This window comes from Actinoplanes sp. NPDC049599 (assembly GCF_044465625.1).
In the GTDB taxonomy this organism is placed as follows: Bacteria; Actinomycetota; Actinomycetes; order Mycobacteriales; family Micromonosporaceae; genus Actinoplanes.
Map to the genome: position 1 here is coordinate 109,635 of NZ_JBITLX010000022.1, position 48,388 is coordinate 158,022.

Annotated in this window: 45 protein-coding genes, 1 rRNA gene and 1 pseudogene (1 of these 47 running past the window's edge); 17 read left to right on the forward strand and 30 right to left on the reverse strand. The window is 73.8% G+C overall.

The window, feature by feature from the left end; translation table 11 throughout:
• A protein-coding gene (locus ACIBQZ_RS31170; RefSeq protein ID WP_396092393.1) for a molybdopterin oxidoreductase family protein crosses the window boundary here: on the forward strand, positions 1-17 show its 3' portion. The gene continues 2,215 nt to the left of window position 1, outside the view; only the last 17 of its 2,232 coding nucleotides appear in the window; the start codon falls outside the window, past its left edge; the stop codon is at positions 15-17.
• A gap of 12 nt (positions 18-29) precedes the next feature.
• Here the strand turns inward: ACIBQZ_RS31170 and ACIBQZ_RS31175 are convergent, their stop codons facing one another.
• Entirely contained in the window at positions 30-1,226 is a 1,197-nt protein-coding gene (locus tag ACIBQZ_RS31175) for a cytochrome P450 (protein WP_396092394.1), read from the reverse strand.
• A 70-nt stretch (positions 1,227-1,296) separates the two neighbouring features.
• On the opposite strand from ACIBQZ_RS31175, the gene ACIBQZ_RS31180 reads away from it, so the two are divergent.
• Entirely contained in the window at positions 1,297-2,592 is a 1,296-nt protein-coding gene (locus ACIBQZ_RS31180) for an MFS transporter (protein ID WP_396092395.1), read from the forward strand.
• A gap of 370 nt (positions 2,593-2,962) precedes the next feature.
• Here ACIBQZ_RS31180 and ACIBQZ_RS31185 read toward each other — a convergent pair whose 3' ends face one another.
• The 5 genes from ACIBQZ_RS31185 to ACIBQZ_RS31205 are packed head-to-tail and all read right to left on the reverse strand — an operon-like array spanning position 2,963 to position 6,409.
• Positions 2,963-3,250, reverse strand: a complete 288-nt coding sequence (locus ACIBQZ_RS31185) for a hypothetical protein (protein WP_396092396.1) — start codon at positions 3,248-3,250, stop codon at positions 2,963-2,965.
• A complete protein-coding gene (locus ACIBQZ_RS31190) occupies positions 3,222-4,046 on the reverse strand; it encodes a PhzF family phenazine biosynthesis protein (protein WP_396092397.1) in 825 nt (274 codons plus the stop codon). The genes ACIBQZ_RS31185 and ACIBQZ_RS31190 overlap by 29 nt, the downstream gene beginning before the upstream one ends.
• A gap of 60 nt (positions 4,047-4,106) precedes the next feature.
• Entirely contained in the window at positions 4,107-4,592 is a 486-nt protein-coding gene (locus tag ACIBQZ_RS31195) for a hypothetical protein (RefSeq protein WP_396092398.1), read from the reverse strand.
• Between the two features lie 60 nt (positions 4,593-4,652).
• Positions 4,653-5,279 carry a peptide chain release factor H gene (gene prfH, locus ACIBQZ_RS31200; RefSeq protein ID WP_396092399.1) on the reverse strand — a complete coding sequence of 209 codons (627 nt, stop codon included), beginning with the start codon at positions 5,277-5,279 and terminating at the stop codon, positions 4,653-4,655.
• Positions 5,276-6,409, reverse strand: a complete 1,134-nt coding sequence (locus ACIBQZ_RS31205) for an RNA ligase RtcB family protein (RefSeq protein WP_396092400.1) — start codon at positions 6,407-6,409, stop codon at positions 5,276-5,278. Before ACIBQZ_RS31205 ends, prfH begins: the two co-directional genes overlap by 4 nt.
• A gap of 158 nt (positions 6,410-6,567) precedes the next feature.
• Here ACIBQZ_RS31205 and ACIBQZ_RS31210 point away from each other — a divergent pair, with 158 nt between their 5' ends.
• Both ACIBQZ_RS31210 and ACIBQZ_RS31215 read left to right on the forward strand, forming a co-directional pair.
• Complete coding sequence (locus ACIBQZ_RS31210) at positions 6,568-6,984, forward strand: DUF1801 domain-containing protein (protein WP_396092401.1); 417 nt, start codon at positions 6,568-6,570, stop codon at positions 6,982-6,984.
• A gap of 44 nt (positions 6,985-7,028) precedes the next feature.
• Complete coding sequence (locus ACIBQZ_RS31215) at positions 7,029-7,541, forward strand: Uma2 family endonuclease (RefSeq protein ID WP_396092402.1); 513 nt, start codon at positions 7,029-7,031, stop codon at positions 7,539-7,541.
• Positions 7,542-7,550: 9 nt separating this feature from the next.
• Here ACIBQZ_RS31215 and ACIBQZ_RS31220 read toward each other — a convergent pair whose 3' ends face one another.
• The 6 genes from ACIBQZ_RS31220 to ACIBQZ_RS31245 all read right to left on the reverse strand — a co-directional run bounded on the left by ACIBQZ_RS31220 (position 7,551) and on the right by ACIBQZ_RS31245 (position 13,061).
• On the reverse strand, positions 7,551-8,234 hold the full coding sequence (locus tag ACIBQZ_RS31220) for a hypothetical protein (protein ID WP_396092403.1): 684 nt from the start codon (positions 8,232-8,234) through the stop codon (positions 7,551-7,553).
• Positions 8,235-8,237: 3 nt separating this feature from the next.
• Complete coding sequence (locus ACIBQZ_RS31225) at positions 8,238-9,170, reverse strand: ParA family protein (protein WP_396092404.1); 933 nt, start codon at positions 9,168-9,170, stop codon at positions 8,238-8,240.
• A gap of 112 nt (positions 9,171-9,282) precedes the next feature.
• Positions 9,283-10,179: a site-specific tyrosine recombinase XerD gene (locus tag ACIBQZ_RS31230; protein ID WP_396092405.1), complete on the reverse strand. Its 897-nt coding sequence runs from the start codon at positions 10,177-10,179 to the stop codon at positions 9,283-9,285.
• A 23-nt stretch (positions 10,180-10,202) separates the two neighbouring features.
• Positions 10,203-11,318 carry an alanine dehydrogenase gene (ald, locus tag ACIBQZ_RS31235; protein ID WP_396092406.1) on the reverse strand — a complete coding sequence of 372 codons (1,116 nt, stop codon included), beginning with the start codon at positions 11,316-11,318 and terminating at the stop codon, positions 10,203-10,205.
• 121 nt (positions 11,319-11,439) lie between these two features.
• Entirely contained in the window at positions 11,440-12,438 is a 999-nt protein-coding gene (locus tag ACIBQZ_RS31240) for a CU044_5270 family protein (protein ID WP_396092407.1), read from the reverse strand.
• Positions 12,435-13,061, reverse strand: coding sequence for an RNA polymerase sigma factor (locus ACIBQZ_RS31245; RefSeq protein ID WP_396092408.1), 627 nt, complete (start codon positions 13,059-13,061; stop codon positions 12,435-12,437). The genes ACIBQZ_RS31240 and ACIBQZ_RS31245 overlap by 4 nt, the downstream gene beginning before the upstream one ends.
• A gap of 74 nt (positions 13,062-13,135) precedes the next feature.
• On the opposite strand from ACIBQZ_RS31245, the gene ACIBQZ_RS31250 reads away from it, so the two are divergent.
• Positions 13,136-13,393: a hypothetical protein gene (locus ACIBQZ_RS31250; RefSeq protein WP_396092409.1), complete on the forward strand. Its 258-nt coding sequence runs from the start codon at positions 13,136-13,138 to the stop codon at positions 13,391-13,393.
• 39 nt (positions 13,394-13,432) lie between these two features.
• Here the strand turns inward: ACIBQZ_RS31250 and ACIBQZ_RS31255 are convergent, their stop codons facing one another.
• The 13 genes from ACIBQZ_RS31255 to ACIBQZ_RS31315 all read right to left on the reverse strand — a co-directional run bounded on the left by ACIBQZ_RS31255 (position 13,433) and on the right by ACIBQZ_RS31315 (position 29,376).
• Positions 13,433-14,029 carry an NUDIX domain-containing protein gene (locus ACIBQZ_RS31255; protein WP_396092410.1) on the reverse strand — a complete coding sequence of 199 codons (597 nt, stop codon included), beginning with the start codon at positions 14,027-14,029 and terminating at the stop codon, positions 13,433-13,435.
• Positions 14,026-15,780 (reverse strand): CTP synthase, encoded by a 1,755-nt coding sequence (locus tag ACIBQZ_RS31260; protein ID WP_396092411.1) that lies wholly within the window; start codon positions 15,778-15,780, stop codon positions 14,026-14,028. Before ACIBQZ_RS31260 ends, ACIBQZ_RS31255 begins: the two co-directional genes overlap by 4 nt.
• A 141-nt stretch (positions 15,781-15,921) precedes the next feature.
• On the reverse strand, positions 15,922-18,162 hold the full coding sequence (locus tag ACIBQZ_RS31265) for a hypothetical protein (RefSeq protein ID WP_396092439.1): 2,241 nt from the start codon (positions 18,160-18,162) through the stop codon (positions 15,922-15,924).
• 59 nt (positions 18,163-18,221) lie between these two features.
• Positions 18,222-19,355, reverse strand: a complete 1,134-nt coding sequence (locus ACIBQZ_RS31270; protein WP_396092412.1) for a glycosyltransferase family 4 protein — start codon at positions 19,353-19,355, stop codon at positions 18,222-18,224.
• Positions 19,352-20,977: a murein biosynthesis integral membrane protein MurJ gene (murJ, locus tag ACIBQZ_RS31275; protein ID WP_396092413.1), complete on the reverse strand. Its 1,626-nt coding sequence runs from the start codon at positions 20,975-20,977 to the stop codon at positions 19,352-19,354. The genes ACIBQZ_RS31270 and murJ overlap by 4 nt, the downstream gene beginning before the upstream one ends.
• Positions 20,974-21,840 carry a hypothetical protein gene (locus tag ACIBQZ_RS31280; RefSeq protein WP_396092414.1) on the reverse strand — a complete coding sequence of 289 codons (867 nt, stop codon included), beginning with the start codon at positions 21,838-21,840 and terminating at the stop codon, positions 20,974-20,976. Before ACIBQZ_RS31280 ends, murJ begins: the two co-directional genes overlap by 4 nt.
• A gap of 89 nt (positions 21,841-21,929) precedes the next feature.
• The gene (locus ACIBQZ_RS31285) at positions 21,930-22,859 is read right to left on the reverse strand and encodes a copper transporter (protein WP_396092415.1); all 930 of its coding nucleotides are present in this window, start codon (positions 22,857-22,859) and stop codon (positions 21,930-21,932) included.
• Positions 22,860-22,886: 27 nt separating this feature from the next.
• Positions 22,887-24,065: a putative cytokinetic ring protein SteA gene (gene steA / locus ACIBQZ_RS31290; RefSeq protein WP_396092416.1), complete on the reverse strand. Its 1,179-nt coding sequence runs from the start codon at positions 24,063-24,065 to the stop codon at positions 22,887-22,889.
• A gap of 80 nt (positions 24,066-24,145) precedes the next feature.
• A complete protein-coding gene (gene recN / locus ACIBQZ_RS31295; RefSeq protein ID WP_396092417.1) occupies positions 24,146-25,930 on the reverse strand; it encodes a DNA repair protein RecN in 1,785 nt (594 codons plus the stop codon).
• 64 nt (positions 25,931-25,994) lie between these two features.
• Positions 25,995-26,882 carry an NAD kinase gene (locus ACIBQZ_RS31300; protein WP_396092418.1) on the reverse strand — a complete coding sequence of 296 codons (888 nt, stop codon included), beginning with the start codon at positions 26,880-26,882 and terminating at the stop codon, positions 25,995-25,997.
• On the reverse strand, positions 26,879-27,739 hold the full coding sequence (locus ACIBQZ_RS31305) for a TlyA family RNA methyltransferase (protein WP_396092419.1): 861 nt from the start codon (positions 27,737-27,739) through the stop codon (positions 26,879-26,881). The genes ACIBQZ_RS31300 and ACIBQZ_RS31305 overlap by 4 nt, the downstream gene beginning before the upstream one ends.
• 30 nt (positions 27,740-27,769) lie before the next feature.
• Positions 27,770-28,063, reverse strand: a complete 294-nt coding sequence (locus ACIBQZ_RS31310; RefSeq protein ID WP_396092420.1) for a hypothetical protein — start codon at positions 28,061-28,063, stop codon at positions 27,770-27,772.
• Positions 28,060-29,376, reverse strand: a complete 1,317-nt coding sequence (locus ACIBQZ_RS31315; protein ID WP_396092421.1) for a hypothetical protein — start codon at positions 29,374-29,376, stop codon at positions 28,060-28,062. Before ACIBQZ_RS31315 ends, ACIBQZ_RS31310 begins: the two co-directional genes overlap by 4 nt.
• 116 nt (positions 29,377-29,492) lie before the next feature.
• Here ACIBQZ_RS31315 and ACIBQZ_RS31320 point away from each other — a divergent pair, with 116 nt between their 5' ends.
• The 5 genes from ACIBQZ_RS31320 to ACIBQZ_RS31340 all read left to right on the forward strand — a co-directional run bounded on the left by ACIBQZ_RS31320 (position 29,493) and on the right by ACIBQZ_RS31340 (position 33,390).
• Positions 29,493-29,828, forward strand: a complete 336-nt coding sequence (locus ACIBQZ_RS31320) for an alkyl sulfatase C-terminal domain-containing protein (RefSeq protein WP_396092422.1) — start codon at positions 29,493-29,495, stop codon at positions 29,826-29,828.
• Positions 29,829-29,911: 83 nt separating this feature from the next.
• A complete protein-coding gene (locus ACIBQZ_RS31325; protein ID WP_396092423.1) occupies positions 29,912-30,799 on the forward strand; it encodes an ABC transporter ATP-binding protein in 888 nt (295 codons plus the stop codon).
• Entirely contained in the window at positions 30,792-31,613 is an 822-nt protein-coding gene (locus ACIBQZ_RS31330; RefSeq protein WP_396092424.1) for an ABC transporter permease, read from the forward strand. The genes ACIBQZ_RS31325 and ACIBQZ_RS31330 overlap by 8 nt, the downstream gene beginning before the upstream one ends.
• Before the next feature lie 5 nt (positions 31,614-31,618).
• Positions 31,619-32,725 (forward strand): sensor histidine kinase, encoded by a 1,107-nt coding sequence (locus tag ACIBQZ_RS31335; RefSeq protein ID WP_396092425.1) that lies wholly within the window; start codon positions 31,619-31,621, stop codon positions 32,723-32,725.
• Positions 32,722-33,390, forward strand: a complete 669-nt coding sequence (locus ACIBQZ_RS31340) for a response regulator (protein WP_396092426.1) — start codon at positions 32,722-32,724, stop codon at positions 33,388-33,390. Before ACIBQZ_RS31335 ends, ACIBQZ_RS31340 begins: the two co-directional genes overlap by 4 nt.
• A gap of 192 nt (positions 33,391-33,582) precedes the next feature.
• On the opposite strand, the pseudogene ACIBQZ_RS31345 reads toward ACIBQZ_RS31340, so the two are convergent.
• Positions 33,583-33,948: pseudogene (locus ACIBQZ_RS31345) on the reverse strand (transposase); the annotation flags it as partial.
• 8 nt (positions 33,949-33,956) lie between these two features.
• Here ACIBQZ_RS31345 and ACIBQZ_RS31350 point away from each other — a divergent pair.
• The 6 genes from ACIBQZ_RS31350 to ACIBQZ_RS31375 all read left to right on the forward strand — a co-directional run bounded on the left by ACIBQZ_RS31350 (position 33,957) and on the right by ACIBQZ_RS31375 (position 42,496).
• Positions 33,957-34,268 carry a hypothetical protein gene (locus ACIBQZ_RS31350; RefSeq protein WP_396092427.1) on the forward strand — a complete coding sequence of 104 codons (312 nt, stop codon included), beginning with the start codon at positions 33,957-33,959 and terminating at the stop codon, positions 34,266-34,268.
• A gap of 1,727 nt (positions 34,269-35,995) precedes the next feature.
• Positions 35,996-36,724: a hypothetical protein gene (locus ACIBQZ_RS31355; protein WP_396092428.1), complete on the forward strand. Its 729-nt coding sequence runs from the start codon at positions 35,996-35,998 to the stop codon at positions 36,722-36,724.
• Complete coding sequence (locus ACIBQZ_RS31360) at positions 36,717-38,123, forward strand: hypothetical protein (protein ID WP_396092429.1); 1,407 nt, start codon at positions 36,717-36,719, stop codon at positions 38,121-38,123. The genes ACIBQZ_RS31355 and ACIBQZ_RS31360 overlap by 8 nt, the downstream gene beginning before the upstream one ends.
• A 1-nt stretch (position 38,124) precedes the next feature.
• Positions 38,125-38,400, forward strand: coding sequence for a hypothetical protein (locus tag ACIBQZ_RS31365; RefSeq protein WP_396092430.1), 276 nt, complete (start codon positions 38,125-38,127; stop codon positions 38,398-38,400).
• The gene (locus tag ACIBQZ_RS31370) at positions 38,400-40,190 is read left to right on the forward strand and encodes a hypothetical protein (protein WP_396092431.1); all 1,791 of its coding nucleotides are present in this window, start codon (positions 38,400-38,402) and stop codon (positions 40,188-40,190) included. Before ACIBQZ_RS31365 ends, ACIBQZ_RS31370 begins: the two co-directional genes overlap by 1 nt.
• A complete protein-coding gene (locus ACIBQZ_RS31375; protein WP_396092432.1) occupies positions 40,187-42,496 on the forward strand; it encodes a hypothetical protein in 2,310 nt (769 codons plus the stop codon). The genes ACIBQZ_RS31370 and ACIBQZ_RS31375 overlap by 4 nt, the downstream gene beginning before the upstream one ends.
• Positions 42,497-42,544: 48 nt before the next feature.
• On the opposite strand, the gene ACIBQZ_RS31380 is transcribed toward ACIBQZ_RS31375, so the two are convergent.
• The 3 genes from ACIBQZ_RS31380 to ACIBQZ_RS31390 all read right to left on the reverse strand — a co-directional run bounded on the left by ACIBQZ_RS31380 (position 42,545) and on the right by ACIBQZ_RS31390 (position 46,110).
• A complete protein-coding gene (locus ACIBQZ_RS31380; protein ID WP_396092433.1) occupies positions 42,545-44,038 on the reverse strand; it encodes a DUF4407 domain-containing protein in 1,494 nt (497 codons plus the stop codon).
• Positions 44,039-44,152: 114 nt separating this feature from the next.
• Positions 44,153-45,130 (reverse strand): HAD-IIA family hydrolase, encoded by a 978-nt coding sequence (locus ACIBQZ_RS31385; protein WP_396092434.1) that lies wholly within the window; start codon positions 45,128-45,130, stop codon positions 44,153-44,155.
• Entirely contained in the window at positions 45,127-46,110 is a 984-nt protein-coding gene (locus tag ACIBQZ_RS31390; RefSeq protein ID WP_396092435.1) for a Replicase polyprotein 1ab, read from the reverse strand. Before ACIBQZ_RS31390 ends, ACIBQZ_RS31385 begins: the two co-directional genes overlap by 4 nt.
• On the opposite strand from ACIBQZ_RS31390, the gene ACIBQZ_RS31395 reads away from it, so the two are divergent.
• Entirely contained in the window at positions 46,060-48,300 is a 2,241-nt protein-coding gene (locus ACIBQZ_RS31395; protein WP_396092436.1) for a hypothetical protein, read from the forward strand. The genes ACIBQZ_RS31390 and ACIBQZ_RS31395 overlap by 51 nt on opposite strands.
• On the opposite strand, the gene rrf is transcribed toward ACIBQZ_RS31395, so the two are convergent.
• A 5S ribosomal RNA gene (rrf, locus tag ACIBQZ_RS31400) occupies positions 48,301-48,388 on the reverse strand; the annotation flags it as partial.

Consider the following 48,388-nt stretch of genomic DNA (forward strand, 5'->3'; position numbering starts at 1 on the left):
AGGTGTCGGGCTCCTGACGGCCACCTTCATCACCACGCCACCGGCAGCTCGGCGGGGCCGCGCACCACGGAGTCCCGCTTCCACACGATCTCCTCGGGCGGCACCGCGATCCGCAGCGTCGGCACCCGGCTCGCCAGCGACCGCAGCACCGTGGTCAGCTCCAGCCGGGCGATCTGCTGACCGACGCAGGCGTGCGCGCCGTGCCCGAAGCCCAGGTGCGCGCCGGGCCTGCGGCTCACGTCGAACGTGTCGGCGTCCGGATGCAGGGCGGTGTCGCGGTTGCCCGACTGCACCGCCGCCACCACGTAGTCGCCCGCCCGGATCGGCTGCCCGCCGACCACGGTGTCCACTGTGGCCTGCCGCAGCAGCCCGGTGCCCACGCCCAGGTAGCGCACCAGCTCCTCGGCCGCCGAGGCGGCCAGCTCGGGATCGGCGCAGAGCTTCTCCCACTGCCCCGGGGTGTTCAGCAGGCAGACCAGACCGTACGTGATCATCGAGGCGGTGGTGTCGAAGCCGGCGATCAGCAGCGCGCCGTTCATGTGGGTCAGCTCGGCGTCGGTGAGCGGGCGGTCACTGTCCGCGCTGTGCTCGATCATCCGGCTGAGCACGTCGTCGCCGGGCCGGGCCCGGCGGGTGGCGACCAGCTGATGGAGGTACGCCCACAGCGGCTCCAGCGCCCGGCGCAGCTCGTCCGGCGTGGTGGAGGTGGTGAACAGCGCCGTCGCCGCGTCGTGCAGCAGGTGACGCTGCTCGGGCGGCACGCCGATCAGCTCCGCGATCACCGCGGTGGTGATGGCGGTGGAGAACTCGCTGTGCAGCGGGTAGGGCCGCGGCGAGCCGAGCATCCGGGTGACCGCCTCGTCGGTGATCCGCTGCACCAGCGGCTGGAGCTCGGCGAGCCGGCGCGGGTGCGAGACCTGCGGCGCGAAGTTGCGCCGGATCCGGATGTGCTCGGGCCCGTCCAGCTGGGTGAAGCCCTGGATCGGCGACTCCGGCCCGCCGAACGCGGCGAGCACGTGGGCGGCCTGGCCGGGCCGGGTCGAGAAGCGGCGGCCGTCGCCGAGCACCTCGCGGACGCCCGCGTAGTCGGCGACCAGCCACGCGTTCAGGCCGGTGGGGCAGGCCACCCGGACGACCTGTGGCGCGGCGCGCAGGTGCGCATACTCCGGCGGGGGTTCGAACGGCAGGCGGGCCTCGTCGGGCAGTGGCAATGCAGGCAGTGACATCCCCGTACCTCCACATTGTGTAGTCGGGGAAACACCTTACGCGACTTGCTCCAAGGTCAATATGCCGGAAGTGTGGCACCGGAGGATCGACAACACGGGGGACGTGGTGGGGCGGCAGTTCGGGCGGCTGTGGGCGGCGTACGCGGTCAGCGCCTACGGCACCGCGCTCGGTTTCGGCGCGTTCCCACTGATCGCCCTGCTGGTGCTGGACGCCGGCGCCGCCGAGGTGGCCCTGCTGGCCGCCGTGGGGCCGGCCGTGGGCGCGCTGATCGCCGTGCCGCTCGGGCCGTGGGTGGAGTTCCGCCGCAAGCGCCCGGTGATGATCGCGATGGACCTGGTCCGGTTCGGGGCCATGCTGTCGATCCCGGTCGCCTACGCGTTCGGCCGGCTCGGGTTCGGCCAGCTGCTGGTCGTCTCGACCGTCGTGGCCGCCGCCAAGATCGCCTTCAACGCGGCCGCCGGCGCCTACCTCAAGTCGCTCGTGCCGCCGGCGGACCTGCTCGTGGCCAACGCCCGGTTCGAGTCCACGACGTGGAGTGCCATCGCCGTCGGCCCGCCGCTGGGTGGCGCGGCGATCGGCATGTTCGGGCCGGTCACCACCGTGCTGGCCGACGCGCTCAGCTACCTGCTGTCCGCGCTGGGCATCACCGCCATCGGCGGCCGGGAGGAGCGCCCGCAACGCACCGGCACGGGCCGGGTGCGGGCCGGGGAGGTGCTCGACGGCTGGCGGCACCTGCTGGCCCATCGCGGCCTGCGCGCGCTGTTCCTCAACCACCTGGTCGTCAGTGGACTGATCATGGCGACCGAGCCGCTGCTGGCCGTGCTGATGCTGCGCCAGCTCGGCTTCCCGCCCTGGCAGTACGGCCTCGCCTTCGCCGTGCCCTGCCTCGGCGGGCTCATCGGCTCCCGCCTGGCCCGCCGGGTCGTGACGCGGTACGGGCAGCACCGGATCCTCCGGACCGTCGGCACGCTGCGCGCAGTCTGGCTGATCGGCCTCGCCTTCGTCCAGCCCGGGATCGCCGGCCTGGTGACGGTGATCGCCGTCGAGTTCGCGATCATCATCGGCATGAGCCTGTACAACCCGGTGCTGGCCACGTACCGGCTCGAGCACACCCCGCCAGACCGCGTCGCCCGCACCCTGATGGCCTGGTCGATCAGCAGTGGGGCGGCCATCGCCGTGCTGGCCACGCTCGGCGGGCTGCTCGCCGCCGCCACCAGCGCCCGCACGGCCATCACGGTCGCCGGGCTGCTGATCCTCGCCAGCCCGCTGCTGCTGCCCCGCCGCGAGCCGGCAGCAAGTGACGGCGCCGGGCCGGTGACCGTCGCGGCCGCGGGTGGGCCTGCCCGGCGGGAAGTCCCCAGCTGAGGACGCCCGGCGGCATCGGGTTCGCGGTAGGTCGCAGCCGGGACACCGCCGCGGACCTGAGCGGGCGAGTCTTCGGTGTGCCGGCGCCCCGTCAGCCCAGGGGCGACTCCTGGTCCGGGGCGGCGAGCGCGTCGGCGATCCACCCGATCTGCTCCAGCCCGGCCTCGCGCATCGCCCGCCGGGCCGCCCAGCGCTCCCGCTCCGGCCGGGCGGCAGCCTTCGCCGGCTGGGCCGGCCCCCGGATCCGCCCGCACGGTGCGCCAGGACCGCTCCTCGGACACCGGCCAGATCTGCCGCTCGGGCGGGTCGCCGTCGGTGCGGACCGTCTCGGGCAGGCGGTTGCGGACGACGCCGCCGCCCATCAGGCCGATCACCGACAACCGGCCGCCCGGGCACCACAGGGTCGTCTCGCCGACCCGTTCCGGTCGCCGTCGACCGCCGGCGGCGGGCCGGGCAGCACGCGCACGCGTGCCTCGATCCAGCCGGTGTGGATGCCGCAGAAGCCGGTGAGGTGGCTGGGCCCGCCGATGTGCACCAGGCAGTCGCCGGGCGCGCCCGGCACGGCGAAGACCTGGTACTGGCTGTGGCCGACGAACGCCGTGCCGCTCGGCCGTCCCGAGATCCTGGGCTCAGGCGGGTGGGTGCAGCAGCGTTCCATCCAGGACGGTGACCGCGCGGCCGGTCAGCTCGACCCGGTCGCCGCGCAGCGCGGTCCGGACCGTTCCGGTGCGCGCCGACGCCTGGAAGCCGGTCAGCTCGTCCCGGCCGAGGCGCCGCGACCAGTACGGCGCCAGCACCGTGTGCGCGCCCCCGGTCACCGGGTCCTCGTTGATGCCGTCGGCGGGTGCGAAGAAGCGGGACACGAAGTCGTAGCCGGCGCCGGCCGGTGCTGGTGCCGTACCGATGAAGGCGCGCAAGCCGGTCCCGGCGCGCAGGGCGGCGAGGGCTCGGAAGTCCGGGCGCAGCGCCCGGACCGCGGCCTCGTCGGGCAGCAGCGCGAGCAGGTCGCCGAGCTGGTCGGCGCGGTGGACCGCCAACGGTGTCGCCCCGAACGTCTCGGCGAAGCCCGCCGGGGCGGTGGTCTCGACCGGAGGCGCGGCCGGGAAGTCCAGGGTGATCCGGCCGTCCGGGGCGGCGCGGGCGGTGAGGATGCCGCTGCGGGTGTCGAACCGGACCGTGCCGGACGCGGCACCGTCGGTGAACAGCGCGTGGGCGGTGGCGAGCGTCGCGTGCCCGCACAGCTTGACCTCCACCGCCGGGGTGAACCAGCGCAGCGCCCAGTCCGCGGCGCCGCCGAGCGGGTGGGCGAACGCCGTCTCCGACAGGTTCAGCTCGGCGGCCACCTGACGCATCCAGGCGTCGCTCGGCCAGCCGCCCGGCGGGAGCAGGCAGACGCCCGCGGGGTTGCCGGCGAACGGCCGGTCGGTGAAGGCGTCGATGATCCGGATCCGCATGAACGCACGGTAGGGGCACGGCCGGCGCCGGTCGACGGCCAATACCGAGGTGGCGGCCCGTCAGGGGGTCGGCAGGACCGGACGCTCCTGCTCGGTGAAGACACCGCCGCCGGCGCCGACGCTGCGGGTGCGGTAGAGCACCACGGCGTTGTCGACGACGAACTCGTCGCCGCCGGAGGCGATCCGCAGCGCGTTGCCGCGGTCGCGCAGCACGCCGGGGTTGATGATCAGCACGTTGCCGACCCAGCCCGCCGAGGTCAGCTGCACGGGATGGGTGTGGTTCGAGGCGCCGCCCAGGGGCAGCCCGGTGACGCCGAAGACGGCGTCGGTGACCGGCACGCCGCCGAACACGGTCACCCCGTTGACCTCCAGGGTCTGCTCCCGCGAGACGCCGAGGCTCTGGAACAGCAGCAGTGCGTGGTCCGGCCCGGCCAGCGGGCAGTCGAAGGCGAACGTCTGCTCCCGGCCGGCGAACACACCGATGTCCTGATCGTCGTCGCCGAACTGATGGCGGACGTGGATGACAAAAGCGAACTCGAGTGCCACGACACCATCGGACGCCCGGCCGGCCGGGCTGAGAAGCGCTCAGTCGCCTACCCGACGGCGTCAGCTTCCGGCACCCCCGGGACGCTCGGTCCGGACGGGATCGCCGCGTACCAGATCGTCGTGGATGCGCCACCGGCCGGTGACCACGGCCCGGTCGCCCGCGCGGTCGGCGTCGGCGAGGCGGGCGCGGATGCGTTCCAGGGCCAGGCGGCGGTTCTGGCTGAACTGGCGCTCGGTGTCGGCCACCACGACGAGCCCGGTGGGCCGGTGGGTGGCCCGCACCGCGGTGCTGGCCTTGTTGCGGTGCTGGCCGCCGGGGCCGCCGGTGCGGCACGCGACGATGTCCACGTCCGCCTCCGCGAAGGCCGTGCCGGGGGCGCCGACCTCGCAGGTCTGCGCGATGACGTACCAGTTCTTGCGGCCGGAGCTGCTGCGGTAGGGGCTGGGCGCCTGCCAGCACAGGGTGCCGGTCCAGGCGGCGGCGAACTCGTCGGCGCCGACGCCGGCGATCCGTACCAGAATCGAGCGGAAGGTGGCCGGCCGCTCGCCCGGCACGGTCTCGGCCCGCAGGGTCGTCAGGCCCTTCCGGGCCGCCTCGGCCTCCAGCCGGCCGACCAGCTGCGCGACCGCCCAGGTGCATTCCTGCGGGCCGCGGCCCGCCGAGACCAGCAGGTGCAGCGTGCTCATGGTCGTCCGCCGCGGCCGCGGCGGTGGTCCCGGCGGGCGCCGAGCTCCGCGGTCTTGTACGTGACCACCGGCACCGTCTCGGCCACCGGGGTGGCCAGCCCGTGCGCCACGAGGTCGCCCACCACCTGCTCGATCCGCTTGTACGCGGTCGGCGCCTCCTCGAACAGCAGCTGCCGGTCCCCGCACACCACCAGCGAGCCGACCGGGGTGCGCCGCAGCTCCTCGACCGTGTGCTTGGCCCGGCCCCGGACCAGCGCGTCGGCCCGGGACATCTTGCGGCCCGCGCCGTGCGCCACCGAGTGGTTGGCCGCCGGCCCGGCGTGCGCGGCGACCAGGTAGGACGGGGTGCCGCGGGTGCCGGCGACCAGCACGTCCCGGCCGTCGCCGCGTGCCGCGCCCTTGCGGTGCAGGTAGCCGCCGTCGCGGACCTCGACCAGGTTGTGGCACTCATCGACGATCGGCGCGGCGGGCCGGGCGCCGAGGGCGAGCGCGACCCGGGCCGCCAGCAGCCGGCGGTTGAGCGAACCCCAGCGCACGGCCTCGTCGTGCCGGGCCAGGTAGGCCGCCGGGTCGGCGGCGGGACCGGCGCCGAGCACCTCCGTGTGTGCGCGCAGGATGCGTTCGCCCAGCCCCCGCGAGCCACTGTGGACGATCAGGACGAGGTCGCCGGCGGCCAGCCCGAGCCGGGTCGCGTGGCCGGCGTCCAGCACGGTCCGTACCCGGGCCAGCTCGACGAAGTGGTTGCCGCGGCCGACGGTGCCCAGGCTGTCGTGGTGGCCGGCCGGGACCTCCCCCGGCACCGCGTCCCAGGCCGGGTCGTCGGGGCCGGGCTCGCGGTCCAGGTCGGGGAAGCGGCCGGCCAGCTTCTCCGGTACGGCACGCTTGAGCGCGATCGGGAACACGGCGATGCCACAGCCGATGTCGGAGCCGACCAGATGCGGGTACAGCACGCTCGAGACCATCGCGGCGCCGATCGGTGCGCCCTTGCCGGGGTGCAGATCCGGCATGCCGGCCACGTGGGTCATGCCGGGCAGGGCCGCAACCTGGTGGCACTGGGTGACGGCGGTGGACTCGATCCAGCTCCCGGCACCGGCGAACACGGTGACGGAGGCAGTCTTTTCCTGGGACAAGGAGTTCTCGCTTACTGACGGACGAGCAGGGTCGGTGGCTTCACGAGGTGGTGTCCGTCAGTACGTCATGCCGGCAGCTTGCCCGAGCCCGGCGGGCCGCGGCAACCGCTTTTCCGCCCGCAAGAGGCCTAAAATCCAGGCGACGGAGGTGCGTGACGATGGCGGACAGCGCGAACAAGACCACGGCGACCGAGGGTGACGTCGGCGCGTTCCTCGCGAGCCTCGACGACGAGCAGCGGCGCCGGGACGCGCACGCGCTGGCCGGGCTCATGCGGGAGGTGACCGGGGAGCCCGCGGTGCTGTGGGGCCCGACGATCGTCGGCTTCGGCACCTACCACTACCGGTACGCGACCGGCCGCGAGGGCGACACCCCGGCGATCTCGTTCTCGCCACGCAAGGGCCAGACGACGCTGTACCTGACCGGCCCGATGGAGCAGTACACGGACGTGCTGGCCCGGCTCGGGCCGCACAAGCTGGGCAAGGGCTGCCTCTACCTCAAGCACGTCGACGAGGCGGACGCGGGGGCGCTGCGGGAGATCATCGCCCGCTCCTACCGCCACGGCACCACCACCTGACCGGCATGGGTCCGGACGTGGCCGGTTGGCACCTGCCTCTGGTCGTGACGCTCGACGACCTCACCGCGATGACGACCGCCGATGAATATCATCGGTACGAGATCAGCCCCGAGGGAGTTGTCTCGATCACGCCACCGGAGGCGTATGCCCATGCGGTGATCGCGACCCGGCTCACGGGGTGGCTGACGGCCGGCCTTCCCGTCGACCGGATCACCCAGGCGGTCGGACTGCGCATACCCGGTAGTGACGGCGCCGTCGGCGGACGAATCCCAGACCTGATCGTGTGGAGCAAAGCGCAGGCAAACGGTGTCTGGCTGTCGGTTGCCGACGTACTTCTGGTGGTCGAGATCGTCTCACCGGGTTCCGAGGGAATCGACACCGTGACCAAGCGCAAGGAGTACGCCGCCGCCGGCATCCCGCGGTACTGGATGATCGACCAGGACCAGCCGCAGACCGTCACCCTGCATCAACTCGACGGCGACCGGTACGCCGTCCAGGCGACCATGCCCCTCGCCTGGCTTCTCAACGGCACCCCCGCCGAGCACGGCCTCGCCTGACCTACCCGCTCAGAGGGGTTGGGGGCCGCCCCACAGACGCAGGAACAGCACGCCCAGCACGTCCAGGATCACCAGCAGCAGCGGGTAGTTCAGCGGGAAGAAGCAGCAGATCAGCAGGATCAGCACGCCCAGGTTCTTGTCCTCGAGCCACAGCCGCATCTGCTGCGCCCCGGCGCCCGGCCGGCGCAGCGCCGACCACAGGATGCCGAAGCCGTCCAGCGGTGGCATCGGGATCAGCGCCAGCAGCCCGAACGCCAGCAGCCCCACCGCCAGGCTCAGCAGCACCTGCTCGCCGAACGGCAGCGTGAAGCCGCGCAGCACGTTGGACATGTTCAGCACCGGCAGCAGGTTGTCCGGGAACAGCACCACGTACGCGGCGAACAGCAGCTGGGAGACCAGGATGCAGGCCAGCGGGCCGGCCGCGAAGACCGCCGCCGCCCGGCCGCGGCCCTGGTCGCGGGGCACCTCGTCGACCGAGATCGGCTTGCCCCAGCCCATGCCGCCGACCGACGCCGCGACCGCGCCGAACGGGTCCACGTCCTCACGCAGGCGCGGCGACACCGGGTCGCGGCGGTCGGCCAGGCGCAGCGTGCGCGCGGTGAGCCGGATCGCCAGGGCCCGGATCAGCAGGCCGAGCAGGAAGGCGACGACCAGCGCGACGAACGCGACCGGTTCGCCGAGGGCGAAGAGCAAGCGTCAGCCTCGCTCCGCCTTGGCGGCGATGACCTCGCGGGCCAGCTGGCGGTAGTTGCGGGCGCCGGACGAGGCCGGGTCCAGGCTGGTGATCGGCGCGCCGGCCACCGTGGACTCGGGGAACTTGACGGTCTTGGTGATCACCGTCTGGTACACCTTGTCGCCGAACGCCTCCACGACCCGCTGGAGCACCTGGCGGCAGTGGGTGGTGCGGCTGTCGTACATGGTCGCCAGGATGCCCTCGAGCTCCAGGTCGAAGTTGAGCCGCTCGCGGACCTTGTCGATGGTGTCCAGCAGCAGGGCCACGCCGCGCAGGCTGAAGAACTCGCACTCCAGCGGGATGAGCACGCCGTGCGCGATGGTCAGCGCGTTGATCGCCAGCAGGCCCAGCGAGGGCTGGCAGTCGATCAGGATGAAGTCGTACTCCTTGCGCACGGTGCGCAGCACCCGCGCCAGGGCCATCTCCCGGGCGACCTCGTTGACCAGCTGGATCTCGGCGGCCGACAGGTCGATGTTGGCCGGCAGCAGGTGCAGGCCGGCCACGTCGGTCTTGATGATGACGTCCTCGGCGGTGACGTCGTCCTGCATCAGCAGGTTGTAGACGCTCAGGTCGAGGTTGTGCGGGTTGACGCCGAGGCCGACCGAGCAGGCGCCCTGCGGGTCGAAGTCGACGAGCAGCACCTTGCGGCCGTACTCGGCCAGGGCGGCGCCCAGGTTGATGGTCGTCGTGGTCTTGCCGACGCCACCCTTCTGGTTGGCCAGGGCGATGATCCGCGCCGGGCCGTGCCGATCGGTGGGCATCGGCTCGGGGATGGGCCGGCGCATGGTGTATGCCGTGGGGTCGGCGGGGCCCAGGTCGGCGCCGAGATCCAGGGAGCTCTGCTGGTCGCGCATGGCAGCGGTCCACGCCTCAGCGCGATCATGATTTCCGCTCATGTCCCCAGCCCCCTCTCGACCCGCAGCCGGAGCCGATGCCCGACTGTACGCCACGCGGACCGCCCGACCGGGGTCAGCCGTTCGGCGTGTCGCAGGGACTGACGCTCACCTTCTAACGAGCGCGCGGGTGCGAGGTCGCGTACACCTCGCGGAGTCGGTCCACTGTCACCAGGGTGTAGACCTGCGTGGTGGTCACCGAGGCGTGCCCGAGCAGCTCCTGCACGACCCGGACGTCGGCGCCGCCGTCGAGCAGGTGCGTCGCGTAGGAGTGCCGCAGTGTGTGCGGGGACACGGCGTGCGGACCCTCCACAGGCAGCCCGGCGGCAGCCGCGGCCCGGTGCAGGATGGCCCAGGCGCTCTGCCGCGACAGCGGTCCCCCGCGCTGGTTCAGGAACACCGCCGGGGTGCCGCGCCCCTTGGCCACCAGCGCCGGGCGGGCCTGCACCAGGTAGGACTCCAGCGCGGTCCGGGCGTACCGGCCGAGCGGGACGAGCCGGGTGCGGCCGCCCTTGCCGTGCAGGGTGACCGCCGGCTCGCCGTCCAGGGCCAGGTCGTCGACGGCCAGCCCGACCGCCTCGGAGATCCGCGCGCCGGTGCCGTAGAGGAACTCCAGCAGGGCCTTGTCGCGCGGCGTGGCGGGCACTTCCAGCAGGCGGGTGACCTGGTCGACGTCGAGGGCCCTGGGCAGCCGTTTGGGGGGCGCCGGCGGCTTGACCTCGCGGCTGACGTCGTGCGCCACGAGGCCCTCCCGGGCGGCGAAACGGTGCAGGCCGCGTACCGCCGAAACCGCCCGGGCCGCCGAGGCGGCCGAGAGCGCCGCCCGCTCGGGCGACCCCGCGCGCAGCTCGGCGAGGTGCCCGGTGACCTGGGCCGCGGTGACGTCGGCGAGGTCGCCGACGCCGGCCGCGGCCAGGGTCTCCAGATAGCGGTCCAGGTCCCGGCGGTACGACGCCAGCGTGTTGCGGGACAGGCCCCGCTCGACCGTCAGGTGGTCGAGGTAGGTCTGCACCGCCCGGGCCAGCGCCGCAGAGCTCAGCTGAGCACCTCGGCCAACGACAGCGCCTGCATGCCGTGCGCCTCGGCGACCGGCCCGTAGGTGACGTGCCCGGCGTGCGTGTTCAGGCCCAGGGCCAGCGCCGGGTCGGCCTTGACGGCGTCGCGCCAGCCGCGGTTGGCCAGCTCCAGCGCGTACGGCAGGGTGACGTTGGTCAGCGCGTAGGTGCTGGTGTGCGGCACCGCGCCGGGCATGTTGGCCACGCAGTAGAACATCGACTCGTGCACCCGGTAGACCGGGTCGGCGTGCGTGGTGGGCCGCGAGTCCTCGAAGCAGCCGCCCTGGTCGATGGCGATGTCGACGAGCACGCTGCCCGGCTTCATCCGGGAGACCAGCTCGTTGGAGATCAGGTTCGGCGCCTTCGCGCCGGGCACCAGCACCGCGCCGATCACCAGGTCGGCGTCGATGACGGCCTTCTCGATCTCGTACGCGTTCGACGCGATCGTCTGCAGGTGCCCGCGGTAGTCGGCGTCGGCCGCGCGCAACCGGGCGATGTTCTTGTCCAGCACCAGCACCTCGGCCTGCATGCCCAGCGCGATCGCCGCGGCGTTCATGCCGGAGACACCGGCGCCGATGACCACGACCTTGGCCGCGTACACGCCGGGGACGCCGCCCATGAGCACGCCGCGCCCGCCGCCGGAGCGCATCAGGTGGTACGAGCCGACCTGCGGGGCGAGCCGCCCGGCGACCTCGGACATCGGCGCGAGCAGCGGCAGCGAGCGGTCGGGCAGCTCGACGGTCTCGTACGCGATGCCGGTGACCTTGCGGTCGAGGAGCGCGTCGGTGCACTCCTTGCTGGCGGCCAGATGCAGGTACGTGAAGAGCACCTGCCCCTCACGCATCCGCCCGTACTCCTCGGCGATCGGCTCCTTGACCTTGAGGATCAGGTCGCCGGTGGCCCACACCGCGTCCGGCCCGTCCAGGATCGTGGCCCCGGCGGCGACATAGTCGGCGTCCGTGATCGAGGACCCGGCACCGGCGCCGGCCTGCACGAACACCTCATGGCCGGCCCGGTTCAGCTCGAAGACCCCGGCTGGGGTGATCGCGACCCGGAACTCGTTGTTCTTGACTTCGCTCGGAATGCCGACCTTCATGAGTCGACACCGTCCTTTCCGGGAGAGACGTCGATGGCTCATACCCGAGACGGGCTGCTTCGCAGATTACCGTCCCACCAAGTGGAAGATACTGCCGATCTGTCGCCTGAAGATCAAGATGCTATTCCGGCAGGTCGCCCGCGGCGCGGACGACGCCGCGTGCCAGCACCGCGGTGGTGGCGGTGAGCATGCCGGCCTTGCCGTCCTCGGTGTCCCGGACCAGGTACGAACGCTCGCCGAGGTACGCGAAGGTGCGCGCGTCGAAGATCCACTCCTCCCGTTCGCCGAACTCGTCGGTGCGGGCCACCGCGACGCCGTGCCGGCCCTCCGCGTCGACCGAGTCGGCCACCAGCACCACGCCGGGGATCTTCGCGGCGGCCCGGTAGATGGCGGCGGCCACCTGCGGGGGCAGCAGCGACTCCCGCAGCGCCTCACCGAGGAACTCGAACGCCGCGGCGTTCGGACCGCTGCCCCGCCCCTCGGTGTCGGCGTAGACCCTCGTGAGCAGCTCGGCCGGATCGGTGGGCAGGCCGGCGTAGCGGCTGTTCGGCGCCGCGCCGGTCAGCCCGAACGTCTCGCCGCGCTCCCGGATCAGCCCCTCGCTGCCCTGCGACGCGGGCACCCAGAGCTCGCGGTCGTGCACCTGGTCCAGGACCCGCCGGTCGACCCCGGCCTGCTGGGGCCCGGAGTCGTTGTCCCCGGCGAAGACCAGCCAGGCCACCTTGCTCTTGATGTAGACGTACTCGTCGGCGCCGACCGGCACCGGCGGCTCCTTCCCGGCGACCAGGGCCACCCGTTCCATCAGCGGTGCCACCCCGGTCGCGTCGCCGGCGACGACCGCCACGACCGGGCTGGTGAAGGAGGTCACTCCGCCGTTCCCGGGCCGGCCGAGCACCGCCGCCCCGACGCCGGCCGCGACCAGGACGGCGGCCGCGACCGGCACGGCGAGCAGCGCGAAGCGACGGGGAGACCGGGTGGCGCGGGCCTCGGTGATCTGTTGCATGAAGGCGTCCTTGAGCAGCAGGTGACGGTCGGTGCTCAGCGCCGGGTCTCCCGGCGGCGGCAACAGGCGGGCCAGCTCGGCACGTTCTGCAGCGTCGAGTCGTGGTGACTGGTTCATCGGTTGCGCTCCTGATTCGACCGGGCCGTGTCGGTACGGCCATCCAGTACCTGTCCGCTGCCCCGCTCCGGTTCCCGGGTGCCGGGCACCTCCGCGGTCATCTCCCGCAGCCGGGCCCGGGCCCGGGACAGCCGGGACCGGACCGTGCCGATCGGCACGCCGAGCGCCTCGGCGGCCTGCGCGTAGTCGAGCCCGGACCAGACGCAGAGCGTGAAGACCTCCCGATCGGTCGGCAGCAGCCGGTGCAGGGCGGCTGCCGCGGCGGCCAGCTGCTCGCTGTCGCGCATCCGATTGACGAGCTCGTCGGCGAAGTCCGGCATCGCCTCGGCAGGCGGCAGCCGGATCAGCGCTGCGGCGTGCCGGCGGGCGGTACGCCGGTTGTTGCGCAACACGTTGACGGCGATGCCGAGCAGCCAGGGCAGCACGCTGTCGCCGTCGGGCCGCAGACTGCCGCGCAGCCGCCAGGCCTCCAGGAAGGTCAGCGACACGATGTCCTCGGCCGAGCTCCAGCTGCCGCTGCTCCGGACGACGTGCCGGTACACCGCACAGGCATGGTCGGTGAAGAGCTGCCCGAACGCCGCGGTGTCACCGGCGCGTATCCGGGCTCGCTGAGAAGGGTTCACGACCGTTCCTGTCCGCTCGCGACACCGAGTTCCTGTGTCCGTGGTCACACCGCGCCCGCGGACGTGGCGAGCGCGTGCGGGCGCCCGGCAGCGACCAGAACACCATGCTGGCGCTGCGCCGCGACCAGACCTCCGCAGAGTCGTTCCCCGAGGACGGGGCCGAGGACCACGACGACGCGGTGCGGCAGATGACGATCGCCTACCGGGCGCGGACCCGGGCGATGATCTCGCGGGGCTCGGTGGGCGGCACCTTCACCGACGCGGAGATCGACGCGTTCCCGGCCTCGCCGAACGGCCGCCGGCTCACCGGCGAGGCGTTTCTCAAGGCCTGAGGCCGGTACGCCCACAGCGGCGGGCGCACCGGTCAGAGCTCACAACGGCGGGGTGGTCGCCGGGCGCAGGGTGGCCCAGCCGTCCTCGCGGGCGCGGGCGGCGGCCAGCAGGCCGGCGACCGCCGCGGCGTTGGTGATCTCGCCGCGCAGCACCATCGCGACCGCCTCGTCGAGGTCGCGCCAGACGATCTCGATGTCGGCCTCCTCGTCGGTGCGCTCGTGCCGGTCGGCCTCCGGCACCGGGCGCAGCTCGCGGGCCAGGAAGATCCGGACCGTCTCGGCGCTGAACCCGGGCGAGGTGTGCAGGTCCACCAGCAGGTCGAAGCGGGCGGCGTGCAGGTCCGCCTCCTCGGCCAGCTCGCGGGCGGCGGTGCGGGCCAGGTCCTCGCCGTCGACGTCGCGCAGCCCGGCCGGCAGCTCCCAGAGCCGCTTGCCGACCGCGTGCCGGTACTGCTTGATCAGCACGACCCGGTCGACGTCGTCGAGCGCGACGACCACCACCGCGTTCTTGTTGACCACCACGTCGCGCCCGGCGGTGCCGCCGCCGGACATGGTGACCTGGTCGGAGTAGACCGTGAAGATCGGCCCCGCGTACCGCTCGGTGCGCGAGACCGTCTCGTGCGCGAAGGCCGTCATGACGCGGCGACCGCGGCCTTCTCGGCCTTGCCGGTCTTGCCGGTCTTGCCGACCGGGGCGGCCTGGCCGGGCTCGGCGACCTCCACCGGCAGCTCGTCGGCGGCCGCGTAGGCCACCGCGGCCTTGACGAACGCCGCGAACAGCGGGTGCGCCCGGGTCGGCCGGCTCTTCAGCTCCGGGTGCGCCTGGGTGGCCACGAAGAACGGGTGCGTCTCGCGGTCCAGCTCGATGAACTCGACCAGGCGGCCGTCCGGCGAGGTGCCGGAGAAGCGCAGGCCGGCCGCGCTGAGCCGGTCCCGGTACGCGTTGTTGACCTCGTAGCGGTGCCGGTGCCGCTCGGAGATCTCGGTGCTCTCGTACGCCTCGGCCACCACCGAGCCCGCGACCAGCGCCGCCGGGTACGCGCCCAGCCGCATGGTGCCGCCCAGGTCGCCCTTGCCCGCGACGATGTCCTGCTGGTCGGCCATGGTGGAGATGACCGGGTGCGGCGCCTGCTCGTCGAACTCCAGCGAGTTGGCGCCGTCGAGGCCGGCCAGGTGGCGGGCGGCGTCGATGGTCATGCACTGCAGGCCCAGGCACAGCCCCAGGATCGGGATGCCGTTCTCCCTCGCGTACCGGGAGGTGTTGATCTTGCCCTCGATCCCGCGGATGCCGAAGCCGCCGGGGATCACGATGCCGTCGACGCCCTTCAGGGCGGTCGCGGCGCCGGCCGCGGTGTCGCAGTCGTCGCTGGGCACCCAGCGCAGCTGCACCCGGGCGTGGTTGGCGAAGCCGGCCGCCCGGATCGCCTCGCTCACCGACAGGTACGCGTCCGGCAGGTCGACGTACTTGCCGACCAGCCCGACGGTGATCGTCCGGCGCGGGTGGTGCACCCGCTCCAGCAGGTCGTCCCAGCTCGTCCAGTCCACGTCGCGGAACGACAGGCCAAGCCGGCGCACCACGTACGCGTCCAGGCCCTCGCGGTGCAGCACCTTCGGGATGTCGTAGATGCTCGGCGCGTCCGGGCAGGCCACCACGGCCTCGCGGTCGACGTCGCAGTACAGCGACAGCTTGTGCTTGAGCTTCTCCGGGATCTCCCGGTCGCTGCGGCAGACCAGCGCGTCCGGCTGGATACCGATGTTGCGCAGCGTGGCCACCGAGTGCTGGGTCGGCTTGGTCTTCAGCTCGCCCGACGGCGCCAGGTACGGCACCAGCGACACGTGCAGGTAGAACACGTGGTCCCGGCCGATCTCGTGGCGCACCTGGCGGATCGCCTCCAGGAACGGCAGCGACTCCATGTCGCCCACGGTGCCGCCGACCTCGGTGATGACCACGTCCGGGGTGCGGCCGTACTCGTCGGGGTCGGCCATCGCGAAGATGCGCTCTTTGATCTCGTTGGTGATGTGCGGGATGACCTGCACGGTGTCGCCCAGGTATTCGCCGCGCCGCTCCTTGGCGATCACCGAGGAGTAGATCTGCCCGGTGGTGACGTTCGCCTTGCCGGCCAGCGCCCGGTCCAGGAACCGCTCGTAGTGCCCGACGTCGAGGTCCGTCTCCGCGCCGTCCTCGGTCACGAAGACCTCGCCGTGCTGGAACGGGTTCATCGTGCCGGGGTCGACGTTGAGGTAGGGGTCGAGCTTCTGCATGACGACCCGCAGTCCCCGAGCGGTCAGCAGATTGCCGAGGCTGGAGGCGGTGAGGCCCTTGCCCAGCGAGGAGGCGACGCCCCCGGTGACGAAGATGTGCCGCGTCTCGCGCACTGTTGCTGCCAAGGCCTGCTCCCGTGGTCGGTCAGATGCGATCGTGCAGACCGGCGCTCAACCAGCTTCGGTAGCACGCGCCATCCACGGGATTCCACGGTAACACCATCGCCGCCGCCCGCACGTTCGGGCTGGTCGTCACGCGTGTCCCGGTCAGGCCTGACGCACGGTCACGCCCGCCGAGTCGGATTTGTCGCCCGGGTCGGGAGCCACCGGGCCGGGCCGCATCGACCGGCCGGGCCCGCCGGGGCCGTCGGTGCCGCCCTCCGGCCGGGTCCGGTCGGCGGCGTGGCTGAGCACCCGCAGCGTGGTCAGCACGGCCAGCGGCACGGCCACCGCCGCGGCCGCGCCCGCCACCGCGAACGCCGCCCCGCTGAGCACCCCGGCGATCATCGTGGCGACCACGGTGCCGGCCAGCGCCGCGCGCAGCGCCGGGTGCAGGCCGAAGACCCGGTTGAGGCCGCCCCAGGGCGAGTAGCGGGCGAAGGCCAGCATCAGGACGCCGACCACCGTCAGCAGCGTCAGCGGGCTGTCCAGGGCGTGCCCGTTGGAGGTGGCGGCGCGCTGGATGGCCGGGCCCGCCGTGCCCTCCCCCAGCGCCGTCAGCGCCCGGCCCAGGCTGCCCTGTTCAAGCTCGGGCCGGCGCAGGTCCAGCACCGCGAAGCCGATGGTGACCGCCAGGCCGGCCAGCGCCGCCCAGGCGAAGCGCGGGAAGGTCAGCCAGCCGCCGGTGCTGATCGCGGCGGCCACGCACACCCCGGCGGTGACCGCGATCGCGCCGACCGGGTCCGCGCCCAGGTACGGGCTGCCGACCATGACCACCGCGACGCCGCCGACCAGCACGACCACCACCGGGCGCCAGGGCCGCCGCACCCACTGGGCCACGCAGCCGGCGACGAAGAGCATGCCCGCCACGAACACGCCCAGCCCGACGCTGCCGACGCCGGAATACCGCGACCCCTCGATCGCCGAATACCCGGCGACCCCGTTCAGCTGCAGCTGCGCGCCGGTGAGCAGGTCGAATCCGACCACCGCGGCGGCCACGCCGGAGACCACGCCCAGCGGCCACAGCGTGCGCAGGTACGGCGGCACGAACCGGACGGCGGCGGTGCCGACGGCCATCAGCGCGAAGGTCAGCAGGGCGAAGACGATGCCCGCCCGCCCGGCCCGCCACCAGGGCGCCGCATCGGCCACCAGGGCCGCCGGGATGGCCAGCGCCACCGCGATCAGCAGCACCTCCACGCCCAGCACCAGCGGCCACGGGGCGGCCGCCGGCCCGGTCGGCCCGGCATGCCGGCGGGCCCGGATCATCAACGGCACCACCAGCAGGAAGACCGCCAGCTGGACGGCGCCGAGCGCGGTGAAGAAGGCACCGGCGATGCCGAGCTGCGCGCCGGCCCGCTTGTCGGCGTTGTTCTCCCCGCCGACGGCCTCGGCCGGGTCCGCCGGGCGGCCGGACGCCGACAACGCGCCGAAGCCGCTGAACAGCCCCTCCGGCGGCGGCCGGCCCAGCGCGGTGAGCACGGTGGGCGCGAGGTCCACCAGCTGCAGGTAGCCGTCGCGGCCGGTGCCGGCGGAGGTCAGCCAGCCGCCCTCCCAGCCCGGCCCTTCGGCGATCGCCACGTGCAGCCGCGAGGTGCTGTCGGTGTCCGAGACGCCGGCCACCATGATCAGGGAACGCTCGGGACGGGCGGCGACGATCCGGGCCAGGGTGGCGTCGGCCCGCGCGACCCGGGCCTGCCGGGCGGCGCCCGCACCGGTGATCGTGCCGAGGTCGACCATGCTGAGCACGCAGTCCGACAGCAGCCGGCGGGGGTCCTCGGGCAGGGTGGTCACGTACCGGTCGACGCGCCCGAACGGCCGGGCCGCCGCGATGGCCGCGCCCGGGCCCACGGCCACGGTGCACCGGACCGACTCCGCGAGCGCGCCGGGCAGCGCCCCGTACGGCTGGTTGTCCTGGTTGGCGCGGACCACCCCGGCCAGGCCCGGCAGGTTGGCGCCGAGCGCGTCGGGCTGGGTCAGGGCGGGCTCCACCGGCGGGCACTGGCCGTTCACCCGGGTGTTCGCCCAGATCGCGTAGTTGCCGGCGCCGAGGGTGAGCCAGCCGTCGGCGGGGCAGGTGGTGGAGTGGGCGGAGCGCACCGACAGCCAGCCGATCGAGCCGCGGGTCGCCTCCTGCCACAGCGCCGGGGTGCGCTGCGGGTCGAGGTCCTCCCAGCGCAGCCCGGCGGCGCCGGCCAGGATGACGTAGTCGGCGGTGTCCTGCGGGGCGCCGGTGGTGGGCCGCACGGCGAGCCCGGCCAGGCTGGCCGCCGCGGCCAGCACGATCAAAAGGTACGGCAGCCAGGTCCGTCCGCGCCGCTTGCGCGACGGCGGCGCGGAGTCCGGCCGGATGCCCCGGCGGACCGTGTCGCGCAGGCGCCGCACCCAGCGTGCGGCACGCGTCGGGTTGCTCACCCCTGGCCTGCCCGCGCGGTGGTCGTCACCGAGGCGTACGCGGCCAGCACGTCGGCCACCGTGTCCTGTTCGGTCGGCCAGCTCGCGGCCTGCCGCGGACCGCGCGCCGCATACTCCGCCCGCCGCGCCGGGTCGGCCAGCATCGCGCGCACCGCGGTGTCCAGCGCGTCCACGCTGCCCGGCGGGATCAGCACGGCCGCGTCGCCGACCAGGCCGGGCAGCCCGCCCACGGCGGTGCTGATCAGCGGCACCCCCGCGTGCAGCGCCTCCTGGGCGAACAGCTGCCGGGCCTCCCAGTCGCTGGTGATCAGGGCCAGGTCGGCGCCGGCCAGCAGGTCGGGCACGTCGGCGCGGTGGCCGAGCAGGTAGAGCTTGGCGCGCAGCTCCGAGGCGCGCTGGGCCAGCTGCATGTAGCTGGGGCCGGAGCCCGCCACCACCACCATCGGCGGCGGGGTCAGCTCCCGCCAGCGGGCGGCGGCCTCGATGAGCAGGTCGTAGCGCTTCTGCGGGTGCAGCCGGCCGACCGAGAGGATCAGCGGGGTGTCCGGGGTGATCCGGAACTCGGCGCGCACGGCGGCGCGGCTGCGCCGCGGCGCGGGCAGCGCGGGCGCGGCGACGGCGCTCAGCCGCGCCTTGCGGGCGCCCACCGACACGGCCCGGTCGACCAGGTCCTGCGACGCGCCGAGGGTGAGCGTGGCGGCCCGCGCGACGATCCGCTCGACCAGCGCCGACGCCTGACCGCGCAGGCCGCGGGCGAGGACCGCGTTGTGCCAGGTGACCACCAGCGGCACGGCGGGCCGGGTCAGCGAGGCGACGAACGCCGCCCGCAGGCCGTGCGCGTGCAGCACGTCGATCTCCCGGCCGTTGAGCGCCCGGCGCATGGCCCGGACCGCGCCGGAGTCCTGCGGGCCGGGCGAGGCCGGGATCTCCACGGCGGCGAACTGCGCGCCGGCCGCGGCGAAGCCGAAGTGCTCGTCGGTCGCGGCCGGGCCGACCACCAGCACCCGGCAGCCGGCGGCCAGCAGGCCGCGGGCCAGCGAGGCCACGTGCTGGCCGACGCCGCCGGTGCTGGAGCCCAGCACCAGCGCGACCGAGCCCTGCCACGTCGCCGCCCGCGGTGCGTCGGTCACGATGCGCCCTTCCCGTTCGATGCTGACGTCCGGCGGATCCGCCCGGTCACGGAGGCGACCAGGGGCCGCAGGTCGTGGCGATCCAGCGGGTAGGTCACCGCGAAGAACACGACCGCCACCACGACACCGCCCAGCATGCCGGAAAGCACGCTCGCCCACCCTGCCGGGGTCGGGCCGGCGACCTCTGCCAGGCCCTGCACGACGCCCCAGCCGGCCGCGGCGGCCGCGACCGCCGCCACGATACCGACGCCGGCCGCCCGTGGCAGTCCCGCCAGCGCGCCGGCGCCGGCCCGGCGGCGTACGGCAACGACCAGCAGCACCCCCAGCGCGATCATGCCGACGCTGTTGGCCAGCGCGAGCGCGAGCACCCGGCCGTCGCCGGGCAGCACCGCGGTCAGGACCAGCGCGGCGACCGCGGCGACCGCCCAGCCCGCGGCCGTGGCCGCGGCGGCGGAGGCGGTTGCGCCCCGGGCGTACAGCGCGCGGGAGAGCAGCGCGAACAGGGCGTAGCCGAGCAGCCCGGGGGCGAACCCGACGATGCCGGGCGCCGCGCGCGGCGTGCCCAGCAGGGCCGTGACCGGCTCGGCGATCGCGACCAGGGCCGCGCCGCCGAGGCAGGCCAGCAGCACCACCGTCCGGGCGGTGCCGGCCAGCGCGGCGCGGTAGCCGTCCTCGTCGCCACGCTCGGCGGTCGCGGACAGGGTCGGATAGGCGGCCGTGGCGAGCGGCACCGCCAGCACCGCCCACGGCAGCAGGTACAGCGCCTGGGCCAGGTTGAACCGGGTCAGGTCGCCGTCGCCGGCCGCGAGCGCGAGCACCACCACGACCATGAGCTGCTGGGAGCCGACGGTGACCGCGCCGGCCCAGCCGAGCCGGACGACCTGCCGGCCCGCGTCGCCGGGGAAGCGCACCGCCGGGCGCAGCCGCAGCCGCAGGCCCCGCAACGGCACCAGCAGGCACAGGCTGAGCACGACGACGCCGAGCGTGGTGCCCAGCGACAGGGCCAGCTCACCGCCGGCGCTCAGCTCGCCCAGCCCGCTGCCCCGCCCGTCCACCAGCGCGTACGTGAGGTAGGCGGCCATCACGGTGACGCTGGACAGCAGCGGGGCGAGCACCGGCCAGGCGAAGCGGTGGTGGGCCTGCAGGATGCCGGTGAGCACGATGCCGACGCCGTACAGCGGCAGCTGCGGCGCGAAGATCCGCAGCATCCGCGCGCCGACCTCGTGGGCCTCCGGCGGCATGTCCGGCAGCAGCCCGACGATCGGCCCGGCCAGCACCGCGACCAGCACCGCCAGCGGCACGAGCAGCAGCAGCGTCCAGGTCAGCAGCGCCGACGCGACGGCGTCGACCCGGTCGCGGTCACCGGCTGCCACGGCCCCGGCCAGCAGCGGCACCACCAGGCTGGCCAGCGCACCGCCGGCGACCAGCTCGAAGACGATGTTGGGCACGGTGTTCGCCGCGTTGTAGAGGTCACCGAGCGAGTTGTCCCGCACCGTGCTGATGAACACCACCGTGCGGCCGAAGCCCGCGATCCGGGCCAGCACCGTGAGCCCGGCGATCAGCGCGGCGGCACCGGCGATCCGCCCGGCGCCGGAACGTGGCGTGGAGGCCGTATCGGTCATTCCGCCGGCCGGCGGCCGAGCGCGTCGAGCTCGCGCAGCCACGGCGTGTCCTGGATGACCTTGGTGAAGCTGACCTTCTCGCTGGCGGCGGTCAGCGCGGCCAGCACGGTCAGCGCGACGGCCCGCCCGGCCGGCCCGGTGCGGGCGGCCAGCGCCACCCCGAGCAGCGCGCCGAGGGCGTTGGCGCCGGCGTCGCCGAGCATGATCTCCTCGCCGAGATCGGCGGGCAGCAGCGCCGCGCCCGCGCCCAGCGTCCCGGCGGCCACCGCGCCGCCGCGCCCGACCGCCAGCGGTACGCCGATCAGCGTGCCGGCCTTCAGCGCCCGGCCGGGGCGCAGGTCGAGCAGGTTGAGCAGGTTCGCGGTGCCGGCGATGACGCCCGCGCCGAGCAGCACGTCGACGGCGCCACGGACGGCCCCGCCCGAGCGCCGGGCGGGATGGGCGCGCACCCGCGGGTCGGCGGCGAGCAGGGCCGCGGCGGCCAGCCCGGCGGCGCCGACCCCGGCGATCTTGACCAGGCCGCTGGTGACCCGGCCCTCGCGCAGCGCGCCCAGGTGCCCGGCGAAACCCTTGGCGGCCTTCTGCTCGGGCCGGTTGCCGACGATGTCGTCGTAGAACCCGACCGCGCCGGCGGTCGCACCCGCGGTGACGACGGCGGCGGCCACCGACCGGCCGGACGCACCGAACGCGGCGCCGACGGTGGCGCCCACCGCGAGCGCGGGACCACCCGCCAGGGTGACCGTGCGGCCGTGGAAGTTGGTGCGCCGCAGCTCGGCCTCGCGCGGATCCAGCCGGATCCAGGCCAGGGCGGCCCGCGCCGCCAGCGCACCGGTGCCGAACGACTTCACGACCTTGCCGGCCATGTTGCACACTCCTGCCTCGCCGGGCCGCACCCCTCGGCGGCCGACCGCCGAGTCTAGGCGGTCGGCGCCCGACGGCCCCGCAGGCGTGCTTAAGCCGCGGTCTTCGGCACCTGGGAGGACGCGCCCGCGGACAGGCCGTACTGGCCGACCTTGCCGGCCACGACCCGCTCGACGACGGTCATCGCGGTGGCCAGCTGGCCCTGCTCGGTGCTCACGTTGTCCACCGTGGAGATGTTCTTGACCAGGGTCGGGTCGGCCCGGATCTCGGCGACCAGGTTGCCGTCGCCGATCCCGTTGCCGCCGACCACCAGCGGCCGGTCCTCGACGAACTGGGTGGTCAGGGTGACCGCGTTCTGATTCTTCTTGGCGGCGTCGCGGTCGACCGGCGGCAGCCCGGAGACCACCACGGTGGCCTCGGCGCCGGGCGCGATCTCGTCGGAGACGTTGAGGTAGCCGGGCTCGGCGTAGGCGGCCAGCACGGCGGTGAGGTCGCCGGGCGACACCGGCTGCGCCTTCTGCAGCAGGGCGACCGCCAGCAGCGCGCTGGAGGTCTCGACGCCGTCGCTGTTGAGCGGCAGGCCCTCCACCGGCACCGTCGGGCGGGAGGCCTTGTCGGCCAGGTCGAGCAGCTCGAACGCGTTCGCCGGGTCGAAGAACTTGTCCTGCACGGTGACCGTACCGGTGATCCTGGCGCCGGCGACGGTGAGCATCGAGGTCACGCCGTCGACGTAGTCCTGGCCGCTGGGCAGCACCACCACGAGGATCTTGCGGTTGGCCAGCTTGCCGTTGAGCAGCGCGGGCGAGACCTCGGTGGCGAAGTCCTGCGTCCGGTTCAGCTCCTCGCGGTACTGGTTGGCCTGCTCGCGGTAGTTGCTGTTGTCCTTGCTCAGCGCGTCGACGCGGTCCTTGAGCGTGTCGGCGACCGGCCCGTTGAGCGCGGCGGTGCCGACCACCAGCCCGATCGCGAGGGCGAGGAAGACCGCGGTGAGCGACACCACGTGGTACCGGAAATTGATCACGCCAAAAGCCTCTTGGTCACTCGCGGATTAGAAAAGCTGTCCTAATTGGAAGACCAGATTGTCCCACCACTCGGACACCACGGACAGGTAGGCCTTGCCGACCGTGGAGACCGCGACCGCCGAGGCCATCGCCGCGACCGCGGAGAGCACGAGCAGCAGCAGGGCCGAGCCGGAGATGTTCTGCTTGTAGAGCCGGCTCACGCCCTTGGCGTCGACCAGCTTGCCGCCCACCTTGAGCCGGGTCAGGAACGTCGAGGCCATGCCGCCGCGGCCCTTGTCGAGGAACTCGACCAGGTTGGCGTGCGTGCCGACCGCGACGATGAGCGTGGCGCCCTTCTCGTCGGCCAGCAGCATGGCCAGGTCCTCGCTGGTGGCGGCGGCGGGGAAGGTCACCGCGGGCACGCCGAGCCCGTGCACCCGGTCCAGGCCGGGCGCGCGCCCGTCCGGGTACGCGTGCACGATCACCTCGGCGCCGCAGCGCAGCACGTCGTCGGTGACCGAGTCCATGTCGCCGATGATGATGTCCGGGGTGTAGCCGGACTCGACCAGCGCGTCCGCCCCGCCGTCGACCCCGATCAGCACCGGTTTGAACTCGCGGATGTACGGCCGCAGCACGTCCAGGTCGGCCTTGTAGTCGTAACCGCGCACGACGATGAGCACGTGCCGGCCGGAGATCCGGGTCTGCACGTCCGGCACGCCGACGCCGTCCAGCAACAGGTCGCGTTCCTGCTTGAGGTAGTCCATGGTGTTGGCCGCGAACGCCTCGAGCTGCACGGACAGGCCCTCGCGCGCGTCGGCCATGGCGGCGGCGACGGTCTGGGTGTCCTGCCGGATGCCGGAGGCGATCGGCTCGCCGTCGAGCAGCACGGTGTCGTCGACGATGCTGACCCGGTCGCCCTCGCTGATCCGGTCGAACACCTCCTCGCCGAGATCGTCGATGAGCACGATGCCGGCCTGGATGAGCACCTCGGGCCCGAGGTTCGGATACCGGCCGGAGATCGACGGCTTGACGTTGAGCACGGCCGCGACCCCGACGGCGACCAGCGAGTCGGCGGCGACCCGGTCGATGTCGACGTGGTCGATCACGGCGATGTCACCGGGGCGCAGTCGTCCGACCAGGCGCTTGGTCCGGCGATCGAGGCGGGCGATGCCGGAGAAGGCACCCGGTTCGACGCTCCGGGTCCGGCGCAAGGTGGGAAGTCGCATCCCGGCCATCCTGACACGCCGTTTCACCCATGCCGCACGCGACATGCACAAGGTCACCGACAAAAGGTACGAATTACCCGTCACTCATCGTGAGTTCCGCCGTTTCCTCGAGCGCGTTTCTCCTTGTCGGCGACCGCCAGCAGCTCCTCGGCGTGGGCGATGCCCAGGTCGGAATCCGGCAGGCCCGCCAGCATCCGGGCCAGCTCGCGGGCCCGCTCCGTCTCCTCGACGATGCGCACCCCGCTGGTGGTGATCGCCCCGCTGGTGTCCTTGGCGACCACCAGGTGCCGGTCGGCGAACGCGGCCACCTGCGGCAGGTGGGTCACCACCAGCACCTGGTGGGTGCGCGCCAGCCGGGCCAGCCGGCGGCCGATCTCGACCGCGGCCTGGCCGCCCACCCCGGAGTCGACCTCGTCGAACACCAGCGTCGGCGGGCCGCCGGCCCCGGCGAACACCACCTCTATGGCCAGCATGACCCGGGACAGCTCGCCACCCGAGGCGCCCTTCTGCAGCGGCAGCGCGGGCGCGCCGGGGTGCGCGATCAGCCGCAGCTCGATCTCGTCACCGCCGTCCGGGCCCACGGCCAGCTCGGCGCCGTCGACCGGAACGGTGGGCTCGTCGCGCCCGCCGACCCGCGGCTGCACGACGATCTCGACCCGGGCGTGCGGCATGGCGAGGCCGGCCAGCTCGACGCTGACCTGATCGGAGAAGCGGCCCGCGGCCTCCAGCCGGGCGACGGTCAGCCGGCCGGCCAGCTCACCGACGGTCACGGCCAGCCGCAACCGTTCCTTGTCCAGCTCCTCCAGCAGCTCGTCGGAGCTGTCCAGCGCGGCCAGCCGGGTGCGGGCGTTGTCGGCCCAGGCGATGACGCCCTCGACGTCGTCGGCGTATTTACGGGTCAGCGCGCGCAGCGCGGCCCGGCGCTCGTAGATGACCTCGAGCCGGGCCGGGTCGGCGTCCAGCGCGCTCAGGTAGGCCGACAGCTCGGCGGAGACGTCACCGACCAGGGTGGCGGCCTCCTCGATCCGGGCGGCCAGCTCCCCCAGCGCCGGGTCGACGGTGGCCTGCGCCTCCAGCGTGCGGCGGGCGGCACCGAGCAGCACCGTCGCGTCGGGTGTCTCCTCGGTGGCCTCGACGCCGCCGGCCAGCGCCTGCGCGGCGACCGTGGCGGCCGCGCGCAGCCCCTCGGCGTGCTCCAGGCGCTGCACCTCGGCGCGCAGGTCGTCGTCCTCGCCGGGCTGCGGGTCCACCCGGGTGATCTCGTCGAGGCCCAGGGTCAGCAGGTCGGCCTCCTGGTTGCGCTCGCGGGCGTGCCGGCGCCGGTCGGCCAGATCCTCGACCACCGCCCGCCAGCGGGTGAACGCCTCGCGATAGGTCTCCAGCAGCTTCTCGTGCTCGGCGCCGGCGAACCGGTCCAGCGCGGCGCGCTGCTCCGACGGGCGCAGCAGGCGCAGCTGGTCGGACTGGCCGTGCACGGCGACGACCTGCTCACCGACCTCGCTGAGCATCGCCACCGGCATGCTGCGGCCGCCGACGTGCGCCCGCGAGCGGCCCTCGATGGTGACCGTGCGGCTCAGCAGCACCGAGCCGTCGTCGTCCATCTCGCCACCCGCGTCGGTGATCCGGGTCTGCACCGCGTCGCCCAGCGAACCGGCGAGCCGCAACCGGCCCTCCACCACGGCACGTCCGGGGTCGGCACGGACCCGGCCGGCGTCGGCCCGGCCGCCGAAGAGCAGCCCTAGTCCGGTCACGACCATCGTCTTGCCGGCACCGGTCTCGCCGGTGATGGCATTCATGCCTGTGGTCAGCCGTAACGTCGTGTCATCGATGACGCCCAGCCCGGTGATGCGCAGTTCCTCCAGCACAGGGCGAACAGTATCGGTGCCCACCGACAATTGCCCACCGAGGTCGGCCGGGACCCGGCTCCCGTCAGCGACGGTTGCCGCGCCAGCCGTCGACCGGCAGGGCGAACTTCGCCACGAGCGTGTCGGTGAACGGCCGGGGATTGAGCCGGACGAGGCGCACCGGCAGCTCACCGCGCTGCACCGTGACCTGGGCGCCGGGCGGCAGGTCCCAGGTGCGCCGCCCGTCGCAGCACAGCACCGCGAACGACGTGTACGGGTCCACGGTGATCACAAAAGTCGAGGTGGGCGCGGTCACGATCGGGCGGCTGAACAGGGCGTGCGCGCTGATCGGCACCAGCAGCAGCGCCTCGACCTCGGGCCACACGACCGGACCGCCGGCCGAGAACGCGTACGCGGTGGAGCCGGTAGGTGTGGCGCACACGACGCCGTCGCAGCCGTACCGCGACAGCGGGCGCCCGTCGACGTCGACGAGCAGCTCGAGCATCTGCGCCCGCTGGCCCTTCTCGACGCTGACCTCGTTGAGCGCCCACGAGTCGGCGATGAGCCGGCCGTCGTACTCGGCGCGGACGTCCAGGGTGAGCCGTTCGTCCACGGTGTAGTCGCCGGCCACGATCTCGCGCACGGTCTGGTCGATGTTGGTCAGCTCGGCCTCGGCGAGGAAGCCGACCTTGCCGAGGTTGATGCCGAGCAGCGGCGCCTTGGCGGGGCGGGCCAGCTCGGCGGCGCGCAGGAAGGTGCCGTCGCCGCCGAGGGCGAAGACGATCTCCACCCCCTCGGCCGCCGTCGGGTCGTCGACCGGGGTGACCCCGGCGGGCAGCTCGAGGTCGGCGACCTCCTGCGCGATCACCCGTACCTCAAAACCGGCCGCGACCAGGTCGCGGGCGACGGTCTGGGCATGCTGGGTGCTCTGCCGTCGACCGGTGTGGGTGACCAACAAGGCGGACCGCGTCACGAATCCTCCAACAGGTGCGAAACCGGCATAGGTGCCGGCCCGGCGGAGGCTACCGCGCCGGACGGGCCGGCGGCGACAACGGCATGCACCCGCGCCTCGTCGGCCGGCGGGGCGTCCCGCCGGAACCACAGGAAGAACTCCACGTTGCCGCTCGGGCCGGGCAGCGGGCTGGCGGCCACCCCGGCGACGCCGAGACCCAGCTCGGCGCCGGTGGCGGCCACGGCCAGCACGGCCTCGGCCCGGAGCAGCGGGTCGCGCACGACGCCGCCGGAGCCGACCCGCTCCTTGCCGACCTCGAACTGCGGCTTGACCATCAGCGCGAGATCACCGTCCGGGCCGGTGCAGGCGGCGAGCGCGGGCAGCACGAGCCGCAGCGAGATGAACGACAGATCGGCGACGGTGAGATCCACCGGGCCGCCGAGCGCGTCGGGCGTGAGCGCGCGCACGTTGGTGCGCTCCATGACGGTGACCCGCTCGTCGGTGCGCAGCGGCCAGGCGAGCTGACCGTAGCCGACATCGACGGCGTAGACGTGCCCGGCGCCCGCGCGCAGCAACACGTCGGTGAACCCGCCGGTCGAGGCGCCGGCATCAAGGCAGCGCCGCCCCCGCACCGGCAGACCGGCGAAGGCGGCCAGCGCGCCGGCCAGCTTGTGACTGCCCCGGGAGACGTACTCGGTGGCCGGATCGTCACCGGTCACCACCACCGGATCCGCCGGATCGATCATGGTGGCGACCTTCTGCGCCACCGTGCCCCGCACCTGGACCCGGCCGGCCGCGACGAGCGCGGCCGCCTGGTCCCGGGACCGGGCGAGCTTGCGGCGGACGAGCTCGGCGTCGAGACGCGCACGGCGGGCCATGAGATGAAAACCTTTTCTCCGGTACGGGGGTCAGCGGTCGATGCCGGCCAGGGTCTCCTGGAGCACCTGGTGCGCGGCCTCGTACTCGGCGATCTGGTCACCGGGGGCGAGGGTGGCGGCGTTGGCCAGCGCCTGCAGCACGGCGTCGACCGCGGGGTGACCGGTGCCGCCGTTGGCGTCGAGCTGATAGGCCGGGGTCGGCTGGGGTCCGGTCGGCTGGGGTCCGGCCGGGGGTGGGGCGGGGCGGAAGCCGCCGGGGGGCGGGCCGGGACGGAAGCCGCCGGCCGGCGGGCCGGGGCGGGGCTGCTGGTTCGGGTACGTCACGGCGTGACCTCCGGCGCGGCGGGGTTGGTCGTCTTCTTCGCGGCCTTCTTGGCGGGGGTGGTCCTGGCGCCGTCAGCGGGCCGGGCGTCCGTGCCGGTGGGGCCGCTCTTCGCCGGGCCCGCTGCCTTCGCCGGACCCGCTGCCTCCGCCGGACCCGCTGCCTCCGCCGGACCCGCTGCCTTCCCAGGGCCCGCTGCCTTCCCAGGGCCTGCGGCCTTTACCGGGCCTGCTTTCCCCGTGCCTGCGGCCTTCGCGGGCCCTGCGGCCTTTGCCGGGCCTGCTTTTCCCGTGCCTGCGGCCTTCGCGGGCCCTGCGGCCTTTGCCGGGCCTGCTTTTCCCGTGCCTGCGGCCTTGGCGGGACCAGCCTTGGCGGGGGCGATCGTTGCCGGGGTGGCCTTCTTGGCGGCTGCCTTCCTGGCTGCCGCCTTCTTCGCGGCGGGTGTCGGCTGCGGCAGTTCGGTCGCGGCCGCGGCTTCCTTCACCGATGCGGTCGGCGCCGCCGCCGTCCCCGCCGGGGTGGCCGGCTCCGCGGATGGCGCTGCCTTCGCCGGGCCGGCCACGCTCGCCGGACCGGTGGATGTGGCCGGGCCCGTCGCCTTCGCCAGGCCGGCGGACTTCGGCAGACCGGCAGCCTTCGCCGGACCCGTCGCCTTCGCCGGGCCGGCGGATTCGGGCAGTCCGGTCGCCTTCGTCGGTCCGGTCGCCTTCGCCGGGCCGGTCGCCTTCGCCGGGCCGGTCGTCGCGCGCGGCGCCGCCTTCGGTGGCCTGCCCTTGACCGGAGCCGCTCCCGGCGTCACCCCCTGCACCGGCGTCGTGCCGTTGCTCGCGGCCGCCTTCTTCACCGCCGTGCGGGCCGGCTCCGCGGCGGCCGGCATCGCGTTCGGGGTCGCCTTGACCGCCTTGCGCGCCACCGCCTTCTTCGCCGGCGGCACGACATCCGCCGGCCCTGGCCCCGCGAGGGTCACCTCGGCCGCCGTACCGGAATCGGTGGTCTCGGCCGCGCTCGCGCGGGCCTGCGCCTGACGCAGCTGGCGCTCCAGGTCGCGGACCCGGTTGTTCAGGTCGGAGACCTCGTCGGCCGTGGCCAGACCGACCAGCCCGAGCGCGCGGTCCACCTCGAAGCGGACGATGTTGGTCAACGCCTCGCGGTTCGCGACGCCCGTCGACATCAGGTCCTCGACCAGTCCCTGCAGCTGCGCGGCGGTCGCGCCGCCCCGGTTCACGAGCTCGCCGGCCACCTGCTGGGCCCGCTTGCGTGGTGCCTCGGTCAATCCGAGCGCCATCTCGAGATACGCCCGCCATGCGTCCTGCATGTTGCTCCCTCCGGCTCGCGGCCCCGCGTGTGCTGGTGCAACGCTACCGGGCTTACCCGCAGGTGCATTGCGGTACCGTGCGGAGCGTCGAGGTGCAGTCGCGGAAGGGGACCGAATTGGCCAGCGTGGACGAGTGCCGGCAGGCGTTGCACGATCTCGCCGCCCGGCTGGACGCCAACGCCGAGACCCGCGGCAAACTCGACCTGGACCGCACGCTCGCCTGCCGGATCACCGACCTGGGCACCGCGTTCCACGCGCGGCTGGCCGGTGGCCGCCTGGTCGACATCGCCGACGGCGACGACCCGCGGGCGAAGATCGCCCTGACCAGCACCGGCGACGACCTGATCGCGCTGGTCACCGGCCGGCTCGACGTCACCCGGGCGGTCGCCTCCCGCCAGGTCGTGGTCAAGGCCAACCCCTTCGACCTGCTGAAGCTGCGCAAGCTGCTCTGACCCCGGCCGTACGCCGAGAGACGTACGCAGAGTGTCGCTTCTGAGCGGACGCGCCCAGCCCGGGACCCCGCAACGATGGGCTCATGACACCACCCGTCGAAGCCCGCCGCCTCACGAAGCGCTACGGCACGCTGACCGCCGTCGACAGCCTGGATCTGTGCGTCCGGGCCGGCGAGGTCTACGGCTTCCTCGGCCCCAACGGCGCCGGCAAGACCACCACGCTGCGCATGCTGCTGGGCCTGATCCGGCCCACGTCCGGCGAGGTGCGGTTGTTCGGCCGGCCGCCGGGGCGGCTCGACGGGGTGGGCGCGTTGATCGAGGGGCCGGCCTTCTACCCGTACCTGAGCGGCCGCGACAACCTGCGCGTCCTGGCCCGCCACGCGGGCGTGCCACCCGACCGGATCGCGGCCGTGCTCGACCAGGCCGAGCTCACCGACCGGGCCGGCGACCGCTATGCGGCCTACTCGCTCGGCATGAAACAGCGCCTCGGCGTGGCGGCCGCGCTGCTCAAGGATCCGCACCTGGTCGTGCTCGACGAGCCCACCAACGGCCTGGATCCGGCGGGCATGGCGGACATGCGGGTGCTGATCCGCCGGCTCGGCACGGCCGGCTGCACAGTGCTGCTCTCCAGCCACCTGATGGCCGAGGTGCAGGGGCTCTGCGACCGGGTGGGCGTCATCGCCGACGGCCGCCTGGTCGCCGAGAGCACGGTCGCCGAGCTGCGCGGCAGACCCGGCCTGCGCCTGGTCGCCACACCGCTGGAGGACGCCGCGGCGCAGGCTCGCAGCCTGCTCGGCGCCGACGCCGTCCAGGTCGCCGACGGCGGGCTGCGCCTTGCCGTGCCACCGGCCCGCGCCGCCGAGGTGAACGCCGCGCTGGTCGGAGCGGGCATCGCGGTCAGCGAGCTGCGCGCCGAGGAACGCAGCCTCGAGGACGCCTTCCTGGCCCTGACGGGAGCAAGCCGTGCGTGACCACATCCGCGCCGAGGGCCTCAAGCTGCTCCGCCGCCCGGCGATCTGGGCCCTGCTCGCGATCGGCCTCGGCCTGAGCGTGACCTTCACCTACCTGATCCCGTACGCGGGCTACGCGGGCGGCACGAGCGGGCCCCGCGCCGACCGTGGCCTGGCGGCGCTCCTGCCGGACCAGCTCGTCGGCAACTCGATCGGCGGGCTGCCGGTGTTCCTGGGCGCGCTGATGCTGATCCTCGGCGTGCTGGCGGTCGGCAGCGAATACGCGTGGGGCACCTGGAAGACGATCCTCACCCAGGACCCGGTCCGCCTCCGGGTGTACGCGGCCAAGCTCGTCACGGTCTGCCTGGCCGCGCTGACCGGGGTGCTCGCCGTCTTCGCCGTGGGCGCGCTGGCGAGCCTGGCCGTGGCGCTCGCCGAGGACCGGCAGCTGGAGTGGCCGGGCGCCGGCGACCTGCTCACCGGAATCGGCGCGGGCTGGCTGATCGCCGCGATGTGGACGGTGCTCGGCGCGCTGCTCGGCATCGCCCTGCGCGGGGTGGCCCTGCCCGTGGGCCTGGGCCTGGTGTGGCTGCTCGCGGTGCAGAACCTGCTGACCCTGATCGCTGCGCCCCTGCTGGAGCCGGTGGCCCAGCTACAGAAGGGCCTGCCCGGCCCGAACGCGGGCTCGGCGGTGGCGGCGCTCGGCGCAAGCGGGGACACCCCCGGCGTCGAGGCGCTGGTCGGCGGTGGCCAGGCATTGCTGGTCGTGGCGGCATACCTGGTGGTCTTCGCGGCGCTGGGCGGCCTGCTGCTGCGCCGCCGTGACATCCTGTGAGCGTCATGAACCGGGCACGCGGATACCTACCGGACGGGCTGCTCGCGCTCGCCCTGCTGGCGGTCGGCCTGATGGGCACCGCCCCCGCGGGCCGCAACCAGGGCGTCCCGTCGATCCCCGGCTGGGCGTACGCGCTGGTGGTCACGGCCGCCCTGGCGCCGGCCGTCCGGCGCCTGCTGCCGATGCAGGTCCTGGCGGTCTGCACCGCGGCGGTGTGCGGCTACCTGCTGAGCGGCAACCCGTACGGCCCGATCATGCTGAGCCTGGCCATAGCCGTGTACACGGTCGCCGCGCACCGCCCCCTGCGTGCCGCGGCCGTGGCGGCCACCGGCTCGCTCGTCCTGCTCATCGTCGCGGGCCTGCTCGGCGGCGGCCTCGACACGGCAGCGGTGGCCCCGCAGGTCGCCTGGGTGGCCGGCCCCCTGGCGATCGGCGTGACCGTCCGCGTGGGCCGCGAGCAGGTGCTGCAGAACCGCCGCGACGAGGCCCGCCGCCAGGCGGACGCCGAACGGCTCCGCGTCGCCCAGGAGGTCCACGACGTGGTCGGCCACGGCCTGGCCGCGATCATGATGCAGGCCGACGTCGCCCTGCACCTGCTGCCCAAGCAACCCGAACAAGCCGAGGCGGCGCTGACCGCGATCAGCCGCACCAGCCGCGAATCCCTCGACGAACTCCGCACCACCCTGGGCGCGGTCCGCCGCGGCGACGACCCCGACGACCGCTCCCCCGCCCCGGGCCTGGCCCACCTGAACGCCCTGGTCGACCGCACCCGCGCCGTCGGCGTCCCGGTGACGGTCGACCTGACCGGCCCGCTGGCGTCCCTGCCCACGGCGGTGGACCTGGCGGCGTACCGCATCGTGCAGGAATCCCTGACCAACGTCCTGCGCCACGCGGGCGCGGCAACGGCAACGGTCCAGGTCACCCTGACCGACGCCAACCTGACGGTCTCCGTCACCGACACCGGCCGGGGCGCCCTGCCCACCCCGGCTCCCGCAGGCCACGGCCTCGCCGGCATGAAGGAACGCGCATCGGCCCTGGGCGGCTCCCTGACGGCAGGCCCCCGCCCCGAGGGCGGCTTCGCCGTGACCGCAGCCCTCCCGGTGCGCCGATGACCACCGGCGAGCCGATCCGGGTGGTGATCGCGGACGATCAGGACCTCATCCGGCTGGGCCTGCGCACCCTGCTGACGAGCGAGGACTCCATGGTCGTGGCGGGCGAGGCGGCAGACGGCCTCGCCGCGGTCGAGCAGACCAGGCGCCACCACCCCGACGTGGTCCTGATGGACGTGCGCATGCCGGGCATCGACGGCATCGAAGCCACCCGCCGCATCGCCGCGGACCCGGACCTGACCGCCACCCGGGTCATCGTCCTGACCACCTTCGAAATCGACAGCTACGTCTTCGACGCCCTCCGCCACGGCGCCAGCGGCTTCCTGATCAAAGACACCAAACCGGCCGACCTGGTCCACGCCATCCGCCTGGTCGCCGCCGGCGAGGCCCTGCTGTCGCCCTCGGTAACCCGCCGCGTGATCCGCGAGTTCGCCTCCCGCCCGACCAGAGTGCTACGCCCCCACCCCCACCTCAACACCCTCACCGACCGCGAACGCGAAATCGTGGGCCTGGTCGGCGAAGGCCTGAGCAACGAGGAGATAGCAGCCCGCCTGACCCTGAGCCCAGCAACGGCCCGCACCCACGTAAGCAGAGCCATGGTGAAACTCGCCGCCCGCGACCGTGCCCAACTCGTCGTCTTCGCCTACCAATCCGGCCTGGTCGACTAACCAGCCCACCTCACCTCACCTCACCCCGCCCCAACCGTCAGGAGGGAGGCGCACCCAGCGACGCACGACGACCTACAACCGCAGCCACCACACCCCCGCCGCCACCCGACCCAACGGGCGACAACCATGCGGGTCAGGGGCCTCCCGACTTTCGCGGGTCCGTAACGCGATCGGTGTTTCTGGCGTTGATCTGTACTGCTCGGCGTCCGGCCAGCGGTCACCGAACGTGATGGCGAAGGCGTTCAGTACGGCTTTCCATCTGATCGTCCATCGGGTGCGGCCCGCTCCGGTGGGGTCGAGGCTGCGGCTCACAAGGTACCGGCATTTCATGGCGGCTTGCTCGGTTGGGAAATGTCCGCGGGCCCGGATCGCGCAGCGGCAGCGGGAGTTAAGCGATCCGATATATTTAGGCCCCCATTTCTCGTCCAGTTCGTCGACCGCGGCGCGCGCGGCGTCGGCGTTCGGCGCGGTGTAGATCGGTTTGATGTCCCGCTTGATCGCGTCGCTGTCCTTACGCGAGGTCAGCCGGAACGTGTTGCGGATCAGGTGGATGATGCAGGCGTCTCATGACCGAGGCGCTCGGTCATCTCCTCGTTCAACGCTGCCTCGAGGACATTCCGGTGAACAGTTTCAACAATCCGCCCGGGGCCGGTCAGCTCCAAGCCCCGCTGCCGGGCCTCGGCCACCATCGCCGCCGCTGCGACATGCTCCGGCGACAGCTTCCGGATTCCAGTACCGGCGTTCTTCCGTCGACTCACGACTCTCCGGTCATTACTCACGACGCCCATCCCACCAGACTCAAATCCGGCGAATCGCGGCCAGAAACACCGTTCGTGACACAGTCCCCATTGCCAGGTTCGTCGGGTATGCGGGATTGACCTTTGGAGGGGGTGTGTGGCGGTGGTGGGGGTTGAGGGGGTCATTTCAGGAGGAAAGGGGTGTGAGTGGTGGACCTTGTAGCGGTGTGGTGTGGCTGGATCGTTTTAGCTCATCAAGATCTGCGGGGAGGCTGCCGCTGAGGCTGCGACGGCACTGAATGGCGAAAGTCGACGAGCCTGCGGCATGCGGGCATGCGGGCCAGCGCGCCAGCGGGCCAGCCGCCCAGCGGTCATGCGGGCCAGCGGTCATGCGGGCCAGCGGTCATGCGGGCTGAGCGGTCATGCGGTTCAGCAGCTCACGTAACCAACTGACCCGGCCGATGCGGAAGCTGCACCGCTGGGCCGAAACCGACAGCGCCACGAATTGCACCGCACGGCACGACAACCCCGCACCGCACGGCGAATGGCACAACCGGCACTGCACTGCGCAACCGGCACCGCACGGCACGGCGCTGCCAGCACCGCCGCGACCAGAACCGCCGAAGCGGCCGACCTCGATACACACACTGACCGCTCCACCCAACCCGGCCCAAACGGCCCAACTCGGCCCAGCCCGGCCCGGCCCAAACCGGCGCGGCCCGGCGCGGTGCGGCCCGGCGCGGCCCGGCGCGGCCCGGCGCGGCCCGGTGCGGCCCAGCCCGGCGCGGTGCGGCCCGGCCCAGCCCGGCGCGGTGCGGCCCGGCGCGGCCCAGCCCGGCGCGGTGCGGCCCAGCGCGGTGCGGCCTAGCGCGGCCCAGCGCGGCCCAGCGCGGCCCGGTGCGGCCCAGCCCGGCGCGGCCCAGCGCGGCCCAGCCCAGCGCGGTGCGGCCCGGCGCGGTGCGGCCCGGCGCGGCCCAGCCCGGCGCGGTGCGGCCCGGCGCGGTGCGGCCCGGCGCGGTGCGGCCCGGCGCGGTGCGGCGCGGCCCAACCCGGCCCCGTGACCCCAACCCTGCCCGGCGCGACCAGACGCGGCGCGGCCAATCCTGGGCCGACCCCGCACCGCACCGCACCGCAAAAAAGGAAAACCCACGCGCCCGATGTGAATATCGATCGCCTTTTCGCGTGATTCCCGGCCCCACCGGCCGCCCCGCGCATTATTGCCGGACTACCGCCGCGCCAGGCCGACCGAACGGCCGTCATCCCCGCGGGTGAAGTCCCGCAGAATGCCTTCCCGCCCGCACTCCGAAACAGTTTCCGCTATTCCCCTCACCCCTCACCGGCCCCACCACCCCACCCCAGCCCCGAACTGCCGATCCACCCGCCCAGGCCGCTCCGGTCCACCACCGTCACCGAATGCTCTGCCCCGGCCGTTCCGGTTACCCCGGTCGTGGTCGGTCATCCTTCCGGGTTGATGTGGGCCCTTCGGCCATTTACGTGTTCGTGGGGCCCTGGCTTACCTTTTGTATCCCCGGCCGCGTCGTCCGCACGGTTCCGGAATGCATTTTCCCACCAACTGGAACCCCGGGCGGAGGTGTCGGCACATCGTCATCGTGGACGGCCCTCGGCACTCTTGTCGTTCTCGCCGGTCTGCTGGTGGGGAGCTGCCGGCGCCTGCCCGTGGATGGTGCGCCCGGTTGGGGTTCGGGCCCGCCGCGCCGGAGCCCGCGATCACCCCCCGGGACCAGCGAAGACCTGCGCCGGGCACGCAGCACCGGCCGGTACGGCAGCGACACCGCCCGGGGTCGACGGTCCCACGGCCGGGCCCGGGACCTCGCCCGGACGATCAGCACAGCGATCGGAGAGACCCGATGACCACGGCGGACGCGCACTTCGAACGCGGTGTCCTTGATGCCTTCCGGCGTGCGGTCGAGCGGTACTGCACGATCGTCAACGCCGGCGGCCTCGACCCGGCCGCGCTGCGGATCTCGGTGTCCGTGGTGACCTCGGCGGCGACCAGTCCGGGGTTCGGTGGCAAGGTGCACCGGATCGTCCACCAGCACGTGCACGCCCGGCTGCCCCGGGCCCGGGTCGGCTCGGTCCGGTTCGCGGTTGATCCCGCGCTGCCGCATCCCGGGCACCGGTTCCTGCTCCAGCCGCCCGCCCTGCCCGCGCCGAAGCAGACGCTGCGGCTGACCACCGCCGAGCCGCCGGTCGTTGTCCCGTCGGCGACCGCGCACCTGACCCTGCGGTACGGCGCCGACTTCCGCTGGGTCTGCCACCTGGCGTCCGCACCCGGCTGGGTGCCGCTGGGCCGCTGGACCGGTCAGGCCGCCCGCGACGCCTCGGTGCGCCTGCCCGAGTACGCGACCTTCCTGCCCCGCGGCGAGCTGCTCTACCTGCGCCACGACGGCCGGCGCGTCGAGTTCGCCCGGTCCCGGGTGCGGCCCGACTACCTGGTCACCATCGACGGCGCCCCGCTGCGCGCCGGTGGCCGGCTCATCCAGGCCGGCCCGGCCGGCTCGATCGGCTACACCGGCGGCACCTCGTCGTCCACCCTGCTCGACTACCACCTTGCCTGGGAGGGCGGTCATGGCTGATCCGGACGAGCCCGCGATGGTCATCAACCTCAGCGGACCGCAGTGGCAGGTGCTGCTGACCGTCGCCCCGCCGCGCGGGCACGAGCACAAGAGCGTCGACTTCGACGTGCCGCCGATCGGGGGTGGCGCGACCGGCCAGCTGCGGCGCATCCGCACTCAGGTCATCTTCACCACCGCCGCCAACGAACGGGACGGCTGGCCGACCTGGCACGTGAAGATCTACGGCTGCGCCGACCTCGGCGACGCCGAGGCGCTGCGCCAGCACCTGCACGGCCAGGCGACCGCGCTGCAACGGGCCAACCGCTATCTCGGCGGTACGGATCGCCGCACCCCGGTCGAACCGCCGTGGGCCGTGGTGCCGGTGCAGGTGGTCCGGGGTGACGGGCAGCTCGAACAGCTCTCCGGCGCGGTCACCACCCGGCTCGGCACCCCGTCCGACGAGGTCGTCGCGCAGCTGCACCGGCGGCTGCCGTCCTGGATCGGCGAGCACGCCCGGCCCGACCTGTACCTGCTGGCCGTGTCGCCGCAGATCGACCTGCTCCGGTGGGAACCGGTCCGGCGCTGGCCGGGCACCGAGCGGCTGGGCGACTTCCGGCTGCTGGCCGCCGGCCTGGACCAGCTGCACCAGCTCAAGTGGGCGCACTGCGACATCAAGCCGGAGAACGTCTGCTGGTGCACCAACCAGGACAGCAGCGGCTACGTGCTGATCGACACCGACGCGGCCACCCAGGCCGATCCGCCGCCGGCCGTGCTGCGCGGCACCGAGCTCTACGAGTACGGCGGCATCCGGCGCATGCGCCACGACACCGCCGAGGGCTGGCACCTGACCCCGGGCCTGCTCTACGCCCAGGACCGGTTCGGCTTCCTGATCGTGGTGCTGTGCGCGCTCGCCGGCCGGCACTGGGTCGAGCAGACCCTGCTGCACACCGACCCGGACAGCCCGGCGGTGCGCGTGGCGGACAGCGAGGAGGCCGTCCTCAAGGCGCTCCGGGAGCACTGGGCCGACCCGCGCTGGGAGCCGCTGATCACGGTGCTGGCCGAGCCGTTCGGCACCGGCCCGCGTGGTCGGATCGCCATCGAGTCGCCGCACCCGTGGGCGCAGGCCTGGCTGACCGAGGTGCTCGCGGCCGAACAGCGCTGCGCGGGCGAGCCGGCCGCCGCACCGGGCCGGACCCGGACGGCGCTGGTCTCCACGTTCGCCGGCCCGATCGAGGAGATCCGCGCGTACGCCCGGCACGGCCCCGCCACCCGGCCCGAGCGGGTGCACCGGGCGTACGACGCGATCGGCCGCCAGGCGCAGGCGGTGGCCCTGCGCCGGGCCGCGCTGTGGTTGTCGATCTGGGTGGTGGGCTGCGTCGTCGCCGGGGCGGCGCTGGGCGTTCTGGCGATCGGGGGATGACGTGAACCGTTCATGGCGCGAGGCGCTGCGGCACCGGGTGGCCCGGCAGTGCGGCGAGCCCGGCGAGCAGTTCGCCCGGTACGGGCACACCTTCGGCGACTGGATCGACGCCGCACCCGAGCCCGGGCAGAGCGCGTTCGTCGAGGTCGAGGCCGGGGTCGCCGGCTACCTCGGCACGGCAGCGCGGACCGGGCGCCGCTGGGGCACCGCCGCCGGCGCGCTGCTCGGCGGCGGCGCGGCGGCGCTGTGCTTCCTGCTCGTCCGGCTGGTCGCCTGATGCGCTGGTCGAAGCCGCCGCCGGCGGAGGACCCGGCGAGCCGGTTCGGCGCGACCTGCCCGGTGTGCCGGCAGCTGCTCGGCGGCACCCCGCCGCCGCTGGACCCGGCGACCGGCCGGTTCCTGATGCCGCCGTCGTTCCGGCTGGAGGTGGGCGCGCCGGACGGCCGCAACGACACCCCGTGGCGGGTGACCATGCTGGCCGGCAACTACCGGCCGGCGGAGTCGGTGGACCCGGCCTTCAACGAGCACGAGGTCGACTTCATCTACCTGCTCTGCGGCGGCGGGCACATCTTCCCGGACGCCACCCCGGTCTACCGCTCCGGCGTGCAGCGGCGCCCGGACGAGGCCCGGCAGAGCATCGACGAGTGGAACATGGTCGCCGCGATGGGCGCGCCGGCCAGCGGCAAGACCTACCTGCTGGTCCGGATGCTCAAGCAGAACCTGGACAACCTGGCGCAGTGGAACGCCTACGACGACCCGGGCCGGATCCGGCTGCGCAAGCTCAGCCCGCTCGAGGAGCTGCCGCTGACCTCCCGGATCGGCAAGTACAACGACACCCGGCAGACCGGCAAGGCGATCCAGCCCACCGGCACCGACCGGCAGGCCACCCCGGCGGGACTGCTGGAGGAGCAGCTGCGGGACGCGCTCGCGGCGATCCAGGAGCTCGTGCGGCGTACGGTGGTCGACGGTGAGCGCCGCGCCCAGCAGTGGGGCCGGCAGTTCCGGCAGCCGCTGGTGCTGCGCACCGACAGCGGCGACCGGCGCACCTGGACCGGGGTCGCCGACCTGCCCGGCGAGCTGTTCGACGAGCGGCGCAGCAACCACCGCGAGGCCGGCATGCTGCGCTCCTTCGACGCGCTGCTCTGGGTGGTCGACCCGGCGGTGGCGCCGAACGCCACCGACTGGATGGCGACCGAGTCGGTCGCCGAGGAGCGGCTGCTGCTCGACGGCAGCCTGCGGCCCGGCACGGTCAGCGGGTACGGCGCCGGCGCCGAGGTGGTACGCGGCAACCGTGAGTCCATCCAGGACGACATCGGCCAGCAGGTCACCATGGTCGACGGGGTGTTCGCCACCAACGAGGGCCGGCCGCTGCAGATGCTGGTGGCGGTCACCAAGTGCGACCTGATCCGCGCCGCGCTGGAGAAGCCCGGGCTGAACCTGCGGGACTTCGGCGCGCCCGGCGAGGTGGAGCGCGGCACCGCCACGTACCTGTCGGTCGCGGTGGACCGCTGGTTCCGGGGCACCGGGGCGGACCCGGGCGCCACTCAGCTGCTGACCTACGTGTGGGGGGCGCGCACCGCCGAGCCGGCCGTCCGGCAGCGCCGCGCCGTGCAGGTGGCCCGCGGGCTGCTGGACCACTTCTCGCAGCCCGAGGAGTTCTGGAAGCTGGTGCACGTCGGCACCGACAACGAGGTCAGCATCCCGGCCGGCGACATGACCACCGAGGTGCCGCAGCACGTCCGGGTGCCGTCGATCGACGAGCACCTGGACAGCGCGCTGCGGCCGGGCTCCGGCGCGCTGATCCTGCTCCGTGACCTGATCATGTCGGCGGTCGGCTGCGGGCTCGCGTACGGCCTCGGCCAGCAGAGCGCGCTGTTCCGGATGCACAGCGAACCGTGGATCACCCTGCGGTTCTTCCTGTGCTCGCCGCTGGCCACCGTGCCGATCGCCGTGGACGACATCCGGCTCAAGCCGCTGGATCCGCGTGACCGCTTCCCCCGCGTCGACGACCGCGCCGCCGCGCTGACCCAGCTCCTGCTGGCCGTTCTCGGAAGGGCTCGTAGATGACCAACGCCATGATCATGGTGCAGTGGGCCGACCTGACGGGCCGCGGCTTCAGCCCGCACGAGGAGGGCCCGCCCGCGCCCCGGGAGTACTGGGGCGCCGCCGAGCGGCTGCTGCAGGCCGACCTGAGCCAGCCGCCCGAGGGCATCCGCTCGACGGTCGGCCATCCGGTCTGGACGCTGCGCCGGGTGCACGTGCAGGGCCGCTGGCTGTGGTGCTTCGTCGTGCAGGGCCGGCGCGGGCCGTTCGGCGTGGCGGGCACCTGCCGCTTCGCGTTCGCCGCCGAGGACATGACGGCGCTGGAGGCGTGGACGGCGGGCGCCGAGATCGCGGCCGGCGACCAGAAGGCGCCGGCCGTGCCGTACGACGCGGAGCGCTTCCAGCTGGCGGTGATGCAGCTGCTCGGCGGGATCGTGACCCGGCAGCCGGCCATCCCGGTCGACGGCGACCCGGCGCAGGCCGCGACGATCATCCCGGCCGCCCTGAAGGTGCTGCCGGAACGCGAGCTGCGCGCCTGGTCCTGGTCGACGTGCATGCTGCAGCGCCCGGACTCGCCCGACCTGCGGGTGGTCTCCGGCGGCTGGCCCGAGGACTTCCGCCGCGAGGAGCCGCACCGGGCGGACAGCGTCGCGCAGCTGTTCCGCCGCGGGCCGGTCACCGAGGCGGACATCAAGAGCCGGCTCAAGCGCCGCGAGGTGCTGCGCGGCTTCGAGTTCCTGGTGCACTACGCCGCGACCGGCCGGCGGCCCGACCCTGAGCTGCTGCGCGGCGACTGCCCGCTGGACGAGATGCTGGTCGAGCTGGGCCACGCCAACTTCGTGCCGGGCTGGGCCGACGTGCCGTCGATGCTCGACACCCTGGGCGGGCGGCGGCGGCTGGCGAAGGAACACGTGCTGCTGGTCAAGCAGTGGGCCCTCAACGCGCCCACCGAGGCCGTCGACCGGCTGACCGACGAGCTCGGCGGGCCGCTCGAGGATGCCCTGCTGGCCGGCGTGATCGCGGCACAGGGCGGCACCCCCGACAACGTCCTCGACCTGCCCACGGCGGCCCGCCCCGAGCTGACCTCCTGGCACAAGCGCCTCGCCACCCTACTGCTGAACGCCTACCCGCAGCCCCGGCAACTGCGCGCGGTCACGTACCGATGGATCGGCCCGTCCGGGTTGCTGGGCGGCTTCCCGGACCGGATCGCGGCCCGGTCCTTCCTGCTGTCGCTGGGCCTGACCATGCACGACGACAGCGAGTACTTCCCGCCCGACCCGGACACGGTGGTCGCCGAGCTCAACACCCACCACGAGTGCACCGCGGCGGTCACCGAGGAGGTGCTGCTGGCCGAGCGCCCCCTGCGGTTCCTGTGCTCGCTGAGCGACCGGCTCGACCCGCTGCCGGGCCGGGCGGTCGGCGAGCTGCTCTGGCAGTCGGCGCTGCGGGACCGGCGCACGCTGCCCGAGGCCGAGCTGCGCGTGCTGCAGCCGCTGGCCCGCAACCTCACCCGCGCCGGGCTCTGCCGGCAGGCCGACGAGCAGTGGATCGACACCATGCTCGGCACGGTCGAGCAACAGCTGGGCGGCAGCCGCTCCGGACGGCTGCGGCGGATGATGTACGGCGCCGTGGAAGCGCTGCTCGAAGTGGACCGCGAGGGCCCGCGCAGCCCGGCGCTCGTGCAGCGCTGCCGCACCATCGGCTACGACAACCACGCCACCACCCAGGTCGCCACCGCGCTGCGGCTCGCCGGGTCGGCGCCGGCCACGTACCAGAGTCAGAGCTGGGCGCAGGGCGACCAGAACACCGGCAGCTTCCCGGTCCTGCGCCCCCGCGGCCGGGCCGGCACCCTGTGGCGGGGCCTGACCACGCACGTCCAGGCCGGTGGGCGCCGCCGGCCGCTCGTCTACCTGGCCGGCGTCGTCGTGGCGGCCGTCCTGCTCGGCTCCGCGTGGTTCGTCATCGCCCACCGCGCCGAGCCCACGCCGCCCCCACCGCCTGCCGCACCGGCCGAGCTGCCCGGGCAATTGGCGCCGCCGAGGCAGCGGGTGGAGATCGTCCTGCCGCCGCAGCAACCGCCGTCCCTGCAACGCGACGAGCGGGCCTTCTTCACCCGCTTCGATCAGGAGGTGGGCGCCGGTGACGTGCCGGCGCTCATCCTGCTGGTCAGCTACGGCGGCGACCAGAACCGGACCCGGGACCTGGAGAACGTGCTGCTCGGCTCGGACCGGCTCGCCCAGGTGCCGGTGCGCACCCTGACCAGCGCCGAGCCGCCGCCGGACAAGCTGCCGCCCGGCACGGTGATCGGCACGGTCTACTTCAACCGGTGACACGGAAAAGGGGAGAGCCGCCCGGCTCTCCCCTTTCTCGGAGTTCGCCTACTTGAAGCGCCACCGCGGCATCGTGTCCTCGGTGCCGGTGTCGCTCTCCGGCTCCGGCACGGCCACGGACGCCCCCGGGCCTACCGGCCGGGTCGCCGACTCGTCGGCGGGCCACTCCGTGTAACCGGTACGGTCCGGCTTGGCCCGCCGCGGCCCCGGAAACCGCAGCGTACGGCGGGTAGCGGTCTCCGCCGCGCCGCCGTTGAGCCGGTGCAGTTCCTCGCTGCGCCACCGGTCCAGCTCCCGCTTGCGGATCTCGGTCTGCACGTGCGTCTCCCGGCCGTCGGTCTCCCGGCGGATCTCCTCCCGCCGCTTCGCCTGGGCCTCCAGCTCCCGGCGTTCCTGCTCGCGTTCGAACTCGATCCGGGCCCGGGCCGCCTGCACATCGCTCTTCTCCGCGGTCGCCAGGATCTCGTCGTACGCGGTCGGCGGCCCGACGTTGAGCAGGAACTTGGTCAGCACCGGCAGGATCTCGATCGCCGTGATGAACAACAGCAGCGTCAGGTACGCCGTCTTCAGCGTCGCGTTGCTGTCGGTGATCCGGCTGAGCGCCTCCAGCTGGGCGAGCAGGCCCCGGTCGTTGCCGCTGTCGATGAGGTAGCGGTCCTCCTCGGCCTGCTTCAGGCTCTTGAGCCGGGCCAGCTCCGCCTCCTTGGTGGCGAGGTCGGTCTGCGCGGTGGCCTGCTCCTTGCTGCTCGTGGACTGCTGCCGGGCCAGGGCCGCGGTCTTGGCGCCCTCCAGCTTCTCCTTGGCCGCGTCCCGCTGCACGCGCAGCTCACCGGCGGCCCGCAGCTTGGTCTTGTACGCCGGGCCGCCGCCCTTCTGCCCGGTGCCGTCCGTGCCGTCGAACTCGGCGATCGCCTTGGCCCGCGCCTCGCTGTAACGCTTCTCCAGCGCGTCGTACTCGGCCTGGTCACGCACGACCGCCGGGTCCTTGCCGACCAGGTCGGAGACCAGCGAACCGGCCGCGACCTGCTGCAGCCGGGTGACCTCGGCCTGCAGGTCGGGGATGCCGGCGAAGCGCGTGTCGGACCGCAGCTTCTGCTCGTAGGTGTTGCGCTCGACCTGCTGGGTGACGGTCAGCTGGGCCTGGATCTCCCGCTGGAAGATCCACAACACCAGCGGCGTCGACACCACGGCGCCGATCACCAGGGCCAGCAGGATCCGCGGTACGAGCGTCGCCAGGTTCTGCCACCACAGCTCACGACGGCCGGCCGCGGCGACCAGCCACCGGTCCAGGTTGGCGATGGCCAGCGCCCACAGCACCGCGATCACCACGGCGACCGCCAGCGGCGCGCGTACCCCGGTGTGCAGGGCGAAGCCCGCGGAGAGCCCGGCCATGCAGGCGGTCGTGAGCACGACGCCGCCGAGCCCGGAGTATTTGCGTTTCTCGCGGGGGCTGCGCGACAGCGTGTCCGGATCGGCGCCGGAGAGCCAGATCAGCAGACCTCGCCGCGGGGACGGCTTTTCCTTGTGTGCGCTTCCTGCCACTGACTGTCGACTCCCGTCGGACTCTGGGTGTCCACTATCTCCGGCGGCGCCGGACACGGAAATCCCCCGCAGGCGTGGTGCCTGCGGGGGATCAACGACAGTGCGGAGCGGCGGTTACAGCTCCCAGCCGGCGAACAGCTCGCGGGCCGCGTCCGAGCCGGCCTCGACCTTGCCACCGTTCCAGTAGACCCCGGCGAGCAGCCGCAGCGCCTCGACCGGCTCGCCCGCACCCTCGAGCTTGCCGTCGGCCAGCCGCCAGCCGCCGAGCTCGTCGGTGCCGGCCGGGATCCGCGCCGCCGACGCCTCGCCGAACAACCCCGAGAGGTCTGCTGACACATACGTCGGCCGGCGCTCCGGCGGGGCCGCGAGCAGCTCGGCCGGACCGCTGACCCCGGTCAGCACCAGCAGGCTGTCCATGCCCGCACCGACCGCACCCTCGATGTCGGTGTCGAGCCGGTCGCCGACCGCCAACGGCCGCTGCGACTTCGACAGCGAAGCGGCCGTCTCGAACAGCGCCGGCGCAGGCTTGCCGACAACCACGTCCGGCTCCCGGCCCAGCGCGGTGCGCAGCACCCCGACGAGTGAGCCGTTGCCCGGCAGCGGCCCACGCGGGCTCGGCAGGGTCCGGTCGGTGTTGGTCGCCATCCACAGCGCACCGGCGCGCACCGCGAGCGAAGCCTCGGCCAGGATCTTCCAGCCGACCTCGGGCCCGTAACCCTGCACGACCGCCGCCGGCTCGTCCTCGAGCCGCTCCACCGGCACCAGCCCGGCATCACGCACCTCGGCCCGCAACGCCTCCGCGCCGACAACCAGCACGGGAGCGCCGGCGGGCAACCGCTCGGCCAGCATGGCGGCCGCCGCACCGGCCGAGGTGAGCACCTCGCCGGCCTCGGCGGAAACACCCATGCCGGTGAGCAGGGCGGCGACGTCGGGGGCACGCCGCGAGGCGTTGTTGGTCGCGTACGCGATAGCCGTGCCGGCCGAGCGCAGCCGCTCGACCGCCCCGGCCGCACCCTCGATCGGCTTGTCGATCAGGTAGATGACCCCGTCCAGGTCGAGGATGACCAGGTCGTAGCCGTCGACCAGGCTCACGCCTCCGGCTCCTTGTCACCCTTCGCGGGGCGCTCGGTCCCGTCGGTCCCGGCGGTCCCGGCCTCGATGTCGTCGACCTTCGGGTCGCCCGCGGTGTCGGTGATCTCGACGTCGGTGGACTGCGCCTCGACGGCGTCGGTCTCGGCCTCGGTCAGGTCGTCCTCATCCTCATCGTCGGCCTCGTCCTGGACCTCGTCCGTCTTGTCCTCGGCCTGCTCGGCCTGCTCGGCCGTCCTGGCCTCGGGGGCGTCAGCGGCGTCGGTCCCGGCCTCGGTCAGGTCGTCGTCGTCCTCGTCCTCGTCGCCGTCGACGAACGCCTCGTCGGTGTACTCCTCGTCCTCCTCGTCGGCGGCGGCCGTCAGCGGCTCACCCTCCGGCGCGGGAGCCTGCTCGTCGTCCTCGTCCTCGGGGTCGTCGCCCTCGATGGTGACGCCGTCGAGCTCAAGCAGCCGCTCAGCCGCGTCGGTGAGGTTGTCCTCGTCGGCAGCCGCGGCCCGCGCGAACCACTCCCGGGCCTCATCCCGCCGGCCGGCGGCAAGCAGCGCGTCGGCGTAGGCGTACCGCAGCCGGACAGCCCACTCGGCGTCCTCGTCGGCGGTCAGCTCCCGAACCTGCAGCATGGCCACGGCGGCATCGTGCTGACCGAGGTCACCACGCGCGCCGGCCGCGACGATCAGCAGCTCGATCGCGCCCGCCTTGTCGAGCGTGTCCTTGTCCGCACCACGGAACAGATCGATCGCCCGTTCCGGGCGACCCAGAGCGCGCTCACAGTCGGCCAGCTCGGCCAGGTGCGTCTGCCGCCCCGTCATCCGGTGGTACGTCCGCAGCTCGGCGATCGCGGTGGTCCAGTCCCCCACGGCGTACGCGGCCAGCCCCACGGCCTCCCGCACGACAGCGATCCGCGAGGCAAGCCGCCGCGCGGCGATGGCGTGCTGAAGCGCAAGCTCGGAATCCTCGTCGATGATCTGACCGGCGGCCACGAGGTGCCGGGCAACCAGATCGGCGGTGTCGCGCGACAGGCTCAGCAGCTCGGAGCGAACCTCCTTGTCGAGGTCGGTGGCAACAACATCATCGGGAAGCTCGGGCGCCTGGAAGGCGGGCTGCTGCAGATCGGGCTGCTCAAAGCCCCGCTCGCCCCGGGGCGCACGGTCATCCCGCGGCGCATCGGTACGCGGTCCACGGTTGCCCTGGTAGCCGCCGCGGTCCTCGCGGTTGCCGCGGTCGCTTTGCGGGCGGTCGTTGCTGCGGAGGCGGTCGCTCTGCGGGCGGTCACTGCGGAAGCCGCCGCCTTGGGGGCGGTCGCTCTGCGGGCGGTCGCCTTGGGGCCGGTCGCCCTGCGGGCGGTCGCCCTGCGGCCGGCTGCCCTGGGGACGATCGCCGCGGTAGCCGCCGGAGCCACCCTGGAAGCTGCTGCGCGCGCCACCCTCGGAGCGGTCCCCGCCTCGGTAGCCGCCACGGTCTCCGCCGCCCTGGTAGCCGCCGCTCTGCGGGCGGTCGCCGCCGCTGCGGTAGCCGCCACGGTCTCCACCACCCTGGTAACCGCCGCTCTGCGGGCGGTCGCCCTGCGGACGGTCGCCCCGGTAGCCGCCACGGTCGCCGCCACCCTGGTAACCACCACGGTCGCCGCCACCTTGGTAACCACCGCGGTCACGGTCTCCGCCGCGGAAGCCGCCGCTCTGCGGGCGGTCGCCACCGCTGCGGAAGCCGCCGCCCTGGGGACGGTCGCCACCGCTGCGGAAGCCGCCACGGTCTCCACCACCCTGATAGCCGCCGCTCTGCGGACGGTCGCCCTGCGGACGGTCGCCCCGGTAGCCGCCACGGTCGCCGCCACCCTGGTAGCCGCCCTGGGGGCGGTCGCCGCCGCTGCGGTAACCGCCGGAGGAACCACCGCGGTCGCCGCCACCCTGGTAGCCGCCACTCTGGGGGCGGTCGCCACCACTGCGGTAACCGCCGGAGGAACCACCGCGGTCGCTGCCGCCCTGGTAACCACCACGGTCACGGTCGCCACCGCGGAACCCGCCGCTCTGCGGACGGTCGCCCTGCGGACGGTCGCCCCGGTAGCCGCCACGGTCACCGCCACCCTGGTAACCACCACTCTGCGGACGGTCTCCACCGCTGCGGAACCCGCCACCTTGCGGCCGGTCTCCACCGCTGCGGAACCCGCCACCTTGCGGCCGGTCACCGCCGCTGCGGAAGCCACCGCTCTGCGGCCGGTCACCGCCGCCGCGGAAGCCACCGCCCTGGGGACGGTCGCCGCCGCCGCGGTAACCGCCGGAGGAACCACCACGGTCGCCGCCACCCTGATAACCACCACGGTCGCCGCCCTGGGGACGGTCCCCGCCGCTGCGGAAGCCACCGGAGGAACCACCGCGGTCGCTGCCGCCCTGGTAGCCGCCCCGGTCACGGTTGCCGCCACCTTGGTAACCACCGCGGTCGCCGCCACCGGACGAGCTGCCGCGGTCGCGGTCGCCGCCACTGCGGAAACCACCGCTCTGCGGACGATCTCCGCCACTGCGGAACCCGCCACCCTGGGGACGGTCACCGCCACTGCGGAACCCGCCACCCTGGGGACGGTCACCGCCACTGCGGAACCCGCCACCCTGGGGACGGTCACCGCCACTGCGGAACCCGCCCGAGGAACCACCGCGGTCGCTGCCGCCCTGGTAGCCGCCCCGGTCACGGTTGCCGCCGCCCTGGTAACCACCGCGGTCGCCGCCACCGGACGAACTGCCCCGATCACGGTCGCCGCCCCGGAAGCCGCCACGGTCGCCACCTCGGTCACCGCCGGCTCGGAAGCCGCCCTCGCGGCGGGGAGCGGCGCCCCGGTCGCCCCGGTCACCGCGGGGGTTCGCGCCGGAGCCTCCGTCGCGACCGCGGCCATCCCGGCCTTCGTCGTCGCGGTTGCTGGAGCCGCCGTCCTGCGGTCCTGGGTTCACGGGTCAAGTCCTTCCAAGTTCGGCGGGCCCTCACAACATCGGCGGGGCTGCCGGAGCACATCAAGTACGGAACAGATCACTACGGGTGGTACCAAGATCGTTCAGGTGCCGGCACTGCCACCAGGCGCGGGGGCGCACGTCGAGCGCGCAGCCCATCCAACGCTACTAGGGCCCGTACGCACAAAAGCAGTCGAGGGCCAACCCCAATGGGGAAGGCCCTCGACTGTACGTTAAGTCCGGCGGCGTCCTACTCTCCCACACCCTCCCGAGTGCAGTACCATCGGCGCTGGAGGGCTTAGCTTCCGGGTTCGGAATGAGACCG

What these genes read in the sequence shown, in the direction of transcription:
- ACIBQZ_RS31315 (WP_396092421.1), bottom strand. Translation starts at nt 29,376, where the DNA reads ATGCAGGACGCATGGCGGGCGTATCTCGAGATGGCGCTCGGATTGACC.
- ACIBQZ_RS31340 (WP_396092426.1), top strand. Translation starts at nt 32,722, where the DNA reads ATGACCACCGGCGAGCCGATCCGGGTGGTGATCGCGGACGATCAGGAC.
- murJ (WP_396092413.1), bottom strand. Translation starts at nt 20,977, where the DNA reads ATGACCGATACGGCCTCCACGCCACGTTCCGGCGCCGGGCGGATCGCC.
- ACIBQZ_RS31240 (WP_396092407.1), bottom strand. Translation starts at nt 12,438, where the DNA reads ATGAACCAGTCACCACGACTCGACGCTGCAGAACGTGCCGAGCTGGCC.
- prfH (WP_396092399.1), bottom strand. Translation starts at nt 5,279, where the DNA reads ATGAGCACGCTGCACCTGCTGGTCTCGGCGGGCCGCGGCCCGCAGGAA.
- ACIBQZ_RS31305 (WP_396092419.1), bottom strand. Translation starts at nt 27,739, where the DNA reads ATGGCCCGCCGTGCGCGTCTCGACGCCGAGCTCGTCCGCCGCAAGCTC.
- ACIBQZ_RS31225 (WP_396092404.1), bottom strand. Translation starts at nt 9,170, where the DNA reads ATGAGCGGAAATCATGATCGCGCTGAGGCGTGGACCGCTGCCATGCGC.
- ACIBQZ_RS31355 (WP_396092428.1), top strand. Translation starts at nt 35,996, where the DNA reads ATGACCACGGCGGACGCGCACTTCGAACGCGGTGTCCTTGATGCCTTC.
- ACIBQZ_RS31375 (WP_396092432.1), top strand. Translation starts at nt 40,187, where the DNA reads ATGACCAACGCCATGATCATGGTGCAGTGGGCCGACCTGACGGGCCGC.
- ACIBQZ_RS31255 (WP_396092410.1), bottom strand. Translation starts at nt 14,029, where the DNA reads ATGACGGCCTTCGCGCACGAGACGGTCTCGCGCACCGAGCGGTACGCG.
- ACIBQZ_RS31210 (WP_396092401.1), top strand. Translation starts at nt 6,568, where the DNA reads ATGGCGGACAGCGCGAACAAGACCACGGCGACCGAGGGTGACGTCGGC.
- ACIBQZ_RS31280 (WP_396092414.1), bottom strand. Translation starts at nt 21,840, where the DNA reads ATGGCCGGCAAGGTCGTGAAGTCGTTCGGCACCGGTGCGCTGGCGGCG.
- steA (WP_396092416.1), bottom strand. Translation starts at nt 24,065, where the DNA reads ATGCGACTTCCCACCTTGCGCCGGACCCGGAGCGTCGAACCGGGTGCC.
- ACIBQZ_RS31370 (WP_396092431.1), top strand. Translation starts at nt 38,400, where the DNA reads ATGCGCTGGTCGAAGCCGCCGCCGGCGGAGGACCCGGCGAGCCGGTTC.
- ACIBQZ_RS31325 (WP_396092423.1), top strand. Translation starts at nt 29,912, where the DNA reads ATGACACCACCCGTCGAAGCCCGCCGCCTCACGAAGCGCTACGGCACG.
- ACIBQZ_RS31335 (WP_396092425.1), top strand. Translation starts at nt 31,619, where the DNA reads ATGAACCGGGCACGCGGATACCTACCGGACGGGCTGCTCGCGCTCGCC.
- ACIBQZ_RS31350 (WP_396092427.1), top strand. Translation starts at nt 33,957, where the DNA reads ATGACCGAGGCGCTCGGTCATCTCCTCGTTCAACGCTGCCTCGAGGAC.
- ACIBQZ_RS31190 (WP_396092397.1), bottom strand. Translation starts at nt 4,046, where the DNA reads ATGCGGATCCGGATCATCGACGCCTTCACCGACCGGCCGTTCGCCGGC.
- ACIBQZ_RS31360 (WP_396092429.1), top strand. Translation starts at nt 36,717, where the DNA reads ATGGCTGATCCGGACGAGCCCGCGATGGTCATCAACCTCAGCGGACCG.
- ACIBQZ_RS31175 (WP_396092394.1), bottom strand. Translation starts at nt 1,226, where the DNA reads ATGTCACTGCCTGCATTGCCACTGCCCGACGAGGCCCGCCTGCCGTTC.
- ACIBQZ_RS31185 (WP_396092396.1), bottom strand. Translation starts at nt 3,250, where the DNA reads ATGGAACGCTGCTGCACCCACCCGCCTGAGCCCAGGATCTCGGGACGG.
- ald (WP_396092406.1), bottom strand. Translation starts at nt 11,318, where the DNA reads ATGAAGGTCGGCATTCCGAGCGAAGTCAAGAACAACGAGTTCCGGGTC.